This is a genomic window from Almyronema sp. (genome assembly GCF_052168255.1).
GTDB classification, from domain to species: Bacteria; Cyanobacteriota; Cyanobacteriia; order Phormidesmidales; family Phormidesmidaceae; genus Sphaerothrix; species Sphaerothrix epifaneia.
On the sequence record NZ_JBQLZL010000031.1, the window covers coordinates 1 to 57,671 of the forward strand.

The window sequence follows — 57,671 nt, forward strand, 5'->3', positions numbered from 1 at the left end:
GAGGACGTCGAACCATCCTCGGCCGGCTTGAGCGCGTCCCATTGCTATGGTCATAGCGCAATTCTCCGAAAAACAATAATGATTGATAAAGGCGCTAATCAGGGTTGAGCCGTTGCTCGATTAAGCATTAAAGGCCAACAGCCGCAACTCGATCCGATTAGTGTTTACTATTCTTTACCTTGATTCTCATTATAGAGGGTGTTTTTTGAAAGAGGGATTAAATTAGGGGAATTTAATCCTTACCAATCTTGCTGATTCAGAGGCATTGAGTAGCCTCTAAGATAGAAATGAGAAAGATCTCTTAGCTTAAGGAGATCTTTAGAATTGAATGATTGAGTTTATTGAGCTTAGATTTTAGATGTATACAGTTGAAGTGACGTTACAAAGCACGCCGCTGCCCCTCACCGTTCAAAAAAAAGAAGTAGAAGCAGCCCAGAAGCTTTACCAGGAAATTTTATCTGCGATGAAGACGGGTGAACCCAGCATTGTAGAGCTAACTTGTGATCAACAGGCAGACAAGCAAGTGGCTGTTGTCTCGCGTCAGATTATGGCTGTGCAGATCTATGAGAAGTCTGGCGCTACTGCAGGCAAGCAGCCAGGGTTCTTTGCACTTTTAGGAGATGAGGCTAAAAGCTGATTGTTCAAAGCCTTGTCTTTTGGCCACAATCTTAGCCATCGTGACTGAATGAGTATGAGTACTGCGATCGCTGTTAATGACTTATCGTTTAGCTGGCCTTCGGGTAGCAAAGTTCTTGATCACTGCTCATTAAACATTGGTCAAGGCGAATTTTGTATGCTTTTAGGCGCTAACGGCAGCGGCAAGTCTACACTACTCAGGCTTTTAGCTGGGTTACTCCAGTCACAGACGGGTCAAGTCGCCATTCAAGGCAGCGTTGGTTTTGTTTTTCAAAATCCTGACCATCAGTTGGTAATGCCAACGGTCGGAGCCGATGTTGCCTTTGGCTTAGTTGAAGAAAAACTGTCATTCCTGCAGGTCAGGCAGCGGGTTTCTGAGTCGCTAGCAGCCGTCAATCTTGCTCATCTGCAAAGACGGCCCATTTATGCACTCAGTGGCGGTCAAAAACAGCGTGTGGCGATCGCAGGAGCGATCGCCCGTCAGTGCAACATTCTGCTATTCGACGAACCAACCGCTTTATTAGATCTCGAAAGCCAGCTAGACCTCGTTGAGCAAGTACGGCAGTTAGTGAAAACCCGAGGACTGACCGCTTTGTGGGTAACCCATCGACTGATTGAGCTAGATTACTGCGATCGCGCCTTCTTGTTAGATCAAGGGCGAGTGGTTGATCAAGGCGATCCTCAACGACTTAAACAGCAAATTTCGTCTATAGCATGTGGCTGAAGTTGACTAAAAGCTGCCTGTCGTCTTGCCCTGCTTTTGCCATTTGCAAAGACAGGGCATTCTTTTTAGCAGCAGACCTCAGTGGAAAGGGTAAAATAAATTAAATTCTGTAAACTTCCCTCATTTAAGCGGCCTGCTCATCAAGCATTTGGCAGTTCAAGCTAGCAAATAGGTCGTAGTGGCTTTAGCCTTCTAGCAACGCTCAGCTAACTTGAGCAAGGTTTTCTGCGGGGGTGCTCGATCGACTTTACTACTTAACCCTTAAAACTCATGGCACGCTCTCCCATCCGCGCGATTCTGCTGATTGATGGCTACAACATTATCGGAGCTTGGCCAGAGCTACAGCGTACCCGTGACGGAATTGGCTTAGAGTCTGCGCGATCGCAGTTGGTAGAAGTTTTGATCAATTACAGCGCCTTCAAAGGGTTTGATACCCGCTTAGTCTTTGATGCTTACTCACAGCCAACGCCTTGTGTAAAAGAACGGGTGACTCAAAATCTTGCGATTCACTACACAGAGTTTGGGCAAACAGCAGACTCATATATTGAAAAAGCCTGTGCCAAATTTCGCAACGACGTCCGTAAGTTTGACCACCGCTTAATTGTGGCAACCTCCGATCGCGCCCAGCAGCTTACAGTAGTCGGGTACGGCGCAGAGTGGATGTCAGCCGCTCGGCTTGCTTTAGACGTAACCACCGCTCAGCGACGCGTTAAGCAAAAGCTCCGACCGCAAAAGCGATCTTCTAAGCAATTTTTGGTGAGTTCTTTAGATCCGCAGGCGCAGGCAAAGCTAGCAAGGCTCCGTCTAGGGCTAGATCAATAAACTAATTGCCAGAAAAATTGCTCAAGGGCTTGTCAAAGTGGTCAAATTCTAGATACTATTAGATTCGCGTTCCTCAGTAGCTCAGTGGTAGAGCGGTCGGCTGTTAACCGATTGGTCGCAGGTTCGAATCCTGCCTGGGGAGTTTAAACCTAAACAAGTCAAGGCATTGCTAGAACCTTTAGAGCTAAAGGAAGCCTTGCTCTAGACGCTATCAAAAGCTAATTTGTGAAAATAGTCGCTAACACGACGTTGATAGTCTTTGCTCGTAGAAATTTGAACTTTAAAGCTGTAAAACCGCAATTACAGGCTTTAATAGTGACGTAGCCTGTTAAACAGATTTTTTTGCCGTGGCTATTTTTTAATTGAGTTAAGCAAGCATTGCCAGTGCTAGCTCTCCTAGAGAGAACATGGGCTGCCACTATAATATAGTTTGAGAATCTTCATGACTCCTCAAGTAGGGTTTCAAATCGATAAATCCTATTTTCAGTTTTCGTATATCAATACCCGTTTTAAGAAAATGCCTCGCGTACTCGTTATTGATGATGATCCTGCAATTTCAGAGCTAGTCGCAGTCAACTTAGAGATGGCTGGTTACGATGTCAGTCAGGCTTCTGATGGTATCAAGGGGCAAGCTCTCGCGGTTCAGCTAATTCCTGATTTGATTATGCTTGACCTGATGCTCCCTCGAGTAGACGGTTTGACCGTATGCCAGCGCTTACGGCGCGACAACCGAACTGCTGATATTCCCGTTTTGATGTTGACGGCATTAGGGCAAACCCAGGATAAAGTTGATGGCTTTAATGCGGGTGCAGACGATTATTTGACTAAACCTTTTGAGCTAGAAGAAATGCTCGCTAGGGTTAGAGCGTTGCTAAGACGTACCGATCGCATTCCTCAAGCCGCTAAGCACAGCGAGATTCTCAATTACGGGCCGTTGACTCTAATCCCTGAGCGGTTTGAAGCGATTTGGTTTGACCAGACTGTCAAACTGACGCACCTGGAGTTTGAGTTACTCCACTGTTTATTGCAGCGTCATGGTCAAACAGTTTCTCCGCCAGAAATTCTCAAAGAAGTTTGGGGATATGACCCCAGCGATGACATTGAAACGATTCGAGTCCACATTCGGCACTTGCGTACCAAGCTAGAACCCGATCCGCGACATCCTAAATATATCAAGACAGTATATGGAGCAGGCTATTGTTTAGAGTTGCCCAGTATTGAGCAAGCGGAAGCGGCTGTTAGCTAAGAGCCAAACAAATGGCTTTTGTTGATCAAGCCTCGGCTTTTGGGACTTAGTCAAAACTAAACCGAGATGCAGACCGAAAGCCCTTTAAGGCTAAAGTCCGCATCTCGGTTATTTTACGACTGTAGAAAGTCGCTTTTAGAATTCGGGAGGTAGCTTACTCCGAAGCGGCTAGCTTGCGACGACGGACATTGCTGGCTGCATATAAGCCGAATAAACCCAATCCCAACATTGCAGTCGGTTCAGGTACATCTTGGTTTTCTGGCGAAACTTGAATAATTCGAGCAAATAGATTGGTTCGGCTAACCCCTCCTTCTTGAGAGATGAACTGCTCGACCGGCTCACCATCAATGGTGTCGCTGAAACCAATCAACTGGAGCTTATACTCTTTGCCAGCCATCTGGAAGACGTTCTCCATGAACGCATCTTCGATCGGGTTTTCCCAAGTGATCGAGTCTGAGCAGCCAAAGGTGGTAGTAATGTAAGGACACTGACTACCATTGCGCTTTTGCGTGCTGGTCAGGTTCAAGGTTTCGTCGATATTGAGGGTGAAGTCAAATTGCTGGTTTCCGGCTTCGCCCAGATCAAGATTGAGGCTGAGATCAGCTGCGTCTGCAGCAGTGCCACTCCAAATGGTGAGGTTGTAGTGGCTGAGGGTACCTAGCAGAAAGTTTTCTCCGACGGTAATTTCGGAAGGGCCAATTCCCTCAAAACCCAGACCGCTCTTGCCCGCAGTGGCGTAGCCAGTCGCAGGGTTGCCCCAACGGATTTGGGCTTCGTCGCCATCGGTTAGGTATTGAATAGCCGTCCCCCCATTGGGGTTGCTCCAGCTACCGGAAGTGCTCCCAATTGCCAGGGTTTGGGCATTAGCAGGTGCGCTAGCTACGCCTAGCAGAGTTGCGATCGCAACGACAGGCAGAGTTGAAGTGGTAAAGTGTTGAAGTTTCATTTGCTGAATCATGCGGCTGAAAGTATCAAAGTCAATGCTTAATCAGTCACTTTTAATACACACCTGATTAAGCAAAGTCTAACCAGCCGATCGTCAGCTTTGTAAGTTTGAGACGCTTCCTCTCAAAGACTTTAATCAACTAAGAATTTAAGCCAAAAGAACAGCTTAAGTGGCTTAATCCGCTCTCTTGAGGAACTTGGCGCTATCCGAAAATTTACTAACAATTCAGTGGCGATTCATTTTTACCGCCAAAAATGCCAGAAATTTTGGGAGTTTTTCCTGGGTTTGGCGCTCGCTCAACGCCGACCTATTTCGACCGACTACGTTTTTTTACGCATATTAATTACCGCTGGCAAGTATCTATTTTCAAAACACCGTAATTCTTCGCTGCTTTTGTACTCGCTGGAAAAAAGAAATCCTCTGACGGCTTGCGTCAGAGGATTGATGCCAAGAATCTAGGCGGAGAAGCTACCAGCTACGGGTGGGGGCTAGCGCATTGCCGCGAATCAAGCTACCCACGGTTTTAGCCGTAATCTTCAGTTGCACCAGAGGATTGGCTGGAACCACCGTTTTGTAGAGATAGCTATCAAAGGTGAGCTTTTGCACGTCGATATCTGAGCACATTTCTACAAAAGCTTCTCGGGTGGCATCAGAACGATAGAAAACGGTTTGCAACAGGTCTAAAACCTTGTAGGTCATGCCATATTGCTTGTCCCATCGCCGCAGATAAACCTTGAGATCCGCTTCAGTTGGTACTCGTTCGCCACTGTTGGAAAATTCAACAATCGTTTCCGCACACATACGGGCTGACTTAGCCGCAAAGTAAATACCTTCTCCCGAAGATTTGGTGACGGTACCAGCGGCATCACCAACTAGCGCTACCCGCCCTACTACCCGGCGCGGACGCGGATGTTCAGGGATAGGATGAGCTTCAACCTTGATGATTTCGCCCCCTTCTAAGCGCTTGGCGGCACGCGCCCGAATGCCTGCCTGTAATTGCTTGATTTTGGCCTGATTGACCCGCATCGTTCCCGTGCCAACGGCTACGTGATCGTATTTGGGGAATACCCAGGCGTAGAAGTCAGGCGAGACGTCGTTGCCGACATACATCTCGGCTAGATCTTCGTAGTAGGCCATTTTGGCTTCTGGCAGGCGAATGCGCTCTTGGAAGGCGATCGCGTAATTATAGTCTCCAGCATCAATCGCGCGAGCAACTCGAGAGTTGGCCCCATCCGCACCAATGACCAAGTCAACTTGGAGGGTTTTGGCTTCGCCCTGAAGGCTACCGTTGGAATGGTCAGCATAGTGCAGGGTGTAGGGTGCCTTGTCGCTGCTAGGGATTTCTAGTTTGTGAACCGTGCCATTGATTAGTTTGGCACCGAGTTTAGCGGCGCGATCGCGCAAAAAGCCATCTAGTACCTCGCGGCGGCACATGCCAATATATTCTTCTTCTTTGAGAGTGCTACCAATATTGACCTCAATATTAGAAGGTGAGATCATCTTCATCTTGCGCACGCGACGATCGATGATCTCAGGCGGTAAATCAAACTCATCAACCATGCAGAGCGGAATGGCACCACCGCAAGGCTTGGCGTTGTCTAGCTTACGCTCAAATAAATAAGTTTCAATACCTGCTTTTGCCAGTGTCTCAGCAGCCGAGGAGCCTGCCGGACCCGAACCTACAACCGCAACCCGAAGTGACAAGGCAGTCTCTCCACATCGTTACAAACTTACGAAGTGAATACTATCACGCCGATCTCGCCTGTTTTGGAGCAAGCCCCCTAGATATAAGCAATCTGAAATAGTCCTTAATAATCTGCAAAGAAGCGATCGCCAAATCAATCGTTTTCCATTGAGGTTTCTATTGACTTTAAGCCTGCTATTCGATCTTTTAAGAATTTGGGTAATTAAACTGCTCGGTTAGCAAGCAGTTTGACCTTAGCTAGACAACCCTTTTTTTGAGGTTCTCAGGTTAGGATAGTACGCTTGCATTAAGATAAATCAGTGCTAACCGTGATAGCTGGCTTTTTTGCCGTCAAGCAGACCTATGCCTCTCAAACCGAATGATATTTTGCAGCAACTCAATGCCAAGCAAGCGCAGTTTGCCGATTTTGATCAGCGTACGCTAAAGCTTTTGCAAACGTATCAGGCTGCTTTAGTCGAACTCAGTCAACGCGACCCGGTTGCCCTCCAAAAAGCAATTGAGCGTCTGCCCAGCTATTGCGGTGCTATACCTTTAGAACCGCTAACCCAAAGCGATCGCGGCATCATACGAGAAAACTTACAGTGGAACAACCGCGAAGAGAGCTTAGCCTGGGCTAAAGCTCAAATTGCGGGCGTTGCTACTTTTGCTGTAGACGGTTCCCAGATTTTTCCTAGCAAAGATATTTCGCTGTTGGTGGCGCTGGTGCAGATTGGCTGGTACGAAAATCTCCACGTTGAAACAGGGATTTACTCAAAAGACATTCAAACAGAGATTATGACGCCTGCTGATTTATCAGTCGGCGATCGCCGGGAGCTGATTGACCGAAAAGTCAACATGAAGCGCTTTGGCATGGAAACCGAACGCCTAGTTCGCTATATGGAAGAACGGCAGGGCTGCGATCGCTGTTTAGTTTTTTTTGATGGGGCGCTGGCGGCTAGCTTTGCCGAATTGCTAGATGACGAAAGCCGCCAGTTTTATGTCAACCAGCTCACCCAGTTGCTACGCACCAGTCAGCGCTGTCAGGTTCCCTTGGTGGGCTATGTCGATACCTCCTACGGACGTGATTTGACCGCAATGCTACGTCACCTGGCTCACTTACCTGAAGCAGGTGCCTTACGCGATGCCCAAATTGTCAATCGCTTAATGCAAGATCGGTGGGGCGATCGCACACCGCTTTACCGCTGTGATAGCAGCATTTTGAAGTACTACTGCGAGCAGCACGATCAAGTAACCTTTACCTACCTAAAATCGACCTTAGACGGCTTTCCGGCTCGCTTAGAACTACCCCGATGGATTTATGAAACAGGTCGCTTAGACCAAGTCCTCAATTGGGTTCGAGCAGAGGTTGTGATTGGCGGTGGCTATCCCTACGCGATTGAGACAGCCGATCAAACGGCTGTTTTGCAAGCACGCGATCGCCAGATTTTTTATCGCATCCTGCAAACCTGGACTGAAACCAACGGCTTGAATTTGAGACTTTCTCGCAAAATGGTCAGCAAAGCACGACGACGCTAACGTCTTGTTCGGGCGGAGCTACGGTGTGGCTAAATCGGTAGATTTAGCCCAATCGCCGTCTGCCTTCACCGGGTCTTTAAAGCGTAACCTGGGAAAACTAGGGATGCAGTCTGAGTCGAGCCAGCTTTAGCTCTGGCAATGACCACCGTAATTTATCACGCATTCCGTAATTTCCAGGCTTCAGCTATTCGGATGCTGGCAAATCAACTCTTCTCATGCGCTTTAAAGTTAAACCCCCATTGACTTCCGCACCCTTATTGAGGTTCCTCTCAACCTTAAAGCGTAGCCATCAGCCTTGGCTGTCGGGTCTAGTGGCCGCGACGCTGACGTTAGGACTGTGGCAACTCGGTGCCTGGCAATCGCTCGAGCAGCAAGGATACAACCTGCTGTTTTGGCTAAGAGAACATTCAGGTAAAAACATTGCCTTAGATTGGGATGAGCGCATTGCTGTTATTGCCATTGATGAGGCCAGTTTGCAGCAATATGGGCGATTTCCCTGGTCGCGACAGCGCTACGCTGAACTCCTCGATACCCTGGCGATCGCCCAACCAGCAGCCGTAGCCTTTGACATCTTGATGACAGAGTCAACGCCAGAAGATGCAACCTTTGCTGAAGCCGTCTTTTTTAACGGTAATGTCGTCTTAGCCATTGGCGACGATGGCCAGGGCAATGCCCTTGGAATCACCTCACTCATTGCGGAAACAGCCAGGGGGTCTTATCTGAGCGGCCATGTTAAAAACCTGCCCAGTGCCGATGGCGTGAGTCGCGAGGTGCAGCTTTACGAAGGGCAATTACCCGCCTTTAGCGTTGCCGCCATTGAGGTATACAACACCACCCTGGCAAATACGCTCAGAAGTACCGCCGATAAGCCAGAAACGATTCCGCAATTGCCCAGCCCTCACCAGCCCCAAGCGTGGGTCAACTGGCCTGGGCCGATTGCACCTCGTAACGCCGCCGCTTCTGAACTGTCGGTCTACTCATTTCAGGCGGTCATGTCTGGGCAAGTGGCTCCAGCGGTGTTTCAAAATAAATTGGTTTTAGTTGGGGCTACTGCCGCTGGTTTAGATCCGGTGCGATCGCCCTACCATCTCAATCCACCCGTAGGGGGGATTTTTTTTCACGCAGCTGTGATCGACAACTTGCTCAACGATCGCTTTTTGCAAAGACCAACTGGGGCTTGGGTAGGGGTACTAATTCTGGCCATAGGGTTAGTAACCAACCGTTTGCTACAACCACGAGGCCCCCAGGCAAGGCTATTGATGATTTTGGGGCTACCGCTTTTGTGGCTAGGGCTGGCTTTGGCCGCTTTTATCGGAGGCTGGTGGCTACCGCTGGCCGCTCCGATTGGCTGTCTGTGGGGTACAGCAGCCGGATTGCAGCTTCAAGAACAGCGTGAACGCCAACAGTTAATGGCCCTGTTTGCGATGAATGTTTCGCCCCAAACGGCTCAACTTATTTGGCAACAAAAATCGACTATTTTGAAAGGCCATGAAGTCGTGGCGCAAGAGCTAGTTGCGACAGTCCTATTTATAGACATTCGCGGCTTTACCCAGATTGCCGAAAAACTCTCTTCTAACGATTTGCTGATTTGGCTCAATCGCTATTTTGAGGTCATGACCGACTGTATTATTGCCCACGGTGGCGTCATCGATAAATACATCGGTGATGCCATTATGGCGGTATTTGGCGCGCCGTTTCCTCGCAGATCTTTAGAGCAAATCAACCAGGATGCGATCGCTGCGGTTTCGGCCAGTCTGGAAATGCATCAGCGATTGCAAGTGCTGAACCAGGAATTTGCCGCTAACGGTCAGCCAACCATTCAATTTGGCATTGGTATTCACACAGGGGCGCTGATTGCTGGTACGGTGGGAAATCGCCAACGTCTTAGCTACTCGCTTTTTGGCGATACCGTCAATGTGGCTTCTCGCTTAGAGCAACTCACTAAAGAAATTGCGGCAACTTTCCCTTATCGCATTTTGCTGACCGCCGTCACGCAAGGGCATATTAAACAGCATTTTGCCACTCACCCCTTTCGCTCTGTTGTTTTGCGAGGCCGTCGCACCGAAACGCTGGTCTACACAGTTGAGCCGCTGGCTGAGAAAGCCAGTACTTAAGGTAAAATCTGACCCATATAATCGCCCCAGAGCTGGGCGGCTTGGGCGCTGCTGCCATCTGTAGGGGTGTTGTCGTCGTTGCCTAACCAAATTCCGGTTGTAAGCTGGTAGCGAGGAACCATACCCACAAACCATAAATCGCGGTTGTCATTGGTGGTTCCAGTCTTGCCCCCTTCCCCCAATCCCAAAAAAGCGTTGCGTCCAGTGCCCCCTTGAATCACCCCTTGCATCAGCCCTACCAGGGTATCGGCAACGGGTGGAGACAGCGCTGGCTGATTGGCATCTCCAGCTTGGCCAAATTCGTAGATAATTCGGCAGGTTTGCGGATCTTGCAAATCGGTGCAGTCGCTGCTGTCTAGCACACGAACAATACCGTGAGGACGATTCCAAACGCCTTCATTGGCGATCGCTGCAAACGCCCCTGTTATTTCTAGGGGGGTAACTTCACTTTCGCCTAAAACCAAACCAGGCACCGGATTGAGATCTGACTCAATTCCCAGTCGCTGAGCCGTTTGCACAATATTGTTGAGGCCAGCTTCTTGAGCAATCCTCAGCGCCACTACGTTTTCAGAACGAGCCAGTCCGGCATACATATCGAGGGCACCGCCGCCAGAGCGACACCCCTCAAAAAACTGCCCTTGCCAGGTCAAGCCACTACAGCCAAAAGTTGTGCTAGGAGAAATGTCTTGTTCTAGCGCCGTTGCATAAGCAATTACCTTAAAGGTGGAACCGGGCTGACGCAGCGCCTGACTGGCTCGGTTAAACTGACTTTCTTGATAGTCTGCTCCCCCTACCAGCGCTTGAATAGCGCCGTTTTCCGTATCTAGCGTTACCAAAGCGCCTTGTGAAAATCCAGAAGCGCTCCCCGCGCTGCTGATATAGCTTCTGAGCGACTCTTCTGCGGTTTCTTGCGTATCTAGGTCGAGGCTGGTTTCAACAATAAAGTTGCCTTCTCTAGCTAACTGGATGCCCAAAACCTGATCTAACTCATCAAAGATGTAGCTATAAAAGTAAGGAGCGCGGGTATTGGCGAGTTGTTCTCTAGCTTTCGGGCTAATTTCAATGCGCGATCGCCGAGCCCGCCGCGCTTCTTCCTGGCTAACCATACCTAAGGCCGCCATGCGATCGAGCACGCGATTACGATACTCAACAGCCGCCTGATAATTTTGCACGGGGTTAAAAGCATTCGGGGCTGGCAAAATCCCGGCTAGGGTCGCAGCTTCTGAAAGATTGAGCGATTGAGCCGGCTTGTCGAAGTAAAACTCGGCGGCATCCTCAAAGCCGTAGAGATTGCCCCCTAGATAGACCCGGTTTAGATAGGTCAACAGCAAAAAGGTTTTGCTATGAAAAGCCTCTAGCTTTAGAGCTACGATCGCTTCTCGAATTTTGCGTCCAGTCGAATCGTCAGTGCCAACATACTCACGGTAAATGCTGCGGGCAAGCTGCTGGGTAACGGTGCTGCCGCCTTCTCGGATTTCGCCGCCTCGAACATTCGTAATTAGTGCCCGCAGGATTCCTAGTGGGTCAACGCCGAGGTGCCAGTAGTAGCGGGCATCTTCTGAGGCAATTACGGCTTTGGGCAGGTAGGGGGAAAAGTCAGCCAGCCGCTTTTGTTCAATGTGCGCTTGGTTAGATTGGGGGCGTAACGGTACACGAGTGCCGTCTTCTTCAGCATAAATAATGACCGGGCCTTGCACTGATTCTGGCAGTGGACTTACTCGAATTTTGGGCCACTCTAAACCTACAATCCACAAAGCGATCGCCGCTGTGAAGCCAGTAACGCCATAAACTCCGTAGCGAGCCGTCTGCACATACCAGGGCGGAGGATCAATGTATTGGATGGTGACGGCATTGGCTAACTCAGTAGGGCCTAGCGTATAGCGATCGCCATGACGCAAAACCACCTTAGACAATCGTTTTTTGCCGCGATAAATGCCGTTGGTCGAGTCTCGATCTTTAAGAACAAAAGGATTACCCGGCTGTGTGCGATCGCGCGCCAAAGACGCATGCACCTGACTGACAATCGGATTGCGAATTACGATATCGCTAGACTTCGAGCTACGACCAATAACATAGCGCTCACCTAAAAGCGGAAAAACCTCTGTCTTACCCCCTGCTTCTTCCACATGAAGCTCGGCGACTTGAGCGCCGGACTTGAGGGCAAATTTGGAAAAATCTACCTTAGCCCGTACTGTTTGGAAGGCTTGGGTAACCGTATTAAGCAATGTCTGCTGAGGGTTAGGCGGCTTCGATAAAGGCATAGCACAAGAAAGACCTTAAAAAACCTAGCAAAACGACGCACACCGACGAGCGGCAAGTTTCTAATTGACCTACATTCTACTGACTATCGCGCTTAGGTCGAAAAGCCGCTAATAGCAAACAGCCAATTCCTACATTAATAAACACATCAGCCAGGTTAAAAATCGGAAACTGAATCAGCCGAAAATCTAAAAAATCGACGACTTCGCCAGCCAGTAAACGATCAATGCCGTTGCCTAACGCCCCGCTCAAAATAAAACCATAACCAGCTTCTTCCCAGCGGTTCGCTAGCGATACCCAAAAGCCTAAAGCAATTAAGCCCAAACTCACAGCTAGCGACAGCCAGCGGAGCCAGTCGCCATTTTCACTAAATAAGCTGAAGGCGGCTCCCTTGTTGGTGACATAAGTCAAATGGAAGATACCTGGCCACAACGGTATAGTTTGCGGCGGTATTGTCAGCTCAAAATTGTTAACGACCCAGAGCTTTGAGAGCTGATCTAAAACTAAGCCCGCGATCGCGGCAACCCAAAAAAACCGATTTTTAATCTGCATAACGCACTAATAAAACATGAGCTGCCGCACAACAAAAGCAATCACTGACACGGCACAAGCCACAGCAAGCTGCCCTGGAATTCGATAAACCGAGTAAACCAGAACCGCCTCTGTCAGGCTAATCGGTACCGCAGTGGCCCACCCAATTGTGTAAGCAAACAGCAGGTAAACCAAACCACAAGCGTGGATCACCATCAGACCGCAAACACAGCCAAAGGCCAACATTTCTAGTTTAAGCTTTGTACGAAAAGCCCAAAACCCACAGATCCAAGCTGCCGGAATAAACCCAATTAAAAAACCAAACGTTGGTTCTCGCACATAGCCAATGCCACCGCCTTGGGTAAAAACCTGAAACTCAAAACTATGAAACAACACCAATCCTAAAGCTAAGTATGCGATTTGCGCCAAAGTAGCGGCATTTTTTCCGCCCAAGCAGCCCGTTAGCAACACTGCCCCAACTTGAAAGCTAACGCCTAATGAGAGGGCGTGAACGCCAACTTCGCCCCAATGCCAGGGAGGGCTGGTAATAAAAACTTCGAGCCAAGTCCCCGCAATGGTTAGGATTAAGCCAATTAAGGCCCAAAGCAGCTCAGTGGGTGCAAACACCTGATTGATCCTCTAGGGTAAATGGGATATTTTACATCGCCTCTTTAACCGCGAGTTAAAATCAGGGCTTTCTTGCAAAGATTAGGGTTGGGGCTGTTGCTAACAATAGAACCGCGATCGCCCTTTTTAGTCCCCCTTGTTGACAGTCCTCAACTCTAAAATTAAGACATCCAAATTGCTAAAGGCTCCTTCAGCCATTGATTTAGCCTTCTGCTGTTGCCTCAACCATAAAAGACCTGTGCCGCCAGCAAAACAAAGTTGCTAGCAACACAGGCCAAGGTGCAAGATGAGCGAGAGCAGCTCTGAAAGATTGCCGTAAAAAACTGGTCAGACCCCTCTGAGATAGAGCCTTATTTGTTTGCAGACGTTCCAGCTTGAAAGTGTCTTAATAGCTGATGGGGAGGCAATAGACGGCTTCAGCCCTTTAAAGCACGCTCTCAGTCTGGGTTTAGAAGGGGGGCAGACCAAAGCTAATTGCTGGGTTAACTGCATTGGGGCATGGTCGAGATTTTTTGGGGCTAGAAACGCTCTCAACCAATTGCCCTAGGCACTCAGAGATTTCGAGCAAGTTGATAACACCTAAACAAAATCGAAGCTGCTGCTGGCCAAGTCAAGATTAGCGTTGCCTTTGACCACAGCGATAAGGTCTTCTCCACTGGCCGTATTCAGGTAGATAGCGGTTCCTTTCGGCTGGCCTGCCGGAGCCGAGCCTAAGGAATATTGTTCGGCACGGCCATGCAACTGTATCACGTCTCCTTGGTTAGCGCGGAAGTCATGGATTAAGGCGTAGTCACTGTCTCCGCCACTGCCATAGAAGCTCTGGGTTGCATCTCCCAACCAGAAGGTATCGGCGTCGCTACCGCCAATGAGATCATCCTGTTCCGCTAGACCCACTTGAGGGGCGCTGGGATCGGTACCAATTAGCTGATCCTGACCGCTACCACCTTTGAGGATGTCTCGGCCTAACCCTCCTTCCAGGACATCGTCACCTGCTTCGCCAAAGAGGCGATCGCTGTCTTCACCCGCTTTGATTTGATCGTTACCGCTTCCTCCTTGCAGCCAGTCATCGCCGCTATCCCCCCATAGCTCATCGTCATCGTTGCCACCATTGAGGCGATCGCGCCCCATGCCACCGACTAATTGATCATTGCCGTTTTCACCAAAGAGGCTATCATTGCCTTCTCCGCCTGCCATTGAGTCATTGCCAGCCCCGCCGCGAAGCAGGTCATTGCCACCCTCACCAAAGAGCGCATCGTCGCCTTGGTCGCCAAAAAGCTGGTCGTTGCTATCGCCACCTTTGATCTGGTCGTCGCCTGCACCCCCTTGCAGCCAATCGCTACCGTCATCGCCAGAAATGACATCGTTACCGAGATCGCCTTTAATGCGATCGCGACCCAATCCCCCTTGAAGGTTGTCATCTCCCTCATTACCCAAGAGGACATCGTTTCCATTGTTACCTGTGATGACATCGTTGCCGAGGCCGCCTCTAATTTCGTCATCGCCGTTGCCACCCAAGAGAATGTCATCGCCGCCATTCCCAAAAATTTTGTCGTTGCCAGCTAGCCCTAAAATTTGCTCAGCTTCAGCCCCCCCTCTCAGCAGATTGCTGTCTTGATCGCCAGAAATAGTGATTACAGAACCTTGGTCTGGCCCTGTCGGCGGGCTACCTGTTCCGCTACCATCAGCAGGCGTTGGTGTACTGGGTAAACCTCCACCGCTACTGCTAACACCACCCGACTCTTGCGGCGCAGCAACATTAGGCGCAGACGGAGATGGCGTTGGCGCAGGCACCGAATTAGAGAATTCATAAGCTCCCGCATCAATTCTGCCGCCTTTAGGCCGCTGCACCTCATTGAGAGCGTTTTGAGCATAACGCCCAATCTGGTTAGAACCTCTATCAATCGCCGCAGATGACTGAGACAACCGAAAATCTTTTTTATCGGCGTTAACAAAACCGACTGAATCAACTGCCGTATTTTGACGCTGTTGCAGGTTACTAATGCTTCCCCCTGTTTGATAAAGCTGACTAAAGCCATCGGTAAACAGGTTGTGATCCACAGTTACATTGCTAACGTTCGCAAAATAACCATTTCGATAAGTGCTATCGGCAAAAATGTTGTTGCGGATTAAAACATTGTTAACCCGTTGATAACCAGAAGCTAGATTGCCACCAATGACAATTGCCTGCACGTTACCTGACAACGTATTGTTGAGTATTTCAACTCCCTCAACATTGTGGCCAACCCCAATGCCAGAACCTCCATTTACCCCTTGCTGCCCGTTATCGTAGACAACGTTGTTGTAAATACGAATATCTGACACCTTGCCAACACGGGCGACCTCATCAGCAATGACAATGCCATCTGCTCTGTTGCCATAAACCGTATTGTTGTAAATGTCAACGTTGAAGGTATTCGCTCTGTTGCCATCTACATAAATAGCAGGCCCCCCTCGATAACCACCGTAGCCGCCAGAAATTTGAGCGGTTCCAGTCACCGTATTGTTATGAACTGAACCGTTGCGAGAACCCGTTTTAATGTCTATGCCTTCTTTCGTTGTGTTTTTAACGAAATTACCAGCAACCTCAAATCCATCAACTCCCCAAAGCGATAAAGCTTCTTGCGGCGAACCCTGATCATTTGAGGTTTTCCACTTCCAGTTTGCGCGTTCAACGGTGTTGTTGAGTATTTTGATATTTGAGCTAGTAACTTCTGCTTCGCCACCGCCAAAATAGGTGTCAGGCATAACAATAATGCCGGATGCCCCTGTTTCGTAGGTATGATTGTTTTGAACAATCATATTGTTGGCATCTCGCAGTGAAATTCCAGCCCAAGAGGTATTTTCAATTCGAAAACCATCAATCACCCAATAGCCTTCGCCAGCAGACTGAATAACCCCTTCACGAAACCCACCTGCATTAGGATTAGGATCCCGCAGAATTACATTGCCATTGGCCTTTAAGTTAATATGCCCTTGCTGGCTATTACCTGATTTTTCTAAGGTGATTGACTCTCGATAAGTCCCTGATTGAACCAAAACTGTATCGCCTGCTTTTACAGGTGATCTTTGGCTCACTGCATAGCTAATGTCTTTCCAGGGTAGCTCTTTAGTCCCTGGATTTTTGTTGTTACCGTTCGGAGAAACGTAGTATGAGCGACTGTTCGTATTCATTGATTGCTCGCGAATTAACATCAGTCGGCATTGCACCCTAATCCAGATTCTAAAAGTTTTAAATCTGGCAAAAAACCAGAACCTTTTAGCAGACCTTCACTTCACACTTTATAGTAAATTCATGATTGAATGGTGAACTGTGAAAGTACGGATTTAAGAGAATAAAGATGACAAAGCCCTATTAAATTCAGAGTCTTTACTGATTAGATTTACTACTAGCCAATCTCTGTTTTACGCCCAACAAAAAGCTGAAAATTAAAACAAATAGACATTTTCGAAAAACCTTTAAACATCTCAGTTCAACGTACAACTGCCCGCTAAAGTTTGGCCTTTCTCGACTAAGGGAAAAGCGTCAAATTTGAATATCTTTTTCCAAGCAGCTTAAAACCAGCTACCTGTGAGAAGGTAGGCTTTAAGGGTGCGAAATGCAGTATTTAGAGATAAAAACCAGAAGAGAACTCAACTAGAGAGGCTGCAGCCTTGCTTCAGCATTTCGATGCAATTTGATTCTCATTAGCTGAGTACTGATTACCTATTACCTTAAAGTCGGATTTTGGAATCGTGTATCTGCTGTCAACTCTTGGGATGCTAAACAGTTTCATTGTTTTTTAGGGATATCAGAAGCTTGCTTTTGAATCACGAAAATAAGCAACTCTGTTTTTCCAACAAACTACGCTTTGAAACTACATGGACTTTTGCTGCACCTGAGTTCTGACAAATTGATAAGCGACCTAAGGTTATATCAGTGAGGAATAGAGTTTGATCAATCAATCCACACTCGGATCAGTTATAGAAGCTTCTGAACGGCAAGGCCAACAGTGTTATTACGGATTTGTTAAGTTAACTTTATATTGTTTAGACGGCTGGTAAGTCATCTTACAGGCTATTCACTGATGGCTCATATCGTTGTCATTAGCAAAGCTAGAAGCAGGCAGGGGGCATTAAGCGCTGATGGCTTTGCTGTCTTCAGTAGAAGAAATTTCGCTCAAAATAGTTCCGCATCGGCGGCAATACTGGGCGTCGGGTTCGTGCAAGCTGAGGCCGCAACCAGTACAGGTAATTTCGATCGCGTTGGTAACTTTGCTGAACTGACGAATAAGATTGCCAATTTGAGTAGGTATAAGGGCAATCCCCGTCAGGATCATGACGACGGTAAGCCAGCGCCCAGCTTCTGAAATGGGAGTCAAATCGCCAAAGCCAACCGTCGTCATCGTCACAATCGCGAAGTAAACGGCATCTAGAAACGTGCGAAAGTTGCCGGGATTTTGAGGATGCTCAATTTGAAACATCAGCCCTGCATAGATAAAGATGATGGCAAACAGGGTGAAAAAAATACGAGCAACCGCAAGGCTATCGCTGGTTGTTAGCCGTCCAAACAAGGCGCGATCTTCAACAAACCGAACCAATCGCAGAATTCTTAGCCAGCGCACCAGTCGGACAAAGCGGAGGTCAAAAAATCCTAGTAAGAACGGTAGAATCGCAATTAAATCAGCGATCGCGTAAAAGCTCAGAACATATTGCAGCCGATTGGTAGCGACCCACAGCCGCAGCAAGTACTCTACTGTAAACAACCCCAAAATGGTGAAGTCTACAATCTTCAAAAGATTTTGGGTTGCGATCGAAATTGGATAAGTCTCAACAATAAAGATGGCAGCAGAGAGCAAAATCAAAGCGGCGATCGCAAAATTGACGACTTTACCAACCACAGTAGTCGTATCTTCTAAATAAAAAGCAATCTGCTGGCGGAGCGACATAGCTTCAAACTCGACGGGCAAAATGCCTACGGGCGGCATTTCGTGGATTTAAAAGGTGGGCTAAGATGACGAAGCACTTGTGAACAGTGGCCCAGCAGGGAAAGCCTGGTGAAAGTCCAGCACTGTGCCGCAGCTGTAATGGCGTCGTGTTGCGTTTTCCGTTTTCAGTTTGTCTTTTGAGAACTCAGAATTTGAGCAGCACGACAATACCTGAGTCAGAATGCCTGTTTGCCACTTTTTCACTCTACTGCCTGCGTCGCACAGGAGCGGAGTTTTGTCGTGATGACTTTTGATCCTCTTATTCAGACTTTGGTTCAGTTAGAAGCAGCAGAGCCACTGCTACAGCCAGCCCTGCCGCTACAACGCCCCTTATTGCTTATCGGTCATGGCAGCCGCGATGCCGAAGGCCGCCAACGCGTACTCGATTTTGCCGCTGCTTATCAAGCTCTTGATCAGTCGCGACCAGTCATTCCCTGTTTTTTGGAGCTAACTGAGCCAACCATACAAGACGGGGTCGATCGCTGTGTGGAGCAAGGGTTTACTGATATTTCAGTTTTGCCTGTCTTGTTGTTTGCCGCTCGTCACAACAAGTTTGACGTCACCAACGAACTTGACCGTGCCCGTCAACGCCACCCCCAGGTAACCTTTCACTATGGTCGCCACTTTGGAATTACGTCAGAAATTTTAGACTTGTGGCGATCGCGCCTTGATTGGCTAGACCAGCCTGAGCAAAACCGCCAAGCCATTAGTCGAGCCGAAACCGTATTGCTATTTGTTGGACGCGGGGCCAGCGATCCCGATGCCAATGGCGATGTCTACAAACTAGCTAGAATGTTGTGGGAAGGCAGCGGTTACAAAACGGTCGAGATTTGCTTTGTCGGTATCACTCATCCCCGTCTAGAAGAAGGGTTTATGCGATCGCGCCTCTACCAGCCCCAGCGCATTATCGTGTTGCCTTACTTTTTGTTTACTGGCGTCTTGGTCAAAAAAATTCTGGCGATCGCCCAGCAGCAACAAACCCAATTTCCCGCGATTGACATCACCTGCTTACCCGAAATGGGTCTGCATCCGCTCTTAATGCAAGTAATGCGACGGCGCGAAATTGAAACACAATTAGGACAGGTGCAGATGAATTGCGAAGTCTGCAAGTTTCGCTTAGCAGCTGCCGCAAATCACGACTCCCCTCATGGACACCCCCATAGCCATCATGGACATCCGCACCCGCATACCCACGAACATGATCACACCCCTGCAACGGCTGATCCCTATGATCAACCAGCCCATTACCATGCCCGCGCTTGGCAAGTTCCCTAAATGAACGAAACCCCTCAACCGATGGCTGATTTTGCTGTTGGCGATCGCGTTCGCCTCACGACGCCGCCCCCTTACCTTAAAACTGCCGACACCATGCCCATGTTGCGCCCTCCCGACCTGGTACAGCTAGGTGAAGAAGGTACCATTGTCGATCGTCGCCCCGGTGGCTATTGGGGCGTCAAGTTTGAGCGCGGTACCTTTTTGATCGACAGCCAGTATATAGAGGCAATGCCGACTCATCTAGATAACAGCTAAGCGTTATGCTTTTCCTTTGGCAAGTAGGAATGCGGCAGGAAGCAACCCTACTCCCTTTGGCTGAGCCTGCAGCAGACCCGCTAGAAGTTGGGTAGATAACCGCCCAAGGATAGCGATGGAGTGGGTTACAATTATTAAGCATTCGTAACAGGATTCTGTTGAATTGATAAATCCTGTTAGTTCTTTTTGCTGACCTAAACAATCGTACCTTCCAGGTCTTGGAACCATGACTCTGCCCATTCGCAACGTTGCCATCATTGCCCACGTTGACCACGGTAAAACGACGCTTGTCGATGCCTTGCTCAAACAGTCTGGTATTTTCCGTGAAGGCGAAGATGTCCCTGACTGCGTCATGGATTCTAATGACTTAGAACGGGAGCGCGGCATTACAATTCTCTCGAAAAACACAGCGGTTCACTACGGCGAAACGCTCATTAATATCGTCGATACCCCCGGCCACGCCGATTTTGGCGGCGAGGTTGAGCGCGTCCTCGGCATGGTAGATGGCTGCATCCTAATTGTCGATGCCAATGAAGGCCCCATGCCCCAAACTCGATTTGTCTTAAAGAAAGCGCTAGAGAAAGGGTTGCGCCCGATTGTCGTCGTCAACAAAATCGATCGTCCCCAAGCCGATCCATTTGGGGCGGTAGATAAAGTTCTCGATCTTTTTATAGAACTGGGTGCCGATGACGATCAGTGTGAGTTTCCTTACTTGTTTGCTTCGGGTCTGAGCGGTTACGCCAAAACCGACTTAGAGGCCGAAAGCGAAGACATGCAGCCGCTGTTTGAAGCAATTTTAGACCATGTCCCCCCCCCGATTGGCGATGTTAACAAGCCCTTGCAACTGCAGGTAACCACGCTAGATTATTCAGAATATCTAGGCCGCATTGTGATTGGTAAAATTCACAACGGTGTGATCAATTCAGGGCAGCAAGCAGCGCTAATCAAAGAAGACGGCAAAATCGTCAAAGCCAAAATCACTAAGCTGATGGGCTTTGAAGGTCTAAAACGCATTGAAATCGAATCAGCTTCTGCCGGGAGCATCGTTGCCGTTTCTGGTTTTGCGGATGCCAACATTGGTGAAACGATTGCTTGCCCAGATGACCCAGAGGCTCTGCCACTGATTAAAGTGGATGAACCCACGCTGCAAATGACCTTTGCCATCAATGATTCACCGTTCGCCGGACAAGAAGGTGACTATGTAACCTCACGGCAAATTCGCGATCGCCTGATGCGTGAACTTGAAACTAATGTGGCGCTGCGCGTTGAAGAAACCGACTCTCCTGATCGCTTTGCTGTCTCTGGGCGGGGTGAATTGCACCTGGGTATTTTGATTGAAACCATGCGCCGTGAGGGGTATGAGTTTCAGGTGTCCCAGCCGCAAGTCATCTACCGTGAAATCAACGGCCAGCCCTGCGAACCTTACGAGCTGCTAGCGCTAGATGTACCCGAAGACGCTATGGGTGGCTGTATTGAGCGTATCGGTCAGCGCAAAGGCGAAATGCAGGACATGCGGGTTGCGGGCAATGGTCGCGCCAACCTAGAGTTTGTCATTCCGGCGCGGGGGCTAATTGGCTTCCGGGGCGAATTTATGCGCCTGACACGGGGTGAAGGAATTATGAACCACAGCTTTTTGGAGTATCGCGCTATGTCGGGTGAAGTTGAAACCCGCCGTAATGGGGTGCTGATCTCCTTTGATGAGGGTGTGGCTACGTTCTACGCCTTGAAAAACGCCGAAGATCGCGGTGTATTCTTTATTGAGCCGGGGACAAAGGTCTACAAAGGCATGATTGTCGGTGAAAACAATCGGCCTCAAGACCTAGAACTGAATATCTGCAAAACTAAGCAGCTTACCAACCACCGTTCGGCGACGGGCGATGAACTGGTGCAGCTTCAATCTCCGGTAGATATGAGCTTAGAGCGGGCGCTAGAGTATATCAGCTCGGATGAAATGGTGGAAATTACGCCTGAGTCTATTCGGCTGCGCAAAATCTCGAAGAAGCTAGCCCGTCGTTAAACGCCTCATAGGTGAAACTTTAACCTCCCAGGGTTGGCAGTAGACGGTGTGATCGACTCATACCCTGCCAAAACCCTGGGATTTTTGTGGATGCTTCTCTAGATAAATCAGCTTTATTAACAGGCTGATGGCTGCACCAAGCTCAAGTACAGAATAATTGGGCGATCGCTCAAAATTTTCAGCAGCCGTGTTGAGCAGGCAACTTTGGCCTATCCTGCTTAGCGGACAAGCCCTCAATTGAGTTCGGCAAAACCTGAAACTGAAGTCGGCCTTAATTCTAAGCAAGTCGTTAAAATAGGGGATGCGGTTTGTTCTGTGGCTGTAAACTGACAGACTAGCCGCTGTTGTCTTCCTCACCCAAGCTTAGTCTATGTCTTCAATCGCCACCCCCACCCCCTCCGCTCAGATGGATGACACTAAACAGGGTCTACCCGTCACCATCATTACAGGCTTTTTAGGGAGCGGTAAGACAACCCTGCTCAATCATATTTTGTCGAATCAAGCAGGGTTAAAAACTGCGGTCTTGGTCAACGAGTTTGGCGAGATCGGCATCGACAACGATTTGCTCATCACCACCGAAGGCAGCGACGACACCATGGTCGAGCTGAGCAACGGTTGCATCTGTTGCACCATTAACAATGACTTGCTCGAAGCCGTTTATAAGGTGCTAGAGCGGAGAGAAAAAATTGATTATCTGGTAGTAGAAACCACTGGGTTGGCCGATCCCCTACCCATCGCACTGACTTTTCTCGGCACCGAACTACGCGATATGACTCGCCTCGACTCAATTGTCACCGTTGTAGACGCAGAGAACTACAGCTTAGATTTATTTAATAGTCAAGCCGCTTACAACCAGATTGCCTACGGCGACATTATTTTGCTGAATAAAGCAGATTTGGTAGACGAAGCTGATTTAGACTTGCTCGAAGTTAAAATTCGCGAAGTCAAAGAAGGGTCGCGCATTCTACGCACCGTCAAGTCTGAGGTGCCGCTACCGCTGATTTTGAGCGTGGGACTCTTTGAGTCAGATAAGTATTTTGACCAAGAAGACACCCCCTCTGCCCCTGATCACAATCACGACCACGATCACTCCGATCACTCAAATTGCGATCACGATCATGGACACTGTGAACATGACCATGACCATCACCACCACCACCACCACACGTCTGATCACTTAGCGATTGATGGCTTTACGTCCATTTCTTTTCAAAGCGATCGCCCCTTTGCCATCCGTAAGTTTCAATACTTTTTAGATAACCAGCTTCCTGAAAACGTCTTCCGCGCCAAAGGCATTCTCTGGTTCGACGAAAGCCCCAAGCGCCATATCTTTCACCTCAGCGGCAAACGCTTCTCCCTCGATGACGATCAGTGGAAAGAAAATCCCAAAAATCAGCTAGTGCTGATTGGTCAAAACCTAGATCACGACAAACTGCGAGAACAGCTCAATAGCTGCCTCTGCACGCCCTCTGCCAATCGAGGTAAGGGGTTTGGCCACTAGTACAGCATCCTGTTCCCCAGATTGCTTAGCTTGCCAGACCTTGCAAGGAAAAATTTCGGTACCCGGCGGCGTCATCGCCGAAAATGACTGGTGGCTAGCTGACCATTGCCTCGGCCCGTATGGTGTCGGGGCGATTGTCGTCAAAACCAAAGTCCATCGAGAAGATTTAAGCGATATTAGTGCCGATGAAGCAGCCTCTTTGGGAGCATTCCTGCAGCAGCTTTCGCAGGCTATGCGGATGGCGCTAGGCGCTAAGCGCGTTTACATCAACTTATGGGACGATGAGCCGCCACGCCATGTCCATTTTTTGCTCCAGCCCCGTTATGGCACCAAAGAAGAATTGGGTTTAATTGGGCTAGAGCTACAGGTCTTTCGAGCGCTCAAAAAACCGCCTGCGGCCAAAGAAGCCGCCGCCGCCGCCGCCCAAGTGCGGCAGTATCTTTTGAGTCAGGTGGTCTAAGCTGATGCGAGTGGTTATACAGCGAGTAAGGGCTTCTCAGGTCGTGGTCGATGGCGAAGTTGTCGGCCAGATTGGGCTAGGACTGAATTTACTCGTTGGCATTGCTGCGACCGATACGGAGGCTGAACTCGACTGGATGGCACGTAAATGCCTGGAGCTGCGCCTTTTTGCTGACGCGTCTACAGGCCGCTGGACACAATCCGTTCAAGACATTCAAGGAGAGTTGCTAGTCGTGAGCCAGTTCACGCTTTACGGCAACTGTCGCAAAGGTCGTCGTCCATCTTTTGCCCAAGCGGCCACCCCCGATGTGGCTGCAAGTTTGTACCAAAAATTTGTCCAGAAGCTGCGTCAAAGTTGTCTGCGTGTGGAGACGGGTCAGTTTGGAGCCATGATGCAGGTATCAATTGAAAACGATGGGCCAGTGACACTGCTGCTAGAACGAGAAGCGGGAGAGTAACCCCAGCGCAAATTATAAACGAGCCGTCAAATTTAGTCGGAGCCAAATGGGGGAAGTGGGTAGGGCGTAGCGATCGCCTGCCTCAGACTAACCACTTATTAACAAAAATTAACCTTAAACCCATAAGTATTAGTTTAGTCAATATCAGACCTACCAATGAGTCCACCAATCGCTGAACGGGATTGCTAAAGTGGAAAAGCATTTCTTAATATTTTGAAATCTTGCTGCGCCTATGCCTAGAGAGACGCTTCTCACGACTGCTCAAGCGCGCTACGCCAAACCTCTTAGTTCTCTTTCTTTAGCGCCAGGTGCTGTTCTTTTTTGCGACTTCGATGGCCCTTTCGTCGATGTTTCTCAGCGCTACTACAGCACTTATCAACTAGGTCTAGCAGACACCCAAGCAGCTTATCAGGCCAAAGGCATAACGCTACCTATTTGTCCGCTTAGCAAAGCCCAGTTTTGGCGGCTCAAGCAAAACCGCACGGCGGACGAAGTGATTGCTCACTGGTCGGGGCTAGAAAATGAGCAAATTCCTTTTTTCCTGGAACGAGTCCAGCAAATTGTTAACCAACCAGCGCTTTTACACCAAGATTCTCTGCAAACCGGACTTCATCACGCGGTACATCTGCTGAAGCACTATGGTATTCGGCTAGTTGTAGTGACGCTGCGCCATTCAGCTCAGGTCATGCAAATTTTGCACGATGCCAAGTTAGCGCAGTCTATCAGCGAGGTTTACGGTACCTCAGAGGCTGAAATGGCCTATGCCAACCGCAGCGAACACAAAACAGCGCTGCTAGAGCAGGCGATCGCTGAGCAGAATACCCTGCCTTACCAAACCTGCATGATTGGCGACACCGAAGCCGATTTAATTGCTGGACAAACCCTTGGTGTGCCAACAGTAGCCTTGACCTGCGGAATTCGCAGTCAATCTTATCTACAAGCCTTTAACCCGACTTGTCTTTACCCTAATCTGCTGTCGGCAGTTGAACAGCTTCTGTGCCCTCACGAAACGCTGCAACCTGCTTGATAACAGCTATAACTAAACAGCCGCTCAAAAAGCAGTCGTTCACCAGCAGCGATCGCGCTCTAGCAGCTTGCCCTGGTTGCGATTGTTCTGGTAGAGAACCCGACCAACAGCCCTAACGGCAGAAGTAACAAAATTTAAAGAAGTCACTTTTCGCTGCAATCTTAGCGGGAATACCTTGCTCCCCTGGCAGGATCGCTCAACGGATTCTAGCCAGGGACGGAGTTGTTTGTAGTTTTCTATACTATAGTTAAGACATATGGTTAAAACAGCTTCATCTTTTAGCTATTCCCTTAGCCCTAGACCTCATCTAAAGATAAAAATCAATGATAGAAGCTGAGTTAATAAATTTTGGTCTAGGGATTGCTTTACCATAGTCAACAGTGTGAGTCCCTAGCACCTTAGGAGGCATACGAGCGCGTGAATCGGTCTCAATCGGCTCAGCCCAGACGTTACGACGCCCAAGCGATCGCCCGTCATTTTCGTCGCCGCCCCTTGCAAGTGATCTGGAGAGCCTTAGTGATCATTTGGTATTTGGGCGGTTTTTTCTTGGCACTTAACCTCGATAAATGGTTTAAGCGAGAAGAGGCCAACCGACTCAAACGCGCCCGGCAGTTGTGTTCTGTACTGACTCGTTTAGGCCCCACTTATATTAAGGTCGGCCAAGCCCTTTCTACTCGCCCCGATCTGCTACGGCCAGACTACATGGACGAGCTGACCCGGTTGCAAGATAGCTTACCGTCTTTCCCCAATGCGATCGCTGACCAGATTATTGAAACCGAGTTAGGACGCCTCCCTAACGAAATTTACAGTTCCATTTCGCCCCAGCCGATAGCCGCCGCTAGCTTAGGTCAGGTTTATCGAGCCAAGCTACACACAGGCGAAGAAGTAGCCGTCAAAGTTCAGCGGCCTAACCTGCTCCCTGTCATCACCTGCGATCTTTGCCTCATGCGTTGGGGTGCTGTCTGGCTAGCTCCCTGCTTGCCATTGAACTTAGGACACGATCTAACGCTGATTGTGGATGAGTTTGGAACCAAGCTATTTGAAGAAATTGACTACTTAAACGAAGGGCGCAATGCCGAACGCTTTGCGGCTAACTTTCAGAATGATCCCAGAGTCAAGGTACCAGCCATCTATTGGCGCTACAGCAGCCACCGCGTTTTAACGCTGGAGTGGATCGACGGAATCAAGCTCACCGATACCGAAAGAATTCGGCAGGCTAACCTCGATCAAGATGTCTTAATCGAAATTGGGGTAACCGCTGGATTGCAGCAGCTTTTGGAATTTGGCTTCTTTCACGCCGATCCCCATCCCGGTAACCTATTTGCCCTGCGCGATGGTCGCATGGCTTATATCGACTTCGGCATGATGGATCAGCTCAACCAGGATACGAAAGAAACGCTAGTTGATTCTGTCGTTCATTTAATTAATCGCGACTACCCCAAATTAGCCCAAGACTTCATCCGGCTAGGGTTTTTGACCCCGGATATTGACATCACCCCCATCGCGCCTGCCTTAGAGCTTGTACTAGGTGAAGCGATCGGGGCTAGCGTTGGTGACTTCAATTTCAAAACCATCACCGATCGCTTTTCAGAGCTGATGTATGACTATCCGTTTCGGGTACCGGCCAAGTTTGCTTTAATCATTCGCTCTTTAATTACTCAAGAAGGGGTTGCCCTCAGTCTCAACCCCAACTTTAAAATTGTTGAGATTGCCTACCCCTACGTCGCCCGTCGCTTGCTGACGGGTGAAACAGCCTCTTTTCGTCGGCGCTTGCTGGATATCTTATTCAAAGATGGTAAGTTCCAATGGCAGCGGCTAGAAAACCTAATTACCATTGCCCGCAGCGACGGTAGCTTTGATTTGATCCCAACTGCAAGTTTAGGACTACAGTACCTGTTGTCAGAAGAAGGGCAATATCTTCGTCGCCAATTGCTCATTGCGCTCACCGAAGACGATCGCCTCCATACTGAAGAAGTCCGGCGATTGTGGGAGTTAATCAAAAACGATCTGACGCCTTCTCAGTTGTTGGGAGTAGCTTGGGAAGCCTTTTCCGACTTTTCTAGAGAACGGGCAGCAGCATTTATGCCGGCAGCGGTAGCAGGGTTCACCACCGCCCTCAAAGCCTAAGCGCGATCGCTAGCGTCTGCAAAGATCACTCGGCGGCAACAGCCGCTATAATTAACACTGTTTTACAAAGCTCAACTCTTCTTAGTCGGTAGCATTGTGTACTCCACCCCTCCTTATTTTTTGCTGGTTGCAGGTTTGTTAGCCTCTTTTGCGGCTGGTGCAGCTTTTAACACAACTTTGCAGCAATCTATTCAAACTTGGGCTAAAAATCCCGCCAAGCAGCCATTAAGTCAGCTCAAAGGGCCACAAATTTTTGTTCCCTTTGTCGGCATTTGTTTGGGAGTGTGTGTTTTCTTGGCGGCAGGGCTTTCTATCTTTGGGTTTTCGCTTAAAATTGCCTTTGCGATCGCTGCCGTTCTGACTTTGCTGAGTGGCTTACTGATTTGGTCACAGTTTGGCAAAATTCTAATTCAGCTAGAGCAAGGTGGTTCTCGCGCGCTCGATCTAGATGCCTTTTAGCCAGCGATCTTAGGGATTTTCGGTTAAAGGTTTGACGCGGTTAATCTGTGCTTGGGTGGTTGCAGCCCAATCTGATTGTCCTTGTGCAATATAGAGATTGCGTGCATATTCAAAGGCAGTAAGGGCGCGCTCAGGCTCGGTTAGCTGCACCAGCGTTAAGCCTGCACTGTAATAAGCATTGGCATAGTTAGGGCTAATATCCACCGCTCTCTGAAACGCTTCAAGCGCCGTGCTGTAATTCTCTTGGCGAAAACGCACAATACCTAAGTTGTAATAGGCTTCCGCATAGCTAGCATGGCGGGCGATCGCCGCTTGAAAAGCACTTTCAGCCGCAGCTAGCTGATTTTGGGCTAGATAGATTAGCCCTTGATAGTAGCTTGGCTCTGGCGCAGTAGGGCTATAGCGCTTCGCCTGCTCAAAGGTAGCCAGCGCCGCCTCATAAGCCTGCTGCTGTAGCTGCACTAGGCCAAGGTTGTAGTAAGCAATGCCTAACTCAGGATCAATCTCAATTGCCCGTTGCAGATAGTCGGTTGCCTGCTCAAGATTGTTTCCTTCTAAAAGCGCTGCCCCTAAATTGGCATAGGCTAAAGCTAGCTGAGGGTTAGCTTGAGCAGCTTGCCAAAAGGCAGTCGCCGCTTCCTGAAGCTGCCCGGTTTGGCGCAGAGCCAATCCTAAATTGTAGTGAGCGGGTGCCAACGAGGGGTCTAGCTCAATGGCTTGGCGAAAAGCGGCGATCGCCACTTCTACATTACCTTGCTGAACTTCTAACAAACCTCGCTCTAGCTGGACTTCAGCGGGCGATCGCCGCGGCGGCGCTTGGGCTAGCTGTACCGAGGCTACTGCCTGAGGAGGAGCCAACAGCATAGCCCCCCCCAGCAAAAGACCAATAGCCCACATCCTCCCAGTTACGTCAGCCGATTGCTTAATGAATAAGTTCATCGCTCAAGCCTCTCTTCACCCCTTGCTAAATCGCTTACTCAGCCGTCGCCATCATATGGCCTAAATCACCGGGCGCTAGCCGATCATGAATGACCTGACCATCGCGAAACCACACCACACGGCGAGTTAGACGAGCCACCTCAATCTCATGGGTCACCATCACTACGGTAATGCCATCTGTATTTAGCTCTGCAAAAATACGCATCACATCTTGCGTTGTTTGACTGTCTAAAGCCCCCGTTGGTTCATCCGCCAAGATCAAAAGGGGTCGGTTCACAATTGCGCGGGCGATCGCAACCCGCTGCTGTTGTCCCCCCGAAAGCTGATTAGGTCGGTTGTGCAAGCGTTCGGCTAACCCCACTCGCTTCAGCGCTTCAGCCGCTCGCTCCTGTCGCTCTGCCGCTGCGATCCCGGCATAGACCATTGGTAAACTGACGTTTTCTAGCGCTGTTAGCTGCGGCAGCAAATGAAACTGCTGAAAAACAAACCCAATTTTACGATTACGAATGTGAGCCAAACTGGCTTCTTCCAAATAGGCTACATTTTCGCCATCCAGGTAATACTTGCCACTGGTGGGTCGATCCAGGCAACCAATCACGTTCATTGCCGTCGATTTACCTGAACCCGACGGCCCCATAATTGAACAGTATTCACCCTGCTCAATGTTCAAACTGACATCCCACAGCGCTCGCACTTCGGTGTTGCCAGCGCCATACACTTTAGAAACCTTCTCAAGCTGAATTAGGGGATGAGGCATATTGAGGCAATAAGGACACCAGTCTTTTAAGTTTACAAAAACGGATTGAGGGTTTCATCCCTTTTCCCAAGCTGATCAGCGCCCCCCATCTCAACCGGGCACACTCGTAAGAAGTTATTGTAAATCAGCTATCCTGCTGATTTATCGACGCTAAGTTCCGTTGTATAACCGGAAGTTAAAGGTCATGGGTAATTTGACAATAGAGGCTAATTCTGACTTTTTTGCGCAAATGACCTCAGCTAGCTTAAAAAAGCTTGTTTTTAGAAAAGAACTTTCGTTTATTCGAGAGCTAATCAACGGCATTGATCCCAGTGCTGTGGTTCAAAATAGCAATGGCGAGGTTCTCTTCGGTCAAGCGCCATACCTACGGCAAAAGCGTTGTCCTATTCAGTTAGAAAACCAAGTCATCGGCTGGCTAAGTGCTGATGAAAAAGCCGAAACTTTAGCCACTTTGATTTCTCACTTGGCTCAGCGAGAGCTAGAAAAGCGCACTTTAGCCCAAGAACTCCTGACTAAGTACAAAGAAATTTCACTTTTATTCAGCCTTTCTGAAAAAATTATTGACAGCATTGACGTGCAAGAAGTAGCCGCTCTGGCACTTGATGAAGCCTGTCGGCTGCTGCATTCTAGCGGGGGAGCTTTGCTTCTACAGCGAGAAGGCACCCATCTGCTAGAACAGATTGCCCTAATTGGCAACGAGCGGCTCTTAACAGAGCCTATTTTTTTGGGCTGTGGCTTCATTGGTAAGCTGGTGGCAACCGGGCAAAGCGAGATTGTTAATCATTTGCCATTGTCAGAATTTTCAACCCCTCCTGACCCCCCGGTCGCGTTAGCCTGTGTTCCTCTCAAACACAAAGACACTGTGATGGGGGCTATTGTGCTGACGCGGGCTGATGAAGGCTTGTATACAGCCGAAGACCTTAAGTTACTAACGACGCTTGCCTGTCAGGTTGCAGGGGTGATTAGCGCTTTGCTGCACGAACGCCGCCTCAAAGAAAGCCAGCAAAATGCTTTGCTGCTGCGCCTTTCTAACCAAATTCGTGAGTCGTTAGAACTCAATATTATTCTCAAAACGACCGTTAGTGAGGTTTATAAACTGCTACAGCTCGACCGCTGCTGGTTTTGCTGGTGTGTAGCAAATCCTACCCCAGCGCTGGCGCAGCAAATTGAACAAGTAGAAATTGTGACAGAGGTCTATTGCCCTAGCCTATCGCCTTTGCTCGGCCAATATCCAGCAGCCGACCTTGGCAGCTTGAGTCAGCAATTTTTGAATTCAGAAATTGTTTGTATTGACGACATTGCTGACTCCTACGACCCAGCCACCCAACGGTTTTTACAAGCTCAAACGCTGGCTTCTCTGCTGGCCATTCCAATTCGGACGCGATCTGGGAAAGTGGGCGTTTTAGGCTGTGGGGTTAGCTATGAAGTCCGTCAGTGGAGCCGCGACCAAGTAGATTTGCTGCAAGCGGTGGCCAGTCAGTTGGCGATCGCGCTAGAACAAGCTGAACTCTATACCAAAAGCCAAGTTGCAGCCAAGGTAGCTGAAGACAAAGCCCAACAGTTAGAAGCAGCGCTAGAAAACTTGAAGCAGGCACAGCTACAGCTGATTCAGACAGAAAAGCTATCTGGCATTGGTCAGATGGTCGCTGGGGTCGCCCACGAAATCAACAATCCAGTGACCTTTATTCATGGCAACCTTGAGTATTTAAATGAGTATGCCAAATCGCTTTTACACTTAGTGCAGATTTATCAGCAAGAATATCCTCAGCAAACGCCCGCGATCGCGGCGGCGATCGAAGCGGCTGAACTGGACTTTTTGGTTGAAGACTTACCCAAGGTTGTCGCCAGCATGACGATGGGGGCAACCCGAATTCAAGACATTGTGCTGTCGCTAAAAAACTTTTCGCGCTTGGATCAGGCTAAGCCTCAGCCAACTAATATTCACGAAGGTATTGACAGTACGCTTTTGATTTTGAGTCACCGACTCAAGCCGAGAGATGCGTTTCCAGGGATACGCGTCGTTAAAGAGTATGGGGATCTACCGTGGGTCGATTGCTACGCGGGGCAGCTTAACCAGGTTTTCATGAATATTTTAGCCAACGCTGTCGATGCCCTGGAGGAACAAGCTAGCAGCAATGAGGTTTCTGACGCTGCTAACGAATTTAGCCCCCCCACTATTTGGATCTGTACAGCCGCCAACGTCTGCGATCGCGTCACTATTCGGATTAAAGACAATGGCCCTAGCATTCCAGCCGCAAACTTGAACCAGCTTTTTGATCCTTTCTTTACCACTAAACCCAGCGGCAAAGGCACTGGTCTGGGGCTGTCCATCAGTCATCAAATTGTCGTTGACCATCATGGGGGGCAACTGGTCTGTCACTCTGAAAACGGCAAAGGGACTGAGTTTGTTATCGAAATTCCAATTCGACCTGTCAAAGCATAAGACTTTGGCAATCTGGGCATTTTGGAGAGATGGGTTGCGATCGCCCCCTCATAACCAGAGACAACGACCGCCTGTTGCTGTTGTCAGTGCCTAGCCGCTTCTGCCCATTGATAGCCCCGATTAATTGTCCGTCTCAATCCTTCGTTTATCTGTCAAGCTGCCATGAGTTCATTTGTGTCATCCCCTTCTACCCCTCAGCCTGCGCCTAGCTTGGTAGGCCGCTGGCTGCATCACTTCAGAGTAGGGCAAAAAATTGGCTTGGGCTATGCGCTGGCGCTAGGGCTTGCGGTTGTAGGGACAACCACCGGAATTTTGATTGGCAATACCTCCCAAAATCGGGCACATCGCCTGCTGGATGATGCCTTTGAAGAAACCAAAATTCTCACTCAACTGGAAATTGCCATCACCCATGCGCGATCGCATCAGCAAAATCTGGCAACCTTGTTGCTCAACCCTGAAAATTTGCAAGCGACTCAGGCTAATTTTGAAGAGCACGCCGCCGTTTTTCGAGAAAACTGGGCTGCGCTAGAAGCGTCTTACCAAGAAGATGTTCAAGTCAGTAGCCTCGAAAGCGCCGAAGAGGTAGCGCTGATGGCGGCTCTCACCGAGCAGCATCAGGTTGTAGAAAGCTATCTACAGCAGGCAGAACGGTTGCTCGATCAGCTTGATCTAGCTAGCCTCAGTACTCGTGAAATCGAAGCCCTGCAGGCGGAACTGCTCACTCTCGCCCAAAACAACGCGGCTGACTTAGAGCGCTTTTCAAAGTCCTTAGAAAGCAGCATTGCCGAAAGCAACGAGGAGCTAAAAACGGCTGAAGAAACCATCCTTGCGGCTCAGACCTTTCGCAATCAGGCGGTCGCATGCAGTATGCTGCTGTCGGTGGCTCTAGCCGCGCTGTTTGCCATTCTGATTAGCCGCTCCATTACCCGCCCAATCAAAAGTTTGGAGTCTTTAGCTCAGCAGGTAACTCACCAAGAAGACTTTAACTTACAAGCACCCGTCTTTTCAGCCGATGAAGTGGGCACCTTGGCCACCGCCTTCAATCAGCTGATTGATCGGGTTGGCGATCGCACAGAAGCCCTAGAGCAGGCTCGCAACACGTTAGAACAAACCGTTAAAGAACGGACTCAGCAACTCAACGCGATTATAGATAATCTCGGCGATGGCCTTTTAGTGACGAATGCGTCTGGTCAAATCACCCGATTTAATCCAGCTTTGCTGAAAATGTTCAACCTGCCAACTGCAGCGCTGCACCCCCCCCTCGTTATCGATCATCTAAACGCGACGCTGGCAGCGCTGGTAGCCGAAAATCGGGCTAACCCTGACCTCACCCCAACAGCCGATATTGAACTGACCGAGGGACGCATTGGCCAAGCTTTAGTCTCTTCTATCACTCAGGAGGCAACGGCGACTGCCGACCATCAGTCAGTGGTGCTGATTCGAGACATTACGGCAGAAAAAGAAATCGATCAGATGAAAACTGATTTCATTTCTACCGTTTCTCATGAATTACGCACACCGCTTACTTCCGTTCTAGGCTTTGCCCGACTGGTGCAGAAAAAGCTAGAAGAGGTTATTCTGCCCTATGCTCATACCGACGACAAAAAAACGCAGCGCGCTGTTCGGCAGGTACGCGATAACTTGCAAATCATCGTTTCAGAAGGCGAACGCTTGACAGCGCTAATCAACGATGTCCTCGATATTGCCAAAATTGAAGCGGGCAAAATTGAGTGGAACATGCAGCCTATCGCTATCAACACGCTGCTTGAGCAAGCGATCGCTGCCACAACTGTCTTAGCCCAGAATAGCGGCCTGCGGATTACACTCGATCCGGCTCCTGATTTGCCACCCGTCGCAGGCGATCGCGATCGCCTGATTCAAGTGATGATTAATCTCATTTCTAACGCAATTAAGTTTACTGAAAAAGGGGCTATTACCTGCCGGACGCACCAGCAGGGTGAAGAAATTATCGTCAGCGTTGTTGACCCAGGGGTTGGCATTGCCGAAGGCGATCGCGACAAAGTCTTTGAAAAGTTTAAGCAGGTGGGAGCCGTTATGACCAACAAGCCTAAAGGCACCGGGTTAGGGCTACCCATCTGTAAACAAATTATTGAACATCACGGGGGGCGTATCTGGGTTGAGAGTACGTTAGGAGAGGGCAGCACCTTTTCCTTTGCACTGCCCCTGATACCTGAAGCCGTTGAAGGAATATCGGCTCTTGACCTCAAAAGCTTACTTCAGCAGCTCAAAGAAAATGTGGATCGCACAGCGCATAACGAGTCTAACCAGACGCAAAAGACGATTTTAGTGGTTGACGACGAACCCCAGATTCGTAATTTGCTGCGGCAAGAGTTAGAAGAGGCTGGTTACCGCGTTCAAGAAGCCCCGGATGGCATATCAGCCCTGCAGCAAGTAAAAGTTTCGCCTCCAGATCTGATCATTTTAGATGTGATGATGCCCAATATTAACGGTTTTGATCTGGCAGCCGTGCTCAAAAACAATCCTGACACGATGGCCATTCCTACAATTATTTTGTCGATTATTCAAGATCAAGCACGGGGATATCGTTTGGGCATTGACAGCTACATTAGTAAGCCAGTTGATACGGATCGACTGCTAGAGGATGTGCGATCGCTACTGGCAAAAGGCCCTTCTCAAAAGAAAGTTTTGATTGTAGATGCTGATTTATCAGTCAATAAAGCCTTGACCCAAGTTTTACTGTCTAAAGGCTACGCGGTCACAGAGGCCATGAGTGGAGCCGACGGCATTCAAAAAGCCTTGTCATTTAAGCCTGACATGATTATTGTCGATGCTAACTTGTCGAAAGCACACGACATGGTGAAAACGCTTCGCTTTGACAACGGCTTGGAAAATATTTTCTTTATTCTGCTTGGCAAAGATGGCGCGATCGAACTCAATGCTTAATGGATTTTTCTAATACTTTTTAGAGCAAAAAATTATGAGTAAGCAAATCTTAATTGTGGATGATGAGGTACACATTCGTATTTTGATCGAACAAACGCTGGAAGATCTAGAAGATGAAGGCGTAGAACTCTTAACAGCAACGAATGGCGAAGAAGCCCTAGCACTAATTCAGCAGCATCAGCCCGATCTGGTCTTTTTAGACGTGATGATGCCAAAGATGAGCGGCTTTGAAGTGTGTCAGCTAGTCAAAAATGACACCAACCTGCAAACGACTTACATCATTTTGCTGACGGCTAAAGGGCAGGAGTTTGATCGTCAAAAAGGCGAAAATATGGGAGCCGATCTCTACATGACTAAACCATTTGACCCCGATGAACTATTAGCCAAAGCTGTAAAGGTCTTGGCGCTAAACTAAATTATGCACTCCGTAGCGCCACAATAGGGTCAAGCTTGGCCGCTTGGCGAGCCGGAACGACGCCAAAAAAGAGGCCAATGCCCCCCGAAACACTCACGGCAATGGTAACGGCTATCATCGATACCCCAGGACTAAAGGGGCTAACCGCGCTGACGGCCAAAATACCAGCAACGCCGACTAACGTGCCAATGGTGCCGCCTGCGATTGATAAGATGACCGCTTCAATCATAAACTGCACCAAAATATCTTGCTGAGACGCCCCAACGGCTTTACGCAAGCCAATTTCTTGAGTCCGTTCTCGCACCGAAACCAGCATAATATTCATAATGCCAATGCCACCTACCAGCAGAGAAATGCCTGCGATCGCGGCTAGCATAACGGTCAGGGCACCTGTGATAGTTCCTGCAATTGACAGGAGCGTATCCTGGCTTTGAATAAAAAAGTCGTCCTCATCCATAATGTTGTGGCGCAGGCGGAGCAAATTGCGAATCTGAAATTCGGCAGTGGTCATACTTTCGCGATCGCGGGCCGAAACCGAGATAAACGAAACCTCAATGCCATAGGGGGAGGTTCGGCCTACTATCCGGCTAGAGAGCGTAGAAATCGGCACAATAACCGCATCGTCATAATCCAGACCCAAATTTGAGCCTTTGACTTCTAGTACGCCTATCACTTCAAAGCTGACGCCTTTGACCCTTACCTGATTCCCTAGCGGTTGATCTTCTCGAAACAACCGTTCCGCTAAGGTTGCCCCCAGCACAGCGACCTGGCTGTTCCGGCGGACATCGAGATCCGATAAAAATCTTCCCTGCGCCACTTCAAAACTGCGCACCGCTAGAAACGAGGGCGTCGAGCCGACAACGCTCGTATTGGCGCTGCGGTTGAGGTAAGTAACCAGAGAACGGGTGCTGTATTCGGGGGCAACACCAACAACAGCAGGTACCTGATTGGCGATCGCCTCGGCATCGGCCACCACTAAGGTTCTGGGATTCTCTAGGCTACCGAGTTCGCGCGTCTCCCGATTACCCGGCACAATAAAAAGCACATTGGGGCCTAAAGACTGAAGCTGCTCGTTAACAAACTCCTGCGCCCCCTCACCAATGCCAACCATCGCGATCACAGAAGCGTTGCCGATGATAATGCCGAGCATAGTTAGACTACTGCGCAGCTTGTTTGCTGTCAGCGTCTTGATCGCCATTTTCAAACTTTCGGAAAGATCCATAAGCGTATGAAAACTAAAAATTAAATTGAGGTCAGGCAGTTATGGATCGGCTGCTGTCCCCGCCTGATCTTGTTGTCCAAAGGTAAGATTTTCTAACGTCTGGCCGGGGGGCAGGTCAATAAAAACGCGATCGCCAGCCTCAATGCCTTCTAAAATTTGGATTTGATCGTCCACCTGAGAACCCAGCGTCACCGGGCGAAAACGAATACGATTGCGATCGCCAGGAATTAACACCCCAGGCTGGCCTTCTTGAGTCACAACCGCTACGGTTGGCACTACCAGCGCATCTTCAACTGCATCTCCAATAAAAGCAACATCCACATTCATATTAGATAGCAGCTGATCTTGCCCCTCTAGCAGCTCAACTCGCACCTCAAATAACGTCACGTTTTGCTGCTCGATCGCCTCTGGGGCAATCAACCTGACTTCACCCCGAAAAACTTCATCGGGAACAGCATCTGCTTGAATCTCGACGGGCTGGCCAGGGCGAATTTTGTTGATGTCGGCTTCGGGGACTTCGGCTACCACTTCTAAGTCACTGGCGATCGCCACAATAGCGGTGGAAGTAGCAGACGTGGCACTAGAAGCGGAGGTCGTTGGCGTTACAAACGCGCCTTCGGTGGCAAATTTTTGGGTGACGATGCCGGAAAATGGCGCTCGAATCAAAGTATCTTCTAAGCGAATTCGCGCCGCGTCCACTTGGGCTTGGGCACCCGCTACGCGGGCTTCGGCTTGAGCGACTTCATCCACATCGGGATTGTTGCGTAAATCTTGAAGCTGCTGCTGAGCCTCGACAATTCGGGAACGGGCTTGATCTACAGCAGCCTCAGCAACGCGGGCTTCACTTTCAAAAGTATCTAGCTCATTAGCAGAAATAGCCCCTCGGTTGTAAAGCTGGCGGTTGCGATCGCGGCGATCGCGAGCCAAATCCAGTCGCGCTTGCGCATCTCGCAGTTGCGCTTCCGCCGATGCCACCGAAGCCTGGGCTTGGGCAATTTGCTCAGCTTCACTGCCTTGACGTAGATCGACCAGTTGAGCTTCGGCTTCAGCCAAATTGGCCTGATTTTGACGAAGCTGCGCTTCTAAATCGTCGCTATCCATACGGGCAATGAGTTCACCCGCTACCACGCGATCGCCCTGCTCCACATATAGCTCAGCCAGCACACCTGCTGTTTTGGGACTTAAATTAACCGTCTTAACGGGTTCAACCGTACCACTAGCGGTAATGCGAACCGTTAAAGCCATTTCTGTGGCTGGCGTGGTGTAGTCAGCCACTTCGTAGGGAGCCACCCGACTCCGAAAGACGACAAAGGCAACCGCACTCACGCTCAAAATGCCTACGGCTAGCAACCCAATTACCCACACGGTGGGACGTTTGAATCGGCTAAAAAAGGGAAGCTGCATACCTGAGGTTTAGAGTAGCACTAGGGGAACAGCCTAACCGGGTAACGGCTGTTACCGATTAGCTGCTCTCTTACGATTATCGAGTACCTGCTCCAAAGCGACCACTGGCGAACCCTAATTTCTGGCTTTGAGTCAGTAAATTTGCTTAAATTTACGGCATTCGCGCTTGAAAATTGGCACAGGCTGTCACGGGTGAATCGGGGTTGCCGCACATAGGGCAATCGCCGTGAGTACAGCGAATACAGTTAATTGCCGAATTGGGCGCTAACTGCTCCGAACCATACACACTGATACCCTGATGAACATATCCTTGAAGTTCTAGGTCAGAAACATTTTCACACACCACAATGGCTTGTGACGTCTGCAAGATTTCTCTGGCGTAGTTGAGAATTTTAAGCGTTTCCCAAAAGCTTGTCTGCGCCACTCGAATTAAAAGCGGCACGCGACGACGCTGGCTTTTAAAGCAGGCAGGACAGGTTTGCGGATAGTAATCTCGATACTGCAGCGTATAGGTGCCATCGGCAAAGCAACGCGTGCGTAAGTGGCGCTGAAAGGGAATGGTAAAGTCACCCATTTCATCAAGCATGTACCACCAAGATTTATGCCAAGCCGACTGGGGTAAATTCAAAATGGCGGTGACTTGCCCTGCACTAAAGCCAGCTTCAGACAGCAAGGCGATCGCCTGTGAAAGCGCCATATTTTCACCTAACGTTTGCAGGTCTGAATGGTAATGGGTGATGGCCTCGTAGGTTTGATAGCGGCTACAAGGCGATCGCCCGCCTGCTTTGGGGACAGCAGCCCACGTCTCTGTCAGGATGCACTCAATAGCCTCATAGTCGAGAACCGCATCAATAGCAATGGATTTTGGCGCTAAAGGGCTACCAATCTGCACGGTAACTGCACCGAGCTGATGGGCTGGCATCAGCGTGGGTTGGCTGCTGAGCACCAGCGATCGCAGACGCGTTTGATCGGCGATCGCCAAAGCCATCTGAATTTGCTCTAAGCAAGAAACGGCATAAATCGGCGCTTGCTGGAGGCGAGTCTTGGCATTAAAGTCCATTGCCACGCAAGAATAACGGCATGTGGGGGATCGTCTCAGCCGTTGAGGAGTCTGTATCGAGACAACTGCTATCAGACCCTTGCCTTTTTGTAGCGAAATAATTCCCGCTTGGGCTGAGGCAGCTTACGAAAGTTTGTAGGACTTCGGAAAACGCAATGCGAACGTTACTTATCTCATTTGAGAGCCGCCCTATGCTCATGACTTCCTCAGATTCTTTGTCTAGGCTTAGCGTAGTTCTACATAGACCATTCCAGGCGCTCGCCTTAACCAATCGCCTTAACCAATCGGATCAGCGAAAACCCGTCAGCCTTTAACCACATAGGCCACAGGCGATCGCTGCCGCTAAGCAGCGTTCAGCATTCTTAAACGGGCTGAGTCACCCTGAGCTTTAAAGTTTTGTTCGGGTCGCTTCTGCGCGCTACCGTACTTTTTCAAGCAAAAGCCTTGTTCTTTTAAGTTTTGAGTGCCTTGACGCTTCACCACCGATAAAACCAATTCGCTTAATCCAGAGGACACCTCTGATGGAACTGCAAGTTGTTGCGTTAACCCTGCCTGAAAATAGCAACCTGATTTTAGGCCAAGCTCACTTTATTAAAACCGTCGAAGACCTCTACGAAATTATGGTGGCAACGGTGGCTCAAGCTCAGTTTGGCTTGGCTTTTTGCGAAGCTTCTGGGCCGTGTCTCATCCGCGTTGCTGGCAACGACAGCACTTTAGAAGCAGCCGCCCTTAACAATGCCAAAGCGATCGCCGCTGGCCATAGCTTCGTGCTGATGATGCGTGAAGCCTATCCGATTAATGTTTTGAACGCCATTCAGCAGTGTCCTGAAGTTTGCAACATCTATTGCGCAACCGCTAATCCTGTGCAGGTGATTGTTGCCAAAACTGAGCAAGGTGCTGGCATTTTAGGGGTTGTAGATGGTCATGCTCCTAAAGGGGTAGAAGGCTCAGCCGATGTCCAAGCCCGCCAAACCTTACTGCGCCAAATTGGTTACAAGCTTTAGTTCAGGCAGATCTGAAGCTGAGCTTTGCCTTTTTGCCATTACCAACCGCTATCGCTAGGCAGCGGGCAGAATGAGAGGTTCTCTGTCAGCGACTTTGAGCCCTTAAGTGTCTCAACCTTAGTGGCTATTGCTACATCCCATCAGTGCCCACGTTATCGAAGAGGAGCTTGATCAATGGTGAGCTTCAAAGCAGCCCAACAGATTTTTCCCCTCCCCGACGCACAGTTGCAGCCAGCTCGCTCGCTTACCCCCTCAAACCAGCCGGGTGAGCCACAGTTGACCTCAGACTTAGCCGCTTTGGGACTGCACAACTTAGGCCAGGTGTATCGCAACTTATCGGTTGCCCAACTTGTAGAGCACGCCCTCAGACGCGCTGAAGGACAGCTAGCCGCAAACGGCGCTTTATGTGTCGAAACGGGGCTATACACAGGGCGATCGCCCGAGGATCGCTTTATTGTTGAAGAACCCAGCAGTCAAGCCGAAGTTGATTGGAATCCTTTCAATCTGGCTATCTCTGAAATCAACTTTCAGCGGCTTTATCAAAAAGCACTGGCCTACGTGCAGGGTCGCAATTTGTATATTTTTGACGGCTATGTCGGCTCTGATTCGCACTATCGCTTTGGAGTTCGCATTATTAACGAACTCGCCTCGCAAAATCTGTTTGCTCACCAGCTCTTTCGGCGTCCGTCAGCACCAGAACTGGCTAGCCATCAGCCCGATTTAACGGTCATTGCCCTTCCCAGACTCCACGGCGACCCCCTAGAAGACGGCATTCATAGCGAAGCGTTTATCGTACTGCATTTGGCTAAAAAGCTGGTGCTGATTGGGGGTTCTGGCTACGCCGGGGAAATCAAAAAATCAGTGTTTACGCTGATGAATTACTTTATGACCAAACGCAATGTCTTACCGATGCATGGAGCAGCTAATATCGACGAACACGGTCATACCGCTCTTTTCTTTGGCCTTTCGGGCACAGGCAAAACGACCTTATCGGCTGATCCTCAGCGCCAACTCATCGGTGACGACGAGCATGGTTGGTCAGATCGCGGCATTTTTAATTTTGAAGGCGGCTGCTACGCTAAAACGATTCGCCTTTCACAAGCGTACGAACCTCAGATTTGGTCAGCTTTGCGTTTTGGCTCCTTGCTCGAAAATGTGGCGCTGAATCCCTCAACCCGCCTACCCAACTATGACGATGGTTCCCTGACCGAAAATACCCGTGCGGCTTACCCGGTTGAACACATTGCTAACTGTGTCACTTCAGGAATAGGAGCCCATCCTAAAACCATCTTTTTTCTAACAGCGGATGCCTTTGGCGTATTGCCACCCATTGCCCGGTTAAACCGAGAGCAGGCTATGTACCACTTTCTTTCGGGTTACACCAGCAAATTAGCGGGGACAGAGCGTGGCATCACAACACCGCAAGCCACGTTTTCGGCTTGTTTTGGCCAGTGTTTCTTCCCACTCTCGCCTACGGTTTATGCTGAAATGCTTGGCGATCGCCTGCAACAGCATCCTTACACTCAGGTCTACCTGGTTAACACCGGCTGGATGGGCGGCCCCTATGGCGTCGGCCAACGCATCGCCATCAACCATACGCGGGCTTTGGTGTCTGCGGCACTCAATGGTGACCTAGATCAAGCCGACTACAAACCTCATCCAATTTTTCAGGTGCTTATGCCTAAAGCAATTCCTGGTTTACCCACCGAAATGCTCAATCCAAAGGCACTCTGGGCTAGCAGCACTGAATACGATCGCCAAGCTCAAAACCTAGCACAGCGATTTGCAGAAAACTTTCAGCAGTTCCCCGCTGCCGCCGCCTCAATCAAAGCCGCAGGCCCTCATATTGTGTAGTGAAACTTATTAGGGTGTATTGCTAGCTGAATGATTCAGTTTTGGCACAGGCAAACCTTATGGTTTCCTCACATCTTCACGAGTTCCTCACATTCCCTCTTTAAGCTAAAGGTAGAGTTTCTCTCACCCAATTCGGCCCATAAGTGGGTCAAGAGGTCAAAGACTATGCAAGCTACTCAATATTCCATCGATATGATTCGAGACGAAGCGCGGCATTTGGTCGATCGAGGAGTCGTCGATCGCCATCAACCCATTTATGCGCTATGTCGCTATATCCCCGGTAGAGAGTGGGTTTGCGTTGAGCTAGAGCTAGAACAAAACGACTATCTCTTGCGAGATCAAATCATCGATTTGATTGGTCGCGAAGATTGGGAAGATGACTAAACTTCAACCCCAACCAAGCAGCTAGGTTCGTCACAACGGCGGTCGCTATGATTTGAGCAAACAAACGCAGCATGAGTTCTTCTAGAAACAACACTGCTCTTTGGGGGCTTAAGTCATAGCGGCGTTGCTAGGCGTTTACGCTGAGGTTTCCAAAACGCCTAAGGACAAGCACCTGTTGACTTGGGACAGGTTACCACCAACGGCAGTAAGCAGAATCAAAGCCACTGACAGAAAAGCTTTCCTGCTGCCTGCTGCCCTCTAACTACCGTCTTTAGCTATAGTCGTGGTAGTTGGAATAGCGGTATATCAACTCACTAGCAAAAAGCCAAAGTTGAGGGTAAAAACTTACTGGCTAGGACGTGCGATCGCTTGATTAAACCTAATCGACAACGCTGAACGCTACACGGATCTAGCCGCCTGTCGCTTTAAGTCCGCAGAATTTAATCAACCTGTAAAATAGCTGGCGATTGAGTTACCTCGCCTCTAAAAGCCAAATTTTGGTTGGGGTTAGCCAAACCAATCCGATGGCGAGTTGTGTTTGTGATCTTGCTTAGAAGTGTGAGACGTAGATTGAACCTGGCTTTGCTCGAACACTTCTCTAATGCCAATATGAATTGTGCTTTCAAGTTTGCCCTGATCAACCAGCGAACGGCAGACCGATTGACAGTTGACCTTATTGAGATCGCACTCGTTCAAAACAACGTAGAAATTACGAACCCGATTGAGTACATAAGCTACCAGCTTTTGACGTAAATCAGGTAGAGCAAACGCCTTTTGATAAGGATGGTGAGGATAAGACTGAATCAGCTTTTCCGCTTCCTCAATAACGACTTGTTCCATCAAATTCAAAATTGTTTTCATGACCTCTCTCTATAGTTACTAGGGTTTGCGTTAGTTAGATAGTCTGACACTTAGCTCACCTGCAGGTAGCTAAATAAGCTGTTAATTGGTATAGGCTGAGGTCGGTTTTGCGTATGACTTAGCTATAACTGATCAGCCAAATCTAAGTATTAACAACCTCTAAAAAAGCGAATTCATTCTTTTTGCCAATTTTTGTTTATAGCCGCAATCTTAACCAAACATAAAGACTTGCCTGAATAGCCTGCCAGCGATCGCTAGCAGGAAAAATACGATTTAATAGCTATGGTGGGGATTGCTTAACAATCTAGGCAATCAGGCTTAGCTACTGTGTAATGACATCCCCGTAAAATTACTGAATTTCAATTGATCCCATGCCTGACAGTTAAGAGTAAATCCGCTTTCTATCACATTTTTAAGATAAACAAAAAATGTGAGGATTTCATGAAGATAGGTAGTAGCTTATATAGCTTGAGGCATTTGAACCAAAGAATTCAGCCCAACGTTGGGCATACTTAGGGTAATTACCCAAAACTCACCTTGCTATGACCAGAGAAAAGATCACATCCGTTGCAGTTGTTTAGGTACAGATCTGGCGGGAGTAGCCCCTACTTTTGGGATTTTTGTCAATCAGGTTGTATTGCTTTGAAGAAGTCTCTGCGGGTCGCTAAATAATTTCTTAAAAAGTTTTCTTTGAAGTTCTAGGATTCGACAGTCTAGCAAAATGGAGTCCCCTACCAGCAGAGAAACTATAGCGGCAAAAGCTTTCTGCAATCAGGAGTCACAGGTGACAGAAACTGCAACCGTAGAGTTTCAGCTACAACAATTCGCTCAGGGGCAAAGTCATTTACAGGCTTTTTTCGCGGAAACGCCAGATTTATTTTGTCGGCTGTCTTTAGATGCGAACTGTCTTGAGCTTTGTCCTCACTGGCTACCAGTAACAGGCTGGAATCCAACAGATTTACAAGGAACTGGCTGGCTGGCTTGTATCGCATCTGAAGACAGGCCAACCATCTTTCAGATGCTGCATCAGGCTAGCCTGCAAACTCAAGCAACTCAACCAATCACCTGTCGCTTCCGCTATCCAGATGAGTCTTGGCAGTTCTTTGCTGTTCGCAGTCGTATCCACCAAGGCAGCTATTGGCTACACTGTCGGCCTTTAGGTACTCACTTACCCCAACTTTCTCAACCAGATTTGCAGCGTTTGCAGCGGAGCGAAGAGCGCTGGCAACTGGCGATTGAAGGGAGTAACGACGGTATTTGGGATTGGGATATTGAAAATGACCAGGTTTTTCGCTCTGAACGCTGGCTCTCTATTCTTGGCTATAGCAAAGACCAGATTGATACAAAGCAAGAATTTTGGACAAACTTAATCCACCCAGAAGATCGAAAAGCAGTCATCGCCGCCCAGCAAGCTTATTTGCAACACCTGAACCCAGAGTATGCAGTAGAGTACCGTATGCGTTGCCAAGACGGTACCTACAAATGGATTTTTTCGCGTGGCAAAGCTGTTTGGGACTATCAGGGAAATCCGATTCGGATGGTAGGCACTAATACGGATATTCACGATCGCAAACAAATTAAACAAGAACGCGATCGCTTTTTGACACAGCTACAAATCCAAAACAAAAATTTAGAACAGCTTATTCAACAGTTAGGAGCGCTTCTTGAAGATCGCACCTACCAAATGGTGCAACAAGCTCAAACCCTAGATGCGATTTTGTCTTCTTCTTCCGATCCAATTTACTGTTTTGATCGCCATTACCAATTACGCTACGTTAGCATTCGGGGGGCTGCTATTTTAGGCTACGCTCCCAATGAGATGCTACACAAAACAGGGCGAGAGCTGGGCTTTCCAGAGCGCTCAGTTGTTAAGTTTGAGCAGCAGATTCAAGACGTTATTACGACTGGAAATAGCCAAACCTACCAAAAAGGGCTGGTGACGGTTCAGGGAAAGCGAGATTTTGAATATGTCTTGAATCCTATTTTTGCAGAGTCTGGAGAAGTAGAAGCTGTTGTTATCAATGCGCGCGACGTCACCGATTTAAAGCGCAGTGAGCATATACTCAAAAATTTAGCAGCGGGGACGGCAGCCGTCATCGGCAAAGACTTTTTCCCTGCCTTGGTTCACCATCTCGCCCAAACGCTCAACGTTCGTTACGCCATCATCGCGGAGTTACACTCACACCAGCGGTTGGAAATTGTAGCCGCCTCTCCAGAACTCAGCACAAAAATTAGCCGTGCCTGGGCCATTGCCAATACGCCTTGTCAGCAAGCGATCGCCCAGGGTAGCTATCACTGTCCTTGCTTGGTGCAGCAACAGTTCCCTGAGGATCAAAACTTGGTCACGCTAGAAGCCGATAGCTATTACGGCATTAGCTTAACCAATAGCCAGGGAGATCATATTGGCTTGCTTTGTGTCCTTGACCATAAACCTTTCCCCTACTCTGAGCGGATCGAACAAGTCTTGCGTATTTTTGCCGCGCGAGCGGGTGCAGAGCTAGAGCGGCAGCAAACTTCTGATGCTCTACATCGCAGTGAAGAGCGTTTTCGCCGTATTTTTGAAGAAAGCCCTTTAGGTATCGCGCTGGCCGATTTAGAAGGACGCTTTGTAACCGTCAATCCTAAACTTTGTAAATGGTTAGGCTATTCGGCGACGGCACTTAAACAGCTCACCTTTTTCGAAATTACTCACATTGCTGATCGCGGCTTGCACCTTCCTTACCTGCAAGACTTAATGAGCGGCCAGCTCGATCGCATCTCAATTGAAAAACGCTTTCTCCACAAAAACGGTACCCCCTTGTGGGCAAACTTGACTCTTTCTCGCGTTTGCTATTCCGAAGATGACTCAATTCACCTGCTAGGGCTAATTGAAGATATTGGCGATCGCAAGCAAGCTGAGCAAGCCTTAAAAGACAGTCGTCATCTGCTCCAGCAAATTACCGAAACCTCGCCCAGCTTGGTCTACATCTTCGACCTGATTCAACAAGCAACGGTCTATACTAATCGCGATTTAGCGGTGGTTTTGGGCTATCAAGATCGGCAAATTTCTGAAGCAAGCCTTCAATTTTTAGCCAACGTCATGCATCCTGATGATTTTCCTCGCTTCATCAGCTATTTGCAGCAGTTGAGCGCAGCCACCGATGGAGAATTGCTGTCTTTAGAATATCGCGTACGCAAAGCCAATGGCCGTTGGGCTTGGTTTGAAAGCGTTGATACAGTCTTTACGCGTGATGCCAAAGGTACGGTGACGCAGGTAATTGGCAATGCCTTAGATATTAGCGATCGCAAACAAGCCGAAGCAGAAATGGAAAAAGCCCTAGAACGAGAACGGGAATTGAGCGAACTCAAATCGCGTTTTGTCTCCATGACTTCCCACGAATTTCGCACGCCTCTGGCTGTGATTGCTTCTTCTGCTGGCATTCTCAAAGACTTTGGCTACAAGCTAGATGAAAGTCGCAAACAGCGTCACTTAGAAACAATTCAAACCTACGTTCAGCATACAACTCAGCTTTTGGACGATATCTTACTGCTGAATCGAGCCGAATCAGGACGCGTAAATTGTGTGCCACTACCGCTAAATCTAGTAACATTTTGCCGCGAACTGATAGAAGATATGCAGCTCAGTGCCCCTGATTATGTGCTCAACCTCACGTTAGAAGAGCCAGAAGTTGCCATTTTTGAGATGTCTGCCAGTTGGAGCGTTTTACTAGATGCCAAACTATTACGCCAAATTTTAGTCAACCTGCTTTCAAACGGCATCAAATATTCAGACCCCGGCTCCTGCGTGACGCTGAGCCTCGCGCGTGACGACACAACCGTCACGCTCAACATCTCAGATGAAGGAATTGGCATCTTGCCAGAAGATCAAGAATACTTGTTTGAGTCTTTCCATCGAGGAGCCAATGTCGGTACTACCCAAGGCACTGGGCTGGGCTTGTCTATTGTCAAACGCTGCGTAGAGTTGCACAACGGTAGACTCTCTTTCAAAAGCAGACCCTTGCAAGGAACTACATTCACGGTTTGTCTACCGATTACAGCCGACGAGGTGAGTGAGCCAGTCGTTCCAAAAGCTGAGTGATTGGAGGAAAGTATACCTATAGCCGCAGCGTTGAGAAACTGAAATTGCTGAAAGTCTTCTACAGAAAGCCTTTTATGCTACCTTCTGCCTTTGGCTACATCAGCTCACCGATTCAGGAAAATACGCTATAGTCTAGGACTGTTCACCTGTGTAGTTCTTGAACTCAAATGACTAACGCCCAAGGCTGGTACATTGTCAAAGCCCAAGACGAGTCTTGCCAGATCATCACCCATGAGCAATTTGCCGCGATCGCTAACGCCCAACCTCAGCACTGGGGGCCTTTTGCTTCTCAAAGTGAAGCGATCGCCCGACGAGTGGGCTTAATCCGAGCAGGCAAATGTCAACCTCAATAAAGGTTCAAAGCAGCAATCAAAAAGCTGCCCACTTCATCGGCAGACAGCTTTTGATCCATTTGAATCTAAATTGCTAGTTCAAAGCAGGTGAAACCACTACATTAGCTGCTTCGCGATTGACTCGAATTTGCTGGGTTAAAATCTCTAGCGCCTTGGCATACTGAGGATCTTCTAACGTCCCAACTCGCTCTCGATCTTGAGAAAAGCTTTCGCGATCGCTTTCACTCAGCTCAATCACCACATCCGGTTCAATGCCTTGTTTGTTGATATCGCGACCACTCGGCGTCAAATACTTAGCGACGGTAACAGCAACTCCCGAACCATCAGGCAAACTTCTTACCGATTGCACCAACCCTTTACCAAAGGTTTGCGTACCGACTAAAACAGCTCGGTGATTGTCTTGTAACGCTCCAGAAAGAATTTCACTAGCACTGGCTGAACCACCATCGACTAAAACCACCAGCGGTAAGTCAGTGACCGCCCGATTGTTGGCAATTTCTTCATCCACAATACCTTGGCGATCGACGGTCGAAACAATAGTGCCATCGTCTAGCCACATGCGGGCGATATCAATACTGGAATACAGTAAGCCACCCGGATTCCCGCGCAGATCTAAGATATAGCCAATCACATCTCGATCTTCTAGAGCTTGAATCGCATCTCGCATCTCAACAGCCGCATTGGCACTAAACTGCGTCAGGCGAATGTAGCCAATACCGCCCTCAGCCCCTTCTCGATAGCTGTAGCGCACCGGATGAATTTCGATTCGCGCCCGCTCAATTTCATAATCAAGCGTACGTTCACCCCGCTTCAGCGTAAGTTTCACCTGCGACCCAACTGGCCCACGAATGAGATTAACGGCAGTATTGAGATCCATGCCTTCGGTACTCTGACCGTCGATCGCCATAATTACATCTTGCGCCTGCACCCCAGCATCAAACGCAGGCGTGTCTTCAATGGGCGCAACCACTAAAATCTCGTCAGTTTCTTCATCCTGTGAGATTTGAATACCTACCCCTGTGAGTTCGCCAGAGGTATCCACCTGCATGTTGCGATACTCTTGCGGATCCATAAAGCGCGTATACGGATCATCTAGTTGCTCCAGCATCTCTCGAATAGCACCGTAGGCTTCTTCTTGGCTGCCGTAATCCCGCTCTAGATATTCCATGCGAACGGCTTCCCAATCAACCTGATTAAAGGTGCCATCCACATAGTTGCGATCGATGAGTTGCCAAACTTCATCGACTAGCTCTTTAGGGCTTTCGCGAAAAAAGGCTTGCCCTTGAGAGAGATGAATACCCGCACCGGTTACTGTAACTGCAGCGACAGCAAGAGCAGTCGCACCAAGTACAAGTCCACGTTTTGAGATTGCCATAAATCAACTGATGTGTCTGAAGGCGGTATGCTCAATCTAGCACACCAAAAGTGTAGCTATGGGATTCAAACAGAGCCAAATTTTGGGCCTTGACCCAAATAGTTAGTTGCCCCCCTCAAACTAAAATATTAACCCCTGTTTTACCGACAATTGAGCGCAGCAGACTTGGTTGCTCCTGCTCCTTAATAGAAGTTTAGGGATCTACCCAACGATCATCGGCTTTGATTAGGTTGATCAATTCTGCTACCCCCTGATCTTCGGGCACCCGTTTAATTTCTTCTCGGCCTCGATAAAGGGAAATGTATCCTGGCTGCTTGCCCACGTAGCCATAGTCAGCATCAGCCATTTCGCCAGGGCCATTGACAATACAGCCCATAACAGCAATATCCAAGCCTGTTAAGTGCTGGGTAGCTGCCCGTACTTTATGTAGGACTTCCTCTAAGTTGAAGAGGGTTCGCCCACAGGAAGGACAAGCCACGTACTCCACCATTGTCTTGCGCAGACCCAAAGCCTGCAAAATGCTGTAGCAAACCGGAATTTCTTTTTCAGGCGCTTCAGTCAGTGAAACTCGAATCGTGTCGCCAATTCCTTCGGCCAGCAAGGTAGCGATTCCGGCTGTCGATTTGATGCGACCGTACTCGCCATCTCCCGCTTCCGTCACCCCCAAATGCAGCGGATAGTCCATGCCAGACTCATTCATGCGCTGCACCATCAGCCGATAGGCAGCTAGCATCACTGGAACCCGTGAAGCTTTGAGGGAAATTACCAAATTGCGATAATCTAGCGATTCACAAATGCGGATAAACTCTAGCGCTGATTCCACCATACCTTCAGGCGTATCGCCATAAGTAAACAACATGCGCTCAGCTAAAGAACCATGGTTTACCCCAATTCGCATAGCTTTACCCTGATCTCGCAGAGTAATTACTAAGGGTTCTAAGGTTTGACGGATTTTTTCGCCTATTTCTTCAAACTCAGACTGTGTATATTCGCTACGGGTCGGACTGGGCTTTTCAAAGACGTACAGCCCTGGGTTAATTCGCACTTTGTCAACGTGCTTGGCTACTTCTAAGGCAATTTTCATGCCATTGTGATGCACATCTGCCACCAAAGGCACTGCTTGATAGCTGGCTGATAGCTTCTGTTTAATTTCAGCGATCGCCTTTGCATGAGCCATACTAGGCACCGTCACACGAACAATCTCACAGCCAATTTCGTGTAAGCGACGAATTGCAGCCGCCGAACCATCGATGTCCAACGTATCTTCATTGATCATTGATTGCACCACAACCGGATGGCCCCCTCCAATCGTGACGCTGCCGACCTTAACAGGGCGCGTGTGGCGGCGATGAATTGTGGTATCGAAAGCGGGATTAGCTTCAGCAGCGGACTGAGCCACAGGATTTGACAGAGTTTGCATAGCGCGAGGGTGAGCAGGCAAGTACTTAGATATCCATCTCTGTAATCAGGTTGCCATAGAAATGATGCGATTAAAACTTTTCCTGGCTCTTCCTGCCAAAAGCATGTCGATAAAAGACAACAACGACCCCAAGGCAAACTGCAGGTAAGCTACCCACAACGCGCATAAACACTCAACCACTCAGCAAGGTAGGCCCACGCTTGAACAAGTCTGCAAAGGAATCAATAAGCAACCTATAAAATTGCCAACCCAGCAAAGTTTAGACATTAGTAATACAGCTCAGTAGCTAAAAATTGCCACTCACTTTGCGATTCTTAAATTAGAGCTGGGCAGACTATCACTGTGCACAGACCTAAAAGCGCTTCACAGTTGACCTGACTTCAACTCAGGTCGCTTCAAGCCTACCTAGGGATCGATCCCAACGGCTAACAACCAGCAACGACACTCTCAACTCTCTAAATTAAGGTTCAAAAACTATGGCTGTTGAAAAGGTAAATTCTTCCTCTAGCTTAGCAGAAGTGGTTGATCGCATTCTCGACAAAGGTATTGTGATCGATGCGTGGGCTCGCGTTTCCCTGGTAGGGATTGAACTGCTTGCTGTTGAAGCACGCATTGTTATTGCTTCTGTTGATACTTATCTCAAGTATGCCGAGGCAGTAGGGTTAACTGCCCAAGCTGCTGTCCCTGCTGTTTAGGTGCCTCGCTAAAATCCGATAACCATCACCCGTCAGATAACTCAAATAAATTTGATGACCTACAGATCTCAATCTGCGGGGATTGGCGGGTGATTCCTCTCGTTTCATTCATTCCATAAATAAGGGGTTCAATCAGGAGCTGGCTTCTATGACTGCACTTCGAGATCAGTGGTTAGCGCAAAGAGAGCAGCGACAGCAGACGGTACTGAAGCGACAGCAGCAGGTCACAGAAATTTTATCGGCCTACCAGCAACAGCGTCAGGTCGAAGCCGCTCAACGGCTACAGCAACGTCAACAACAAAGTCTTAACAAGCAGATTGCAACTCAGCAATGGTTAACTGAGTTGCAACAGCAGCTTCAAAAAAATCGAGCCGCTGTTGAGCAACAATTGACGAATCACCAGCAGATGCGATCGCAGCAAAATCAAATCTGGCGGTTGGAGCTTTCTGCTTTAATAGGTGACCTACAGGTTGAAGTAGGAACGACGCTTTCAGCGATCGCCCAGCAACGACAAAACCGAGCCATTGCTCTGCGGCAAAAACTTAAACAAGAGCGGCAAATTCCGCTTCAGGCAGTTCGCATTCTATTTGACTCTTTAGCTGAATTTAGAGCTGAACTCGCAGCTTATCGGCAAAGCCTATCGCAACAGGTTTGGGGAACAGCTACCACGGTGCGATCGCTACCTGCACCTGCGGCTAACAGTCAGCCAGCCGTACCGCAAGTTACGCCAGCAGTCACCCCTCAGATCATTGAGAAAAAGGTTTATCAGTATTTGAAAACTCAGCACCAGGCAAGACTGGGTGACATTGAAGCAGCTTTAAAACTCAATCGGCTGCAGACCGTTGATGCCTTGCGATCGCTGATACAAAAGCAGCTCATTGTTCAACGCGATCGCATTTACCAGTTACCAGAGGAAGTTGTCCTGTGACCACCGTTCTTCAAGCTCGCCCCCACAACTTTGTCTCCACCCCCGCTATTGAGCGGTTATCGTCACGGGCTTTGCGCTATTTGCAATCCGGCTATTCAGTTCATCTCCGGGGTGCCGCAGGCACTGGGAAAACCACACTAGGTCTACATCTAGCCGATTTGCTAGGCCGCCCCATTATGGTGCTGTTTGGAGACGATGAGTTTACAACGGCTGACCTGATTGGCAACCAGTTAGGCTATACCCGCAAAAAAGTTGTGGATAATTTTATTCACAGCGTTGTCAAAGTTGAAGACGAACTAAGGCATAACTGGGTCGATTCGCGTTTGACGCTGGCCTGTCGCGAAGGGTTCACCCTGGTTTACGACGAATTTAATCGTTCTCGCCCAGAGGTCAACAACGTTCTCCTTTCGGCCTTAGAAGAAAAACTATTAGTGCTGCCGCCCAGCGGTAATCGACCTGAGTATATTCGAGTTCATCCCCAATTTCGGGCTATTTTTACCTCTAATCCAGAGGAATACTGTGGCGTTCATGGCACCCAAGACGCTCTCCTCGATCGCCTTATCACCATCAATATGCCAGAGCCAGATGAGCTAACTCAGCAGCAAATTGTGGTCAAGAAAACGGGGATTGACGCAGATTCGGCCCTCTTGATTGTCCGTATTGTTCAAGCTTTTCAGTCGGCGGCAATAGCAGATAGCGTTTCCAGCTTGCGTCCCTGCCTGATTATTGGCACTGTTTGCCAAGAGCATGAAATTGCGGTTCTACCGGAAAATCCAGAGTTTCGAGAAATTTGTGGTGATATCTTGCTTTCTCGCTCCGAGCAGCCTTTTGCTGAAGCTACTCAGCAGCTTTGGACAATTTTCAACCAATTGATTGCAGAACCCAAAACTCGACAGCCCCTAGCAGAAAAAACACTCGCTTCAGCAGGCTTGCACCGGATCACCCCTGAACTAGTTTCTGAAGAAGCAGTAGAAACGCTAGCAGAAACTAGAGCGGTCGCTACAGCAGAAGCAGAAACAACCGCCTTAGATCGTCTGTTGGCTACGCACGAACAAACAATTTATCAGCACTTAGAAGTCGTCGGTTCGGCTCGACTAGCTGAGCTTGAGACGACACTAGGCTTAAGCCGTTTTCAGGTTGTCAATGCGCTGAAATCTTTGATTGAAAAAGGCTTACTGCACAAACAAGAAACTCCAGGCGCTCCTTCAATCTATCAAATTCATATTGCTTAGAGGCAGACACAATGGTACTTGGGACTCCCCCCCGCCCCACTTCTAGCCCGTCAATGAATACAGCCACTCAAGGATCTAGCCTAGTTGATGTTTTAGAACGCGTGCTGGATAAAGGAATTGTGATTGCAGGAGACATTTCTGTGTCTGTTGGCTCAACTGAGCTACTCAGCATTCGCATTCGCTTACTCATTTCTTCTGTCGATAAAGCCAGAGAAATTGGCATTAACTGGTGGGAGAACGATCCTTATTTGGGGGGGCGATCGCCTCAATTATTGGAAGCCAATCAACAGCTACAAGCTCGCATTGAAAGTTTGGAAACCGAGTTAAAGGCGCTGCGAGCGGCTCAACCGCCAGTAGAAACGGCTCATTCATCTGACTAAGAGGGAAAGCGCGTGATCACCGTTAAAAGCATGAAGCAGATTGCCACCAGTCGCACCATTGCCAGTATGCGATCGCTACGACATTTAGGTAGTAATCATAGCTCTGTTCAAGATCAAGGGCGAAGGATGGTTGGCTACAGTCAAATGGTTGCCAGTGAAACTTACCGCCAGTGGCAGCAGCGCCAGTGGCAGCGTTCAAAGTAGTCTGCTTTAGCAATAGCCCCCTTAGAAAAGCATCTTTTTCGCTGCTTATGTTAGCTCAGCCTGACTCCATTACACCGACTCGAACGGATTCAAAAGCAGGACTTGCTCCTTTATTGCTGACCCTGATAGAACTCATTCGGCAGCTCATGGAAGCTCAGGTGATTCGTCGCATGGAAGCCGATGAGCTAGAAGAAACCGACCTCGATCGCGCTGCCGAGAGCTTACGACAACTGGAGACTCAAGTCATTCACCTATGTGAAATTTTTGAGGTTGATCCGGCTGATCTGAACCTGGATTTAGGCGAAATTGGTACCCTTCTGCCTAAAGCGGGAGGGTACTATCCCGGTGAGCGATCGCAAAGTCCTACTATTCTTGAACTTTTAGATCGGCTTCTCAATACGGGAGTTGTCGTCGAGGGAGAAGTTGACTTGGGCTTAGCCCAGATCAACCTCATTCATGCCAAATTACAGCTCGTCTTAACCGCCAAGCCAATTAAACGCATATCAAAACATGGGTGAACGACTCTATTTATACGGGATCTTTCCGGCACCGGGGCCACAGCATCTGGCGCTAACAGGACTCGACAATCAGCCGATTGACAGCCATACGATTGAAGAATTTACATTTTTGTTTTCAGCCGCTAAACAAGAGCGCTACCTGGCTAGCCGTCGTAACCTTTTGGGGCATGAGCGAGTATTAGAAGCGGCCATGCAAGCAGGGTTTCAAACGTTACTGCCGTTGCAGTTTGGTCTAACCACTGAAGCCTGGGAACCTGTGCAGCAAGAGCTGTTGGTGCCCAATCGCGATCGCCTCAAACAGCTCTTTGCCAAGCTCCAAGGCCGCCGCGAAGTGAGCATCAAAGTGATGTGGGAGCCAGATCAAGAACTGGAAACGCTGATGCGTGAAAACGAAGCCCTGCGACTTGAGCGCGATCGCTTGCAGGGTAAACAGCTGCGAATGGAAGAGGTTATTGGTATTGGGCAGGCAATTGAACAGGCGATGGAAGCGCGCAAACTAGACATCATTCAGGCGCTTCGGACGGCTTTGAATCCACTGGCTGCTGAGGTGATTGAAAATGAGCCAATGACCAGCGCCATGATTTACAATGCTGCCTACCTAATTTCTTGGGATGAAGAAATTGCTTTTGGAGAACAGGTGGAAGCTTTAGACGCTCAGTTTGAGGAGCGCCTGCGCATTCGCTATAACAGCTTCACAGCACCTTACAACTTTTCTTACCTAGCGCAACCGTAAATGCTTCGTCTGGGCTGATCAAAGGGGTAGTGGCTTTGAAGCGGGTCTTTAGCGCACTCCCAAAATGTTCATTTTTAAATTTGTTTAACGGATAGCGACCGGATTATGCTGTTTAAACTACTCCTTGCGCCCGTCACAGGCCCCTTAGGCGGCGTCACTTGGATTGCGGAAAAACTATTAGAACAGGCTGAAGCTGAACTTGATGATACCGAAAACCTGCAAAAACGGCTGTTAGCGCTGCAACTCTCTTTTGATATGGGGGAGATTTCAGAAGAAGACTTTGAAGCTCAGGAAGAAGAACTACTTCTGGCTATTCAGGCCACACAAACCGCTGAAGACGATCGGTAGGTAGCGATATTTCAAGATAAAATCAATCATTCCCCGTGGGGAAGTGAGTTGGTTTTTGAAGTTGGGCTGGATATGGCAAAGTTTCAGCGATCGCAGATTCGGTATTTCTTAAACAATTATTCTCTTTACTTTCTTCCTCTAGTTTTTTCAATTGCGCTAGCTTTTGAGACTTATCAGTTCGACTTTAGAACGTCCTACGTTGCAGGCAAGGCGGTCTTATATCATCTGGATCCTTATATCAATCATGTCTCTAACTTTCCAGAATTTTACAGCCCTGTTAACGCTGGAGTGCAGGCTAGTTCTGGCTTGAGATATCCGCCTTTAGCGGCTATTTTGTATGCACCGTTTGCTTTTTTCCCTTATGAAGTTGCCAAAATAATTTTCACAGTCGTTATTTTGTTGTTTTTTGGTTTAATTTGTTTTGAACTAGTTAAAAACAACCGATTTTCGCTAAAGGGAGAAGCAATTTTATTTGCTGCCTGTAGTTTTCCTATTATTGCTTCAGTTGAAAGAGGGCAAATTGATTTAGTTGTTCTTTACTTAACGCTGTTAAGCTTTTTCTGTCAGCAAAAAGGACAAAGCTTTAGGGCAGCATTTTGTCTAGCTTTGGCCGCTAATATCAAAATTATTCCGTTAGGCGTTTTAATTTATTATGGCTTACGTAAGCAATTTAGCTTTATCGCTCAAGCTTTAGTAAGTACAGCTATTCTATTTTTATTGCCTTTACCTCTATTTGGGTTAAGCGTCTACCGTCACTTTTTAAGCCGAATCTTTCCTGGCATTTTTGCAGAAATCACCAGTCCTACTCCCATAAATTTACACGGCCAAAGAATCTTTAAAAACATTGTTGAATCGGTTGATAGCCCTAATTTACGTTTGGGTCATGATTTTGTTCATGGCTTTATGAACCCGCTGCTCAAAAACTCATCGTCTGGAGCTATTCTTTGCGGGTTAATCTTGACAATTTTGTTTTTTATTGCCGCCTGGAAAAGCGATAAAAGTTATCAGTTTTTTGGCTTTATCAATACGCTGAATCTTTTTAATCCAAAAGCCTGGATTATGGGTTTAGTATGGCATTTACCTTTATGTTTTTACCTTTACAACCAAGTCAACAATCGGGGTAAATTTTTACTCCTTTTGCCGTTATTTTTACCACCTTTCTTAAATGCAAGCGCTATTCTCGCTTATGTAGTTTCGATCATCTTTGCCCTGACGCCACGCATACCCCTGTTAAGCAGGTGGTTTTTGCGCGACGCTCATGCTCGTTCTTATGAGCGTGAATCTAGCAAACGAGGATTGAGCCAACCCCTTGCAGAATAGCTTATGGCTTTACCGGGCGCTGGGATAAGATTTTGCCAGCGATCGCCTCTGGTACGTTTTGCTGCTGTAAATATTCCGTCGCCCGCTGGTGCTGAATGTGCCCAGGTGTAAGTTCACTGAGCAGTAACTTAACTACTTTGCGCAAATAAAATACTAGGTACTTCCAGCGAGGAACCGAAGGGCGATCGCGATAGATGCTGTTAACCATGTGCTGCACATTTTGCGGCGATTTGAGATTGGTCAACTGCTGAAAAACCTGGCGTTTGGCGCTCCAATCAGGGCTGAGATACCATTGCAGCCACAGCGGCATATGCCGTTGCACATCCGCTACCTGAAAGTCTGTTGTTGCTTGCAAATTGCTAGAGAGCCGAATTTGATACCCTTTAGTTCGGGCGCGGCAAATATACTCATAATCTCCCCCATAGTGGCGAAACCGTTCAACATTGGGTAGACCTATCTCTTTGACCAGCAGCGCCGGAAAGACCGCAATGTTGCCGTTGAGCGTATGCACTTTGAGCGTTGGCTCAGTGGCAAATTGCGCCATGCTGTTGATGGGACGACTGTTGAGAACGCCGCCATACACAACCCAGTCTGGGTGGCTTTGCGCCCGAACAATGCCCCCTGTGATCACCTTTTGACCGCTATTGGCTTGGCAGACTTTTAGCAGTTGAAGCAAAAAATCATCAGCCAGAGTAATATCATCGTTGAGCCAAACAATATAATCACTAGCTAGCTGCTCGACAGCGTATTGCATACCCTGAGCGATCGCCCCTGTCCACCACAAATGCCCGTCTCCGGCTAAGAGATGTACCTGGGGAAACTCAGCTTTGATGAGATCAGGGGTGCCGTCTGTAGAAGCATCATCCACCACCACAATTTGCAGCGGCATCGCTTGCTGCTGGCTCTGTTCGCTTAACTGCCGCAAAATGGCTAAAGTGTGATGCCGCCGATTTCTAACGGGTAGCACAGTTGCCATTGTCGGCATAGAGGATTGAGTCGGCTCTGATGGCTGAGGTGAGTTCTCTAGCAGCATCACCCTTCTAAAAATAGCGTCATGCTTAGATTACCCGTCTTCACCCGACACTAATACGCTAACGCGTTTGGGAAAAAACTCAGGATTAAGAAGAAACAGGCTGGGGCGAAGAAGTTTCC

At 48.7% G+C, this 57,671-nt stretch carries 49 protein-coding genes and 1 tRNA gene (1 of these 50 running past the window's edge); 33 read left to right on the forward strand and 17 right to left on the reverse strand.

The window, feature by feature from the left end:
• Positions 1-358: 358 nt before the first annotated feature.
• The 5 genes from ACTS3T_RS05715 to ACTS3T_RS05735 all read left to right on the forward strand — a co-directional run bounded on the left by ACTS3T_RS05715 (position 359) and on the right by ACTS3T_RS05735 (position 3,428).
• A complete protein-coding gene (locus tag ACTS3T_RS05715; RefSeq protein ID WP_377962455.1) occupies positions 359-637 on the forward strand; it encodes a hypothetical protein in 279 nt (92 codons plus the stop codon).
• 48 nt (positions 638-685) lie between these two features.
• On the forward strand, positions 686-1,360 hold the full coding sequence (locus ACTS3T_RS05720) for an energy-coupling factor ABC transporter ATP-binding protein (RefSeq protein WP_377962457.1): 675 nt from the start codon (positions 686-688) through the stop codon (positions 1,358-1,360).
• Between the two features lie 270 nt (positions 1,361-1,630).
• Positions 1,631-2,182: an NYN domain-containing protein gene (locus ACTS3T_RS05725; RefSeq protein WP_377962459.1), complete on the forward strand. Its 552-nt coding sequence runs from the start codon at positions 1,631-1,633 to the stop codon at positions 2,180-2,182.
• A gap of 70 nt (positions 2,183-2,252) precedes the next feature.
• Positions 2,253-2,324, forward strand: a tRNA-Asn gene (locus tag ACTS3T_RS05730).
• Between the two features lie 375 nt (positions 2,325-2,699).
• On the forward strand, positions 2,700-3,428 hold the full coding sequence (locus ACTS3T_RS05735) for a response regulator transcription factor (RefSeq protein WP_377962865.1): 729 nt from the start codon (positions 2,700-2,702) through the stop codon (positions 3,426-3,428).
• A gap of 154 nt (positions 3,429-3,582) precedes the next feature.
• On the opposite strand, the gene ACTS3T_RS05740 is transcribed toward ACTS3T_RS05735, so the two are convergent.
• Together ACTS3T_RS05740 and chlP are read right to left on the reverse strand one after the other, a co-directional pair.
• A complete protein-coding gene (locus ACTS3T_RS05740) occupies positions 3,583-4,374 on the reverse strand; it encodes a THxN family PEP-CTERM protein (RefSeq protein WP_377962462.1) in 792 nt (263 codons plus the stop codon).
• A 468-nt stretch (positions 4,375-4,842) separates the two neighbouring features.
• Entirely contained in the window at positions 4,843-6,078 is a 1,236-nt protein-coding gene (gene chlP / locus ACTS3T_RS05745) for a geranylgeranyl reductase (protein WP_377962465.1), read from the reverse strand.
• Positions 6,079-6,421: 343 nt separating this feature from the next.
• On the opposite strand from chlP, the gene ACTS3T_RS05750 reads away from it, so the two are divergent.
• Positions 6,422-7,594, forward strand: a complete 1,173-nt coding sequence (locus ACTS3T_RS05750; RefSeq protein WP_377962468.1) for a DNA double-strand break repair nuclease NurA — start codon at positions 6,422-6,424, stop codon at positions 7,592-7,594.
• Between the two features lie 239 nt (positions 7,595-7,833).
• Positions 7,834-9,708 carry a CHASE2 domain-containing protein gene (locus ACTS3T_RS05755; RefSeq protein WP_377962471.1) on the forward strand — a complete coding sequence of 625 codons (1,875 nt, stop codon included), beginning with the start codon at positions 7,834-7,836 and terminating at the stop codon, positions 9,706-9,708.
• Here ACTS3T_RS05755 and ACTS3T_RS05760 read toward each other — a convergent pair.
• The 5 genes from ACTS3T_RS05760 to ACTS3T_RS05780 all read right to left on the reverse strand — a co-directional run bounded on the left by ACTS3T_RS05760 (position 9,705) and on the right by ACTS3T_RS05780 (position 18,089).
• Positions 9,705-11,969: a transglycosylase domain-containing protein gene (locus ACTS3T_RS05760; RefSeq protein WP_377962474.1), complete on the reverse strand. Its 2,265-nt coding sequence runs from the start codon at positions 11,967-11,969 to the stop codon at positions 9,705-9,707. The two genes, ACTS3T_RS05755 and ACTS3T_RS05760, sit on opposite strands and share 4 nt — an antisense overlap.
• A gap of 76 nt (positions 11,970-12,045) precedes the next feature.
• Entirely contained in the window at positions 12,046-12,519 is a 474-nt protein-coding gene (gene lspA, locus ACTS3T_RS05765; RefSeq protein WP_377962477.1) for a signal peptidase II, read from the reverse strand.
• Between the two features lie 6 nt (positions 12,520-12,525).
• Complete coding sequence (locus ACTS3T_RS05770; RefSeq protein WP_377962480.1) at positions 12,526-13,125, reverse strand: biotin transporter BioY; 600 nt, start codon at positions 13,123-13,125, stop codon at positions 12,526-12,528.
• Between the two features lie 579 nt (positions 13,126-13,704).
• The gene (locus ACTS3T_RS05775) at positions 13,705-16,296 is read right to left on the reverse strand and encodes a calcium-binding protein (RefSeq protein WP_377962483.1); all 2,592 of its coding nucleotides are present in this window, start codon (positions 16,294-16,296) and stop codon (positions 13,705-13,707) included.
• Positions 16,297-17,237: 941 nt separating this feature from the next.
• Positions 17,238-18,089, reverse strand: a complete 852-nt coding sequence (locus ACTS3T_RS05780) for an ion transporter (RefSeq protein ID WP_377962486.1) — start codon at positions 18,087-18,089, stop codon at positions 17,238-17,240.
• 243 nt (positions 18,090-18,332) lie between these two features.
• On the opposite strand from ACTS3T_RS05780, the gene ACTS3T_RS05785 reads away from it, so the two are divergent.
• The 9 genes from ACTS3T_RS05785 (at position 18,333) to ACTS3T_RS05825 (ending at position 27,667) form a co-directional block, all read left to right on the forward strand.
• Positions 18,333-19,364, forward strand: coding sequence for a sirohydrochlorin chelatase (locus ACTS3T_RS05785; RefSeq protein ID WP_377962488.1), 1,032 nt, complete (start codon positions 18,333-18,335; stop codon positions 19,362-19,364).
• Entirely contained in the window at positions 19,365-19,619 is a 255-nt protein-coding gene (gene sipA, locus ACTS3T_RS05790; protein ID WP_377962491.1) for a regulatory protein SipA, read from the forward strand. It begins immediately after the preceding gene.
• Between the two features lie 226 nt (positions 19,620-19,845).
• The gene (gene typA, locus ACTS3T_RS05795) at positions 19,846-21,636 is read left to right on the forward strand and encodes a translational GTPase TypA (protein ID WP_377962494.1); all 1,791 of its coding nucleotides are present in this window, start codon (positions 19,846-19,848) and stop codon (positions 21,634-21,636) included.
• A 370-nt stretch (positions 21,637-22,006) separates the two neighbouring features.
• Positions 22,007-23,137 carry a CobW family GTP-binding protein gene (locus ACTS3T_RS05800; protein ID WP_377962498.1) on the forward strand — a complete coding sequence of 377 codons (1,131 nt, stop codon included), beginning with the start codon at positions 22,007-22,009 and terminating at the stop codon, positions 23,135-23,137.
• 40 nt (positions 23,138-23,177) lie between these two features.
• A complete protein-coding gene (locus ACTS3T_RS05805) occupies positions 23,178-23,597 on the forward strand; it encodes an HIT family protein (protein ID WP_377962501.1) in 420 nt (139 codons plus the stop codon).
• 4 nt (positions 23,598-23,601) lie between these two features.
• On the forward strand, positions 23,602-24,054 hold the full coding sequence (gene dtd / locus ACTS3T_RS05810; RefSeq protein WP_377962504.1) for a D-aminoacyl-tRNA deacylase: 453 nt from the start codon (positions 23,602-23,604) through the stop codon (positions 24,052-24,054).
• Positions 24,055-24,286: 232 nt separating this feature from the next.
• On the forward strand, positions 24,287-25,081 hold the full coding sequence (locus tag ACTS3T_RS05815; RefSeq protein WP_377962507.1) for an HAD family hydrolase: 795 nt from the start codon (positions 24,287-24,289) through the stop codon (positions 25,079-25,081).
• A gap of 417 nt (positions 25,082-25,498) precedes the next feature.
• The gene (locus ACTS3T_RS05820; protein WP_462934847.1) at positions 25,499-27,208 is read left to right on the forward strand and encodes an ABC1 kinase family protein; all 1,710 of its coding nucleotides are present in this window, start codon (positions 25,499-25,501) and stop codon (positions 27,206-27,208) included.
• Between the two features lie 96 nt (positions 27,209-27,304).
• Positions 27,305-27,667: a hypothetical protein gene (locus ACTS3T_RS05825; protein ID WP_377962513.1), complete on the forward strand. Its 363-nt coding sequence runs from the start codon at positions 27,305-27,307 to the stop codon at positions 27,665-27,667.
• A gap of 9 nt (positions 27,668-27,676) precedes the next feature.
• Here ACTS3T_RS05825 and ACTS3T_RS05830 read toward each other — a convergent pair whose 3' ends face one another.
• Both ACTS3T_RS05830 and ACTS3T_RS05835 read right to left on the reverse strand, forming a co-directional pair.
• On the reverse strand, positions 27,677-28,606 hold the full coding sequence (locus ACTS3T_RS05830) for a tetratricopeptide repeat protein (protein WP_462934848.1): 930 nt from the start codon (positions 28,604-28,606) through the stop codon (positions 27,677-27,679).
• Positions 28,607-28,640: 34 nt separating this feature from the next.
• Complete coding sequence (locus ACTS3T_RS05835; RefSeq protein ID WP_377962519.1) at positions 28,641-29,363, reverse strand: ABC transporter ATP-binding protein; 723 nt, start codon at positions 29,361-29,363, stop codon at positions 28,641-28,643.
• A gap of 184 nt (positions 29,364-29,547) precedes the next feature.
• Here ACTS3T_RS05835 and ACTS3T_RS05840 point away from each other — a divergent pair, with 184 nt between their 5' ends.
• The 3 genes from ACTS3T_RS05840 to ACTS3T_RS05850 all read left to right on the forward strand — a co-directional run bounded on the left by ACTS3T_RS05840 (position 29,548) and on the right by ACTS3T_RS05850 (position 35,146).
• Positions 29,548-31,806: a GAF domain-containing sensor histidine kinase gene (locus ACTS3T_RS05840; protein WP_462934849.1), complete on the forward strand. Its 2,259-nt coding sequence runs from the start codon at positions 29,548-29,550 to the stop codon at positions 31,804-31,806.
• A gap of 162 nt (positions 31,807-31,968) precedes the next feature.
• On the forward strand, positions 31,969-34,731 hold the full coding sequence (locus tag ACTS3T_RS05845; protein ID WP_377962525.1) for a response regulator: 2,763 nt from the start codon (positions 31,969-31,971) through the stop codon (positions 34,729-34,731).
• 34 nt (positions 34,732-34,765) lie between these two features.
• A complete protein-coding gene (locus ACTS3T_RS05850; protein ID WP_377962528.1) occupies positions 34,766-35,146 on the forward strand; it encodes a response regulator transcription factor in 381 nt (126 codons plus the stop codon).
• 1 nt (position 35,147) lies between these two features.
• On the opposite strand, the gene ACTS3T_RS05855 is transcribed toward ACTS3T_RS05850, so the two are convergent.
• From ACTS3T_RS05855 to ACTS3T_RS05865, 3 genes are all read right to left on the reverse strand, one after another.
• On the reverse strand, positions 35,148-36,368 hold the full coding sequence (locus tag ACTS3T_RS05855) for an ABC transporter permease (RefSeq protein WP_377962531.1): 1,221 nt from the start codon (positions 36,366-36,368) through the stop codon (positions 35,148-35,150).
• 39 nt (positions 36,369-36,407) lie between these two features.
• Positions 36,408-37,772 (reverse strand): efflux RND transporter periplasmic adaptor subunit, encoded by a 1,365-nt coding sequence (locus ACTS3T_RS05860; RefSeq protein WP_377962534.1) that lies wholly within the window; start codon positions 37,770-37,772, stop codon positions 36,408-36,410.
• 151 nt (positions 37,773-37,923) lie between these two features.
• Complete coding sequence (locus tag ACTS3T_RS05865) at positions 37,924-38,832, reverse strand: hypothetical protein (protein WP_377962537.1); 909 nt, start codon at positions 38,830-38,832, stop codon at positions 37,924-37,926.
• A 521-nt stretch (positions 38,833-39,353) separates the two neighbouring features.
• Here ACTS3T_RS05865 and ACTS3T_RS05870 point away from each other — a divergent pair.
• The 3 genes from ACTS3T_RS05870 (at position 39,354) to ACTS3T_RS05880 (ending at position 42,074) form a co-directional block, all read left to right on the forward strand.
• A complete protein-coding gene (locus ACTS3T_RS05870) occupies positions 39,354-39,836 on the forward strand; it encodes an adenosine-specific kinase (protein ID WP_377962540.1) in 483 nt (160 codons plus the stop codon).
• 174 nt (positions 39,837-40,010) lie between these two features.
• Positions 40,011-41,690: a phosphoenolpyruvate carboxykinase (ATP) gene (pckA, locus tag ACTS3T_RS05875; RefSeq protein WP_377962542.1), complete on the forward strand. Its 1,680-nt coding sequence runs from the start codon at positions 40,011-40,013 to the stop codon at positions 41,688-41,690.
• 165 nt (positions 41,691-41,855) lie between these two features.
• Complete coding sequence (locus ACTS3T_RS05880) at positions 41,856-42,074, forward strand: DUF4327 family protein (protein WP_377962544.1); 219 nt, start codon at positions 41,856-41,858, stop codon at positions 42,072-42,074.
• Positions 42,075-42,581: 507 nt separating this feature from the next.
• Here ACTS3T_RS05880 and ACTS3T_RS05885 read toward each other — a convergent pair.
• Positions 42,582-42,935 carry a late competence development ComFB family protein gene (locus ACTS3T_RS05885; protein ID WP_377962547.1) on the reverse strand — a complete coding sequence of 118 codons (354 nt, stop codon included), beginning with the start codon at positions 42,933-42,935 and terminating at the stop codon, positions 42,582-42,584.
• Between the two features lie 784 nt (positions 42,936-43,719).
• On the opposite strand from ACTS3T_RS05885, the gene ACTS3T_RS05890 reads away from it, so the two are divergent.
• Together ACTS3T_RS05890 and ACTS3T_RS05895 are read left to right on the forward strand one after the other, a co-directional pair.
• Complete coding sequence (locus ACTS3T_RS05890) at positions 43,720-47,013, forward strand: PAS domain S-box protein (RefSeq protein WP_377962550.1); 3,294 nt, start codon at positions 43,720-43,722, stop codon at positions 47,011-47,013.
• A gap of 167 nt (positions 47,014-47,180) precedes the next feature.
• Positions 47,181-47,366, forward strand: a complete 186-nt coding sequence (locus ACTS3T_RS05895) for a DDE transposase family protein (RefSeq protein ID WP_377962553.1) — start codon at positions 47,181-47,183, stop codon at positions 47,364-47,366.
• Positions 47,367-47,439: 73 nt separating this feature from the next.
• On the opposite strand, the gene ctpC is transcribed toward ACTS3T_RS05895, so the two are convergent.
• Together ctpC and ispG are read right to left on the reverse strand one after the other, a co-directional pair.
• A complete protein-coding gene (gene ctpC, locus ACTS3T_RS05900; RefSeq protein ID WP_377962556.1) occupies positions 47,440-48,741 on the reverse strand; it encodes a carboxyl-terminal processing protease CtpC in 1,302 nt (433 codons plus the stop codon).
• A 193-nt stretch (positions 48,742-48,934) separates the two neighbouring features.
• A complete protein-coding gene (gene ispG, locus ACTS3T_RS05905) occupies positions 48,935-50,161 on the reverse strand; it encodes a (E)-4-hydroxy-3-methylbut-2-enyl-diphosphate synthase (RefSeq protein ID WP_377962559.1) in 1,227 nt (408 codons plus the stop codon).
• Between the two features lie 476 nt (positions 50,162-50,637).
• Between ispG and gvpA the strand changes: the two genes are divergently transcribed.
• The 9 genes from gvpA (at position 50,638) to ACTS3T_RS05950 (ending at position 56,519) form a co-directional block, all read left to right on the forward strand.
• Entirely contained in the window at positions 50,638-50,856 is a 219-nt protein-coding gene (gvpA, locus tag ACTS3T_RS05910; protein WP_377962562.1) for a gas vesicle structural protein GvpA, read from the forward strand.
• A gap of 148 nt (positions 50,857-51,004) precedes the next feature.
• Entirely contained in the window at positions 51,005-51,784 is a 780-nt protein-coding gene (locus ACTS3T_RS05915; protein ID WP_462934850.1) for a hypothetical protein, read from the forward strand.
• Positions 51,781-53,016: a gas vesicle protein GvpN gene (gvpN, locus tag ACTS3T_RS05920; protein WP_377962567.1), complete on the forward strand. Its 1,236-nt coding sequence runs from the start codon at positions 51,781-51,783 to the stop codon at positions 53,014-53,016. Before ACTS3T_RS05915 ends, gvpN begins: the two co-directional genes overlap by 4 nt.
• Before the next feature lie 11 nt (positions 53,017-53,027).
• On the forward strand, positions 53,028-53,396 hold the full coding sequence (locus tag ACTS3T_RS05925) for a gas vesicle protein (RefSeq protein ID WP_377962570.1): 369 nt from the start codon (positions 53,028-53,030) through the stop codon (positions 53,394-53,396).
• Positions 53,397-53,408: 12 nt separating this feature from the next.
• Positions 53,409-53,600 (forward strand): hypothetical protein, encoded by a 192-nt coding sequence (locus ACTS3T_RS05930; RefSeq protein ID WP_377962573.1) that lies wholly within the window; start codon positions 53,409-53,411, stop codon positions 53,598-53,600.
• Between the two features lie 47 nt (positions 53,601-53,647).
• The gene (locus tag ACTS3T_RS05935) at positions 53,648-54,118 is read left to right on the forward strand and encodes a gas vesicle protein K (protein WP_377962576.1); all 471 of its coding nucleotides are present in this window, start codon (positions 53,648-53,650) and stop codon (positions 54,116-54,118) included.
• Positions 54,111-54,851 (forward strand): gas vesicle protein GvpF, encoded by a 741-nt coding sequence (gvpF, locus tag ACTS3T_RS05940; protein WP_377962579.1) that lies wholly within the window; start codon positions 54,111-54,113, stop codon positions 54,849-54,851. The genes ACTS3T_RS05935 and gvpF overlap by 8 nt, the downstream gene beginning before the upstream one ends.
• Before the next feature lie 105 nt (positions 54,852-54,956).
• On the forward strand, positions 54,957-55,199 hold the full coding sequence (locus ACTS3T_RS05945) for a gas vesicle protein GvpG (RefSeq protein WP_377962582.1): 243 nt from the start codon (positions 54,957-54,959) through the stop codon (positions 55,197-55,199).
• Positions 55,200-55,247: 48 nt separating this feature from the next.
• A complete protein-coding gene (locus ACTS3T_RS05950; protein WP_377962585.1) occupies positions 55,248-56,519 on the forward strand; it encodes a glycosyltransferase family 87 protein in 1,272 nt (423 codons plus the stop codon).
• A gap of 1 nt (position 56,520) precedes the next feature.
• On the opposite strand, the gene ACTS3T_RS05955 is transcribed toward ACTS3T_RS05950, so the two are convergent.
• Both ACTS3T_RS05955 and clpB read right to left on the reverse strand, forming a co-directional pair.
• Positions 56,521-57,552 (reverse strand): glycosyltransferase family 2 protein, encoded by a 1,032-nt coding sequence (locus ACTS3T_RS05955; RefSeq protein WP_377962588.1) that lies wholly within the window; start codon positions 57,550-57,552, stop codon positions 56,521-56,523.
• 85 nt (positions 57,553-57,637) lie between these two features.
• Positions 57,638-57,671 carry the end of an ATP-dependent chaperone ClpB gene (gene clpB, locus ACTS3T_RS05960; RefSeq protein WP_462934851.1) on the reverse strand. The gene runs 2,639 nt beyond the window's last position, so only the last 34 of its 2,673 coding nucleotides appear in the window; the start codon falls outside the window, past its right edge — the gene reads right to left on this strand; the stop codon is at positions 57,638-57,640.

What these genes read in the sequence shown, in the direction of transcription:
- pckA (WP_377962542.1), top strand. Translation starts at nt 40,011, where the DNA reads ATGGTGAGCTTCAAAGCAGCCCAACAGATTTTTCCCCTCCCCGACGCA.
- gvpA (WP_377962562.1), top strand. Translation starts at nt 50,638, where the DNA reads ATGGCTGTTGAAAAGGTAAATTCTTCCTCTAGCTTAGCAGAAGTGGTT.
- ACTS3T_RS05840 (WP_462934849.1), top strand. Translation starts at nt 29,548, where the DNA reads ATGGGTAATTTGACAATAGAGGCTAATTCTGACTTTTTTGCGCAAATG.
- ACTS3T_RS05835 (WP_377962519.1), bottom strand. Translation starts at nt 29,363, where the DNA reads ATGCCTCATCCCCTAATTCAGCTTGAGAAGGTTTCTAAAGTGTATGGC.
- ACTS3T_RS05865 (WP_377962537.1), bottom strand. Translation starts at nt 38,832, where the DNA reads ATGGACTTTAATGCCAAGACTCGCCTCCAGCAAGCGCCGATTTATGCC.
- ACTS3T_RS05725 (WP_377962459.1), top strand. Translation starts at nt 1,631, where the DNA reads ATGGCACGCTCTCCCATCCGCGCGATTCTGCTGATTGATGGCTACAAC.
- typA (WP_377962494.1), top strand. Translation starts at nt 19,846, where the DNA reads ATGACTCTGCCCATTCGCAACGTTGCCATCATTGCCCACGTTGACCAC.
- ACTS3T_RS05715 (WP_377962455.1), top strand. Translation starts at nt 359, where the DNA reads ATGTATACAGTTGAAGTGACGTTACAAAGCACGCCGCTGCCCCTCACC.
- ACTS3T_RS05760 (WP_377962474.1), bottom strand. Translation starts at nt 11,969, where the DNA reads ATGCCTTTATCGAAGCCGCCTAACCCTCAGCAGACATTGCTTAATACG.
- ctpC (WP_377962556.1), bottom strand. Translation starts at nt 48,741, where the DNA reads ATGGCAATCTCAAAACGTGGACTTGTACTTGGTGCGACTGCTCTTGCT.
- ACTS3T_RS05855 (WP_377962531.1), bottom strand. Translation starts at nt 36,368, where the DNA reads ATGGATCTTTCCGAAAGTTTGAAAATGGCGATCAAGACGCTGACAGCA.
- ACTS3T_RS05935 (WP_377962576.1), top strand. Translation starts at nt 53,648, where the DNA reads ATGTTAGCTCAGCCTGACTCCATTACACCGACTCGAACGGATTCAAAA.
- ACTS3T_RS05915 (WP_462934850.1), top strand. Translation starts at nt 51,005, where the DNA reads ATGACTGCACTTCGAGATCAGTGGTTAGCGCAAAGAGAGCAGCGACAG.
- dtd (WP_377962504.1), top strand. Translation starts at nt 23,602, where the DNA reads ATGCGAGTGGTTATACAGCGAGTAAGGGCTTCTCAGGTCGTGGTCGAT.
- ACTS3T_RS05925 (WP_377962570.1), top strand. Translation starts at nt 53,028, where the DNA reads ATGGTACTTGGGACTCCCCCCCGCCCCACTTCTAGCCCGTCAATGAAT.
- ACTS3T_RS05850 (WP_377962528.1), top strand. Translation starts at nt 34,766, where the DNA reads ATGAGTAAGCAAATCTTAATTGTGGATGATGAGGTACACATTCGTATT.
- ACTS3T_RS05885 (WP_377962547.1), bottom strand. Translation starts at nt 42,935, where the DNA reads ATGAAAACAATTTTGAATTTGATGGAACAAGTCGTTATTGAGGAAGCG.
- ACTS3T_RS05785 (WP_377962488.1), top strand. Translation starts at nt 18,333, where the DNA reads ATGACTTTTGATCCTCTTATTCAGACTTTGGTTCAGTTAGAAGCAGCA.
- ACTS3T_RS05800 (WP_377962498.1), top strand. Translation starts at nt 22,007, where the DNA reads ATGTCTTCAATCGCCACCCCCACCCCCTCCGCTCAGATGGATGACACT.
- ACTS3T_RS05830 (WP_462934848.1), bottom strand. Translation starts at nt 28,606, where the DNA reads ATGAACTTATTCATTAAGCAATCGGCTGACGTAACTGGGAGGATGTGG.
- ACTS3T_RS05720 (WP_377962457.1), top strand. Translation starts at nt 686, where the DNA reads ATGAGTATGAGTACTGCGATCGCTGTTAATGACTTATCGTTTAGCTGG.
- sipA (WP_377962491.1), top strand. Translation starts at nt 19,365, where the DNA reads ATGAACGAAACCCCTCAACCGATGGCTGATTTTGCTGTTGGCGATCGC.
- ACTS3T_RS05740 (WP_377962462.1), bottom strand. Translation starts at nt 4,374, where the DNA reads ATGAAACTTCAACACTTTACCACTTCAACTCTGCCTGTCGTTGCGATC.
- ACTS3T_RS05955 (WP_377962588.1), bottom strand. Translation starts at nt 57,552, where the DNA reads ATGCTGCTAGAGAACTCACCTCAGCCATCAGAGCCGACTCAATCCTCT.
- ACTS3T_RS05860 (WP_377962534.1), bottom strand. Translation starts at nt 37,772, where the DNA reads ATGCAGCTTCCCTTTTTTAGCCGATTCAAACGTCCCACCGTGTGGGTA.
- ispG (WP_377962559.1), bottom strand. Translation starts at nt 50,161, where the DNA reads ATGCAAACTCTGTCAAATCCTGTGGCTCAGTCCGCTGCTGAAGCTAAT.
- ACTS3T_RS05815 (WP_377962507.1), top strand. Translation starts at nt 24,287, where the DNA reads ATGCCTAGAGAGACGCTTCTCACGACTGCTCAAGCGCGCTACGCCAAA.
- ACTS3T_RS05780 (WP_377962486.1), bottom strand. Translation starts at nt 18,089, where the DNA reads ATGCCGCCCGTAGGCATTTTGCCCGTCGAGTTTGAAGCTATGTCGCTC.
- ACTS3T_RS05750 (WP_377962468.1), top strand. Translation starts at nt 6,422, where the DNA reads ATGCCTCTCAAACCGAATGATATTTTGCAGCAACTCAATGCCAAGCAA.
- ACTS3T_RS05880 (WP_377962544.1), top strand. Translation starts at nt 41,856, where the DNA reads ATGCAAGCTACTCAATATTCCATCGATATGATTCGAGACGAAGCGCGG.
- ACTS3T_RS05775 (WP_377962483.1), bottom strand. Translation starts at nt 16,296, where the DNA reads ATGAATACGAACAGTCGCTCATACTACGTTTCTCCGAACGGTAACAAC.
- ACTS3T_RS05895 (WP_377962553.1), top strand. Translation starts at nt 47,181, where the DNA reads ATGACTAACGCCCAAGGCTGGTACATTGTCAAAGCCCAAGACGAGTCT.
- gvpF (WP_377962579.1), top strand. Translation starts at nt 54,111, where the DNA reads ATGGGTGAACGACTCTATTTATACGGGATCTTTCCGGCACCGGGGCCA.
- lspA (WP_377962477.1), bottom strand. Translation starts at nt 12,519, where the DNA reads ATGCAGATTAAAAATCGGTTTTTTTGGGTTGCCGCGATCGCGGGCTTA.
- ACTS3T_RS05735 (WP_377962865.1), top strand. Translation starts at nt 2,700, where the DNA reads ATGCCTCGCGTACTCGTTATTGATGATGATCCTGCAATTTCAGAGCTA.
- ACTS3T_RS05945 (WP_377962582.1), top strand. Translation starts at nt 54,957, where the DNA reads ATGCTGTTTAAACTACTCCTTGCGCCCGTCACAGGCCCCTTAGGCGGC.
- ACTS3T_RS05870 (WP_377962540.1), top strand. Translation starts at nt 39,354, where the DNA reads ATGGAACTGCAAGTTGTTGCGTTAACCCTGCCTGAAAATAGCAACCTG.
- ACTS3T_RS05845 (WP_377962525.1), top strand. Translation starts at nt 31,969, where the DNA reads ATGAGTTCATTTGTGTCATCCCCTTCTACCCCTCAGCCTGCGCCTAGC.